The following is a 44,088-nucleotide window of genomic DNA, read 5'->3' on the forward strand; positions in this document are numbered from 1 at the left end:
GGAGAGATCCGGGCGCCGCCCCCTCGACGTGCAGCGTCGCTACAGCCCCTTCGGGGGGATCGGCGACGCCGCCACCGACTGGGGCGAGCTGCTGCTGGCGAACGCGGACGGCGCGGCCATGCCCGCCGTCGGGTCCACCAGCGGCTCCACGGTCGCCTGCTCCGGGACGCCGAGCATCCGGATGCCCGCCGCGTCCAGCGCCCGCTTCATCCGCCAGCGCAGCTCCCGCTCCACGTTGACCGCCTTGCCGGGCATGGTCTTCGCCGTCACCCGGATCACCATGGAGTCCAGCAGCACGTCGTCCAGACCCAGCACCTCGACGGGACCCCACAGGATCTCGTTCCAGGGCTCCTCCTTGGCGATCCGCTCGGCGACCTCGCCCAGCACCGACTTCACCCGGTCCAGGTCCTCCTCGGGCCGCACGGTCACGTTCACGCCGGCCGTGGCCCAGCCCTGGGAGGCGTTGCCGATCCGCTTGATCTCGCCGTTGCGGACGTACCAGATCTCGCCGTTGTCGCCGCGCAGCTTGGTGACCCGCAGGCCGACCTCGATGACCTCGCCGGTGGCCACGCCCGCGTCGATGGTGTCGCCGACGCCGTACTGGTCCTCGAGGATCATGAAGACGCCGGAGAGGAAGTCGGTGACCAGGTTCCGCGCGCCGAAACCGATGGCGACACCGGCCACACCCGCCGAGGCGAGCAGCGGCGCCAGGTTGATCTGGAAGGCACCGAGCACCATCAGGAAGGCCGTGCCGAGAATGACGAAGGACGCCACCGACCGCAGCACCGAGCCGATGGCCTGCGAGCGCTGACGCCGCCGCTCGGCGTTGACCAGCAGGCCGCCCAGGGTGCTGCCCTCGGTGGCGGAGGTGTTGCGGTTCATCCGGTCGATCAGCCGGGTGATCGCGCGGCGGACCAGCATCCGCAGGACCAGCGCGACCGCGACGATCAGCACGATCCGCAGACCCACGGCCAGCCACGACGCCCAGTTCTCCTGGAACCAGCCCGCCGCCTCGGAGGCACGCGCGTGCGCCTCCTCCAGGGACGGCATGGTCGGGGTCGGGGCGGGGGTGGTCGACGAGGCGGGGGCGGTCGTGGACGGGTCCGGGCCGGCGGCCGGGAAGGCGGCGGACAGGGACACGGGGGACACGGTGGGATACCTCCAGGTGCGGTGGCTGCCCCGGCGGGGGCACGGCGACGGCCACGGAGGCCGAAGGGGCAGCCCGACCACACTAACGGGGCAAACCGGGTGGCTTAGCCGCTTCCCGGGGAAGAGAGACGGGCCTCACCAGAGGATGAGGAAGGGATAAGGGGTGCCCTCGTGCGCCGAGGGACGCCCGGCGCAGGGCGGGGCCGGCGGTGTCCCGCTGTGGTCAGGACCACTCCGCGGGCGGCCACCCTGTTGTTGCCACGTGGTGGCGCCGCGACCAGGGCAGAGGGGAAACTGACTGCAGATCGTCCCGGCGCGAGCCACGCGCCGCCGGCGTACAAGGAGGCACCGTGCCGCACGTCCTGGTCCTCAACGCGTCGTACGAGCCGCTCGGCGTCGTACCGCTCCGCCGCGCGCTCGTCCTCGTCCTCGAGAACAAGGCAGTCTGCCTCGAGGAGTCCGGCGCCCACCTGCACAGCGCGACCCTCTCCCTGCCGGCCCCCAGCGTGGTCCGGCTCAAGCGTTTCGTCCACGTCCCCTACCGGGGGCCGGTGCCTCTCACCCGACGGGCGCTCTTCGCCCGGGACGGCGGCCGCTGCGTGTACTGCGGCGGCGTCGCCACCAGCGTCGACCACGTGATCCCCCGCAGCCGCGGCGGGCAGCACGTCTGGGACAACGTGGTGGCCTCCTGCCGTCGCTGCAACCACACCAAGGCCGACCGCCACCTCATGGAGCTGGGCTGGAGACTGCGCCACAAACCGGCCCCGCCCACCGGCCTGGCCTGGCGCATCATCGGCACGGGCCACCGGGACCCGCGCTGGCTGCCGTACCTGCGGCCCTACGGCGCGGACGAGGCCCTGGCCCGGATCGACGGCGTGTCCGCCTGACACCTGCCACCGGTCCGGGCCTTCGCGTACCCGGCGCCCTGCGGCGCCCGGGCCGCCCGCGGCCGCGCCCGTGGAGGGCACCCGTTCGGGGGAGGGCATGTCTGGTCCGGCGTCCGGTGGGTAGCCACTTGTGCGGGCGTGCTCGACCTCGACGAGGAGGAACCGTGGCCGGACCGGTACCAGGAGAGCCGCTGGCGCGGCTCGCGCAGTCGTACGGGGTGGCCACCGAGTACCGGCCGGCGCCGGACCGCACGGTGGCCGTGCCCCGGGAGGCGGTGAGCGCGGCGCTCGCCGCGCTGGGCGTGGACACGGCCGACCCCGCCGCCGCGCTGGCGGCCAGGGAACGCGAGCTGGCCGAGCGGCTGCTGCCGCCCACCGTGGTGCTCCGCCCCGGGCGGGCGCCCGAGCTGCCCGAGGGCGCCGACGTCCGCGTGGTCACCGAGGACGGGGAGACCCGCACCGGTCCCGCGGCGCTCGAGGACCTGCCGTACGGCGTCCACCGGCTCGCCGTCACCGCCCCCGACGGCCGCGCCGGCGAGGCCCACCTGATCGTCGCCCCCGACCGGGCGCCCGGCGTGGAGGGGCGGCACCGCGGACTGCTGGTCCAGCTCTACTCGCTGCTCTCGCACCGCTCCTGGGGCATGGGCGACCTGGGCGACCTCGCCGACCTGGCCGGCTGGGCGGGGCGCGCCCTGGACGTCGGCTTCGTGCAGCTCAACCCGCTGCACGCGAGCGTGCCCGGCCCGCCCGTGGACCCCTCCCCCTATCGGCCGTCCTCCCGCCGCTTTCCCGACCCCCTCTACCTGCGGGTCCAGGACGTCCCCGAGTTCGCCCACGTCGCCGAGGAGGAACGCCCCGCGCTGCGCGCCCTGGCCGAGCAGGCCGCCCGGCTGCGCGAGGGCGTGCTGGAGAAGGACGCGTCGATCGACCGCGACGCCGTCTGGGACCTGAAGCGCCGCGCCCTGGAACTGGTGCGCGCGGTGCCCCTCGCGCCGGGCCGCCGCGCCGCGTACGCCGCGTTCGTGGCCCGGGAGGGGCGCGCGCTGGACGACCACGCGACCTGGTACGCCCTCGCCGAGGTGCACGGACCCGACTGGCACCGCTGGCCCGAGCGGCTGCGCGACCCGCGGTCCCCGGAGACCTCCCGGGCGCGGCTCGAGCTCGCCGACCGCGTCGACCTCCACCGCTGGCTGACCTGGCTCACCGACGAACAGCTCGCCGCCGCCCGGCGCGCCGCCCGTGAGGCCGGCATGGGCGTGGGCCTGATCCACGACCTCGCCGTCGGCGTCCACCCCGGCGGCGCGGACACCTGGGCGCTGCGGGACTGTTTCGCCGCCGGCATGTCGGTGGGCGCCCCGCCCGACGCGTTCAACGCCCACGGACAGGACTGGGGGCTGCCGCCCTGGCGGCCCGACCGGCTCGCCGAGACCGGCTACGCCCCGCTGCGGGACCTGCTGCGGGCCTGCTTCCGGCACGCGGGGGCGCTGCGCATCGACCACGTCATGGGTCTGTTCCGGCTCTGGTGGGTGCCGCAGGGCCGCCCGCCCACGGAGGGCGCCTACGTCCACTACGACGCCGAGGCGATGCTGGCGGTCCTGGTCCTGGAGGCCCACCGAGCCGGCGCCGCCGTCATCGGCGAGGACCTCGGCACGGTGGAGCCCGGCGTCCGGGAGGCCCTGCGGGAGCGGGGCGTGCTGGGCACCTCGGTGCTCTGGTTCGAACGCGACTGGGAGGGCGGCGGCCGCGTCCTGCCCCCGGAGAGCTGGCGGGCCGACTGCCTGGCCACCGTCACCACCCACGACCTGCCCCCCACCGCCTCGCGGATCGCCCACGACCACGTCGACCTGCGCCACCGGCTGGGCCTGCTCACCCGTCCGGTGGAACGCGAACGGGAGGAGGCGGCGGCCGAACTGGGGGAGTGGCTGGCGGAACTGGACGGCCGCGGGCTGCTGGACGGCACCCGCGAGGAGGACGTCGTGCGGGCCCTGCACCGCTTCCTGTGGCGCACCCCGGCGCGCCTGGCCGGTGTGTGGCTGCCCGACGGGGTGGGCGACCGGCGGCCGCAGAACGTCCCCGGCACCTGGGACGAGTACCCCAACTGGCGGCTGCCCGTGGCCGACGGCGAGGGGCGGCCCGTCACCCTGGAGGAACTCTCGTCCTCCCCGCGGCTGCACGCGCTCCTGGCGGCCCTGCGGGAACCGGTCGAGGAGGACGGGCGGCCGGAGCCACCCGGCTGACACACCCGCCGGAACGGCACCCCGGGCGCGCGGCCCCTGCCCGCGTCCGTTACCTTGGGCGCCGTGGACAAGAAGAACGCCCTGCGCACCGGCGCCCTGGCCGCCGGCACGACGCTGATGATGCTGCTCATGTCGTCCCCCGCGCTCGCGCTGACGCGCGACGACGGCGACGACCCCGGCACCGGCCTGAGCGTCATCGAGACGCTGGGCCTCTACGTCGTCGCCCCGCTCGTGCTCTTCGGGGTCATCGCCGGTCTGGTGATGGTCCTGGACAAGTCCAAGGAGGAGCACCGGGTCACGTCGACCAACATCAGGACCAAGAACTCCTGACCCGGTCACCCGGTCACCCGGTCGTCCGGCCGCCCGAGCGCGGCAGGCCGGAACAACAGCAGACCGCTGAGGGTGCCGCCCTCGCGTCACGGCTACGGTCCGTGGGGCGAGGACGGCACCCTCGTCGCGTCCTCACCCCGCGCGGAGCCGAGCGCCGTCAGGAACGTCGGCCGTGAGGTACCGCTGCACCGTCGGCGCGAGCCAGGCCACGATCTCGTCGTGGCTCATCGCCACCACCGTCGGCACCAGCATCAGGTAGCGCAGTACCGCCATGCCCACGACCTGCGAGGCGATCAGCGCGGTACGGCGCGGCACCTCGGCGGGGACCGTGCAGAAGCGCGCCACCACCGGCCCGACCTGACGCTCCAGCAGAGCCTGCTGCCGCCCCTCGTCCATCCCCGAGGCCATCGCCACCCGGAGCATCGCGACCAGCGAGTCGTCCGCCTCCCAGCGCTGGAGGAAGTGCCGCACCAGCGCCTCGCCCGCCTCCTCGGGACGCACGCCGGCGAAGTCCGGCATCCGCAGGTCGATCTCCGACGCGGCCTGGAACAGCCCTTCCTTGCTGCCGTAGTAGCGCATCACCATGGCCGGGTCGATGCCCGCGTCCCGTGCGATGGCGCGAATGGTGGCCCGCTCGTAGCCGTCCGCGGCGAACCGGGCGATCGCCGCCGTGAGGATCGCCGCGCGGGTGGCGTCCGACCTGCGAGGGCGAGGTGGTCCGGCGTCGGCCGCCGGAGGGCTGTTCTCGGTCATGTCAACAAACGTAGGCCAACGGCTGTTGACCGTCCAGAGCCGCGGGTCTAGCGTGGTCAACAAGCGTTGGCCAACAGGTGTTGACTCGCATTGCGGCCGGGTCGCACCGAGGCCGCCGACCAACGGGAGGCCACCATGACCGCCATGCACGGCACCACCCCGCACCCCGCCGACGACGCGGCCCGCTCCGTGGCCGTCGTCGGCGCCGGCCCCACCGGACTGCTGCTGGCCGGCGACCTCGCCGAGGCCGGGATCCCCGTCACCCTCGTGGAGAAGCGCCCGCACCGGATCAGCAACCTCTCCCGCGCCCTGGTGGTGCACGCCCGGACCCTGGAGCAGCTGGACGCCCGGGGGCTCGCCGACGAGCTGGCCGGGATCGGACGTCCGCTCGGCAGCCTCCGCCTCTTCGGGCGGCTCTCGCTGGACCTGGGCTCGCTGCCCTCCCGCTTCCCCTACGTCCTGGTCGTCCCGCAGTACGAGGTGGAGCGGCTGCTCGAGCGGCGCGCCGTGAAGGCCGGGGTGCGCTTCGCCCACGAGCGGGAGGTGACCGGCCTGCGCCAGGACGCCGACGGGGTGGACGTCGAGGTCCGGACGCCCGGCGGTCGGACGGAGTCGCTGCGCGCCGCCTACGTGGTGGGCGCGGACGGCGTGCACAGCGCGGTCCGCGACCTGATCGGGCTCCCGTTCCCGGGACGTTCGGTGATCCGCTCCCTGGTCCTCGCCGACGTGAGGCTGACCGAGGAGCCCGGCTCGGTGCTCACCGCCGACGCCGGGCCGGACGGGTTCGCGCTGGTCGCCCCCTTCGGCGACGGCTACCACCGGGTGACCGGCTGGCGGCGGGGCCACGACCGGCCGGACAGCGACCCGGTGGACCTGGAGGAGGTCCGCGAGATCGTCCGCGGAGCCCTCGGCACCGACTTCGGCATGCACGACCCGCGCTGGATGTCCCGCATCCACAGCGACGAGCGGCAGGCGCCGTCCTACCGCGTCGGCCGGGTCCTGCTCGCAGGCGACGCCGCGCACGTCCACTCCCCGGCGGGCGGTCAGGGGATGAACACGGGGCTGCAGGACGCCGCCAACCTCGGCTGGAAGCTGGCGGCGGTGCTCGGCGGGCACGCCGCCCCGGAGCTGCTCGACACCTACCAGGGCGAACGTCACCCGGTGGGGCGGATGGTGCTGCTGGGCAGCGGCGCCCTGATCCGGGGCGCTCTGGCCCACGGCCCGGCCGCCCGCCTGCTGCGGGCGACGGCGCTGGACACGGCGAGCCGGGTGGGTCCGGTGTGGCGGCGGGGCACCGCGATGGTCAGCGGCATCGGCATCCGATACCGCCGGCCGCGCGGTGCCCACCGGGTGGTCGGCGCCAGAGTGCCGGACGTCCCGCTGGCCGGCGGGGGCCGCCTGTACGAGGCCCTGCGCGGCGGACGGTTCGTGCTGCTGGCCCCGCCCGGACTCGACCTCGCGCCCGGGGGTGAGCGCCTGGCCGTGGAGCGGTGGGCCGCCCCGCGCGGCACGGCGGTCCTGGTCCGCCCCGACGGCTACGCGGCATGGGCCGCTGAGGAGGCCACCGCGGAGCAGGTGCGGGCCGCGGTGGGTGAGCACGTGGGCTGATCAGGCCTCACTGCGGGGGTGCACGGCCGGGTGTTCCGCCGTGGCCAGCAACTCCCGCAGCATGTCCGCCAGTTCGGCGGCGCGGCGGTCGTCGAAGGCGTCCCGCACGGCCTGGTTCTGCTCGGCGAGCCCGGCGCCCACCGCCTCGTCGACGAGCGCGAGCCCGCGCTCGGTGAGGGAGACCCGCAGGCCGCGCCGGTCGTCCGGGTCGGGTGAGCGGGTCAGCAGCCCCGCCCGTTCCAGCTTGTCCAGCCGGCCGGTCATGCCGCCGGTGGTGAGCATCAGCGTGGTGGAGAGGTCGCGCGGGCTCAGGGTGTACGGCTCGCCCGAGCGGCGCAGCGTGGCCAGCACGTCGAACTCCCCGCGGGAGATGCCGAACGCGGAGTACGCCCGCTCCGCGCGCTCGCCCATCACCCGCGCGAGCCGGTAGATCCGCCCGAAGACCTCCATCCCCGGGGTCCGGAGGTCGGGGCGTTCCCGGGCCCACTGCTCGATGATCGCGTCGACGCCGTCCCGGGGCTGCTGGCCACTGCTGCTCATGTGCCGAGTATCGGCGTCGTCGACGATCCCTCGCAAATAAGCAGCTTGCCAGTAAGTAGCTTACTGCTAAGCTACTTGTCGCGGTGGCGCGACGACGCAGCGGTGACCGCGGGGGAGGTCCGGATGGGCGAGGGCAAGGCCGCGGGGCGGCAAGGAGTGCCGGGGGGAGGCCGGTTGACGGCGTCGGCGGTGGTGAACGGCATCGGGTCGGGGATGTACATCCCGTTCAGCCTGGTCTTCTTCCACCACGTCACCGGGCTCTCCTACGCGATGGCGGGGTCCGTGCTGACCGTGGCCGGCCTCGGCGGGATGGCGCTGGTGCCGTTCATCGGCACGGCGGTGGACCGGCACGGGGCGCGGCGGATGCTGCTGCTCTTCCACGGGATCCGGTTCGCCGGGTTCCTCGCCTACCCCTTCGCCGACTCCCTCGGAGCCTTCGCCGGCGTCGCCCTGCTGACGGTGACCGCCGAACGGGCCTACACGGGAGTCCAGACGGTCCTGGTGGACGAGGTGGCCCTGGGCGCGGACAGGGACCGGCTGCAGGCCAGGCTGCGGGCGGTGGGCAACGCGGGGCTCGGCGCGGGGACGCTGATCGTCTCCCTGGTGGTCGGGATCCTGGGCCCGGCCGGCTACCACGGCACCGCGCTGGCCAACGCCGCGGCCTACGCGGTGGCGGCCCTGCTGCTGCGCGCGGTCCGGCCGGTACGGGAGGGCAAGGGCGAGGAGGCGGCGGACGCCGCCGCCCCGGGCTACCTGCTCGTCGTGCGGGACCGCCCGTTCCTGGTGCTCACCGGCGCGAACTTCTTCAACGCGCTCAGCTACACGGCGCTCTCGGTGCTGTTCCCGCTCTCCGTCGTCTCCCTGGGCGGTCCCGACGTGCTCACCGGCGTGGCCTTCGCCGTCAACACGGCGCTGTGCGCGGCGGCCGGCACCTACGTGGGGCACCTCGTGCGGCGCGCCGGCGCGCGGCGGACCCGGGCGGCGGCGCTGGGGTCCCTGCTCTTCGCGGCGGGTTTCCTGACCCAGCTCGCGCTGGCGGCGGCCCGGCCGGACTCGGCGGCGGTGCTGACGGCCGCGCTGGTCGGGGGCGTGGTGGTCGTCACGGTGGGGGAGTTGGTGCACAGTCCGGCCGCCGACGTGCTCGCGGTGTCCGCCGCGCCGACCGCGGTGCGGGGGCGGTACATGGCGGTGTACCAGCTGTCCTGGTCGCTGGCGAAGGCGCTGGCGCCGGCGTTGTTCACCACACTGCTGGCGCTGGACGGGCGGGTGCCGTGGGTCTTCCTGACCGGCACCTCGCTGGTGGCGGCCGGGCTGCTGGTGGTGGCTGAGCGACGGCTGCCGGAGGGCGCGGTGCGGGTCGGAACGGCGGCGGAGCGGGTGGGGGTGGCGGCGTGAGCCGGACGTCGGATCAGGCGCGGACGGTGCGGGACACCGGGGCGGCGGTGTCGGTCACCCGGGAGGCGCGGGGCGCCGGGGCGGCGGCGACGGTCACCGGTCCCGTCGCGGCGGTGACCGGCCTGACCGTGGCGGCCACCGGTCTGGCCCAGGTGTTCTGGGGCGGGACCTACGTGGTGACGACCGAGTTCCTGCCGCCCGACCGCCCGCTGTTCACGGCGCTGATGCGGGCGCTGCCCGCCGGGCTCCTGCTGCTGGCGGTCACCCGCGTGCTGCCGCGCGGCGACTGGTGGTGGCGTGCGGCGGTCCTGGGGGCGCTGAACATCGGGGCCTTCTTCCCGCTGCTGTTCCTCGCCGCGTACCGGATGCCGGGCGGAATGGCCGCGGTCGCCGGGTCGGTGGGGCCGCTGCTGGTGGCCGGACTGGGGGCGGTGCTGCTCTCCGAGCGGGTACGGGCCCGGACCGTGCTGACGGGCCTGGCGGCGGTGGCCGGGGTGGCGCTGGTGATGGCACCGGGCATCGGCACGGTCGACGCGGTCGGGATGGCCGCGGCGTTCGGGTCGGCGGGCGCGATGTCGCTCGGCACGGTCCTCGGCAAGCGGTGGGGGAGGCCGACGGGGGTCGGTCCGCTCGCGCTGACGGGCTGGCAGCTGACGGCGGGCGGGCTGGTCATCGCGCCGCTCGCCCTGGCCGTCGAGGGGGCGCCGCCCGCGATCGACGGGGTGAGGGCGGCCGGGTACGCGTACCTCGCCCTGGTCAACACGGCGCTGGCGTACTGGCTGTGGTTCCGCGGGCTGGGACGGATGACGGCCACGGGCGTCGCCTTCCTGGTGCCGTTGTCGCAGCTCACCGCGACGGTGCTGGGGTGGGGACTGCTGGGGGAGGCCCTCACGGCCGTGCAGGTGGTGGGGATGGCGGTGGCCCTCGGGGCGACGGTGGCCGGGCAGACCGCGACGCGTCTCCGGCGGCGCGGGGGTGGGGGCGTGGCCGCGACGCCGCGACCGCCGTCGCGGCCGGTGTCCCGGTCCCGGTTCCGGTCGCGGTCGCGGTCGCGGGAGCGCACTCGGGCGTGACGTTTCCTCGGGGCCCGCGTCGAGGTCCGGTTCCGCGACGGCCGGCCTGACGGGGCCGGCCCGACGACAGCCGCGGCGGCACGCGCGGCGGGCGCGCCGCCACGTGCGCGGGCGCGGTTCCGCCCATCGGGCCCGACCCGGTCCGGATGAGCCGGGCCCGGTGTCCGCGGCAAGCCCGCCCCGGTCCCCAACGGGCCGTCCCGGTCCGCGGTGAGCCCGCCTGGCACCCAACGGGCTGTCCTGGTCCGCGGTGAGCCCGTCCCGGTTGCGGTCCCGGTCGCGGTCGCGGTCGCGCACTCGGGCGTGACGTTTCCTCGGGGCCCGCGTCGAGGTCCGGTTCCGCCCATCGGGCCCGAGCCGGTCCGGATGAGCCGGGCCCGGTGTCCGCGGCAAGCCCGCCCCGGTCCCCGACGGGCCGTCCCGGTCCGCGGTGAGCCCGCCTGGCACCCAACGGGCTGTCCTGGTCCGCGGTGAGCCCGTCCCGGTCGGCGGGCGGTCCGCTCCGGTCCGCGTGCACCCGTCCCGGTCCGGTGGTAAGCCTGCCCCAGTTCGCAGGGGGGTCCCATCTGGTTCGCAGTAGCCCGATCCGGTCGGCGGCAGGCCCGGCCCGGTCCGCGGTGGGCCCGCCACTGTCGGCGTCAGGCCTCCGGGCGGAACGCGGGCAGCACGCGGGCGGAAGGGCGGGCCCCCTCCGCCCGGTGGGTCAGGGCTTGGCGGGGCGGGGCCCGGGGGCGAGGTGGCCGGTGCGCGGGCGTTCGCGCCAGAGGCGCAGGCCCGTGTCGACCAGCTCCACGTGGTCGAGTTCCGCGACGGCCGACAGCGGATGCCACGCCGCCATGTCCGTCGATCCCCCGACCTCGTTGCGCAGCGACCCGCCGGTGATGCGCGCCTCGTACACCACGCGCAGTCCGTGGAAGTCGGCCCGCGCCCCCAGCCGCCGCGGATAGGACCGGCGCACCGAGTCCACGCCGAGGAGGGCCACCGGTTCGACGTCGAAACCGGTCTCCTCCTCGACCTCCCGCACCACGGTGTCGTAGGGGTCCTCGCCGTGATCCATACCGCCGCCCGGCAGGGTCCAACGCCGTGTACCGTCGCCCGCGACCCACCGCGCCAGCAGCACCTGCTCGTCCCGCACGCAGACGGCGTAGGCCGCCACCCTCAACTCCTCATGCATACCCAGACGTTACGGCAGGACCGCGGACCCGGCAGCTCGACGCGGTGGGCGGATGCCACCCGCGCGGCGCCGCCGTCCACCGCCGGGCCCGCACCACGGGGCCGTTGACACGCCGCCGCCGGGCCGCCACTCCGTCGTCACACGCGACACGCCAGTCACACGGTGTGGCGGGATTACGCCATGGCAGCAATACGCCTCCGGCAACTCTCCCCAAACTCCGTACTCATAGGTAAAGCTGAGCGGTCATCCGGACCATTTCTCCGGATGTCGGCGATCCCGGGCATTGGCGCCCGCGCGACGCCCTCCTCACTTTCCTTCACTCGCAAGGGAAATCGATGACCTCTCATCCCGAGCGCACCCAGATATCGGGCGCGAGACGCGCTGCGCGCATCGCCGTCGCCGCGGGTCTGGTGGCGGCGCTCTCCGCGGCCGGGCCGATACCCATGGCCTTCGCCGCAGACGCAGCCTCCGCGGCCGACCAGCCCGCACCGGGCAAGTCGGCCCACGACAAGCTGGGTTCGGAAGACGCCGAACTCCTCGCCGCCGCCCAGGCGGACGGCGAGAAGAACGTCACCATGATGGTGATCACCGAGCCCGGACAGACCGAGCAGGTCGCCGAGCAGCTCGACGCCGTCAAGGGCGCGTCGGTGGGCAAGTCCTACGACAAGCTCGGCTACGTCCGCGCCACGGTTCCCACCGGCAAGGCGGAGTCGGCCATCGCGGCCGCCGCCAAGCTCTCCTCCGTCCAGGGCATCGACCTGGACAAGGAGGTCAAGCTGGACGACCCGCGTCCGGACGCCGGCAAGAAGACCTCCGGCGCCGAGGCCACCGGCACCTACGCGGGCCCCGGCGCGAGCACCCCGGCGAAGAACCCGTACAACCCGTCCTTCGAGACGGGCGCGGTCGACTTCGTCAAGCAGAACCCCAAGGCCGACGGCCGCGGCGTCACCATCGGCATCCTGGACTCCGGCGTGGACCTCGGTCACCCGGCGCTCCAGAAGACCACCACCGGTGAGCGCAAGATCGTCGACTGGGTGACCGCCACCGACCCGATCGTCGACTCCGACGCCACCTGGCGTCCGATGATCAACCCGGTCTCCGGCACCAGCTTCACCTACGGCGGCCGCACCTGGACCGCGCCCGCGGGCGAGCACAACGTGCAGCTGTTCCGCGAGTCGTACACCGCGGGCGGCGACGCCGCGGGCGACGCCAACCGTGACGGCGACACCACCGACGTGTGGGGCGTGCTCTACGACGCGGCGGCCGGCACGGTCATCGTCGACCAGAACAACAACGGCGACTTCACGGACGACACCGTGATGAAGCCGTACAAGGAGGACCACCAGGTCGGCTGGTTCGGCAAGGACGACCCGGCCACCGACGTCGCCGAGCGTCAGCCGTTCGTCGTCGAGATCCGCAAGGACGTCCCGATGGACCCCTACGGGGGCACCTGGGTCGGCCAGAAGCGGGACTTCGTCAACATCGGCGTCATCGAGAGCGAGCACGGCACCCACGTCGCCGGCATCACCGCCGCCAACGGCCTGTTCGGCGGCAAGATGAACGGCGCCGCCCCCGGCGCCAAGCTGGTCTCCGCGCGCGCCTGCACCTGGACCGGCGGCTGCACCGCCGTCGCCCTCACCGAGGGCATGATGGACCTGGTCGTCAACCGCGGCGTCGACATCGTCAACATGTCGATCGGCGGTCTCCCGGCGCTGAACAACGGCGACAACGACCGTTCGCGTCTCTACACGCGTCTCATTGACCAGTACGGCGTCCAGCTGGTGATCTCCGCGGGCAACTCCGGCCCCGGCGTCAACACCATCGGCGACCCCGCCCTCTCCGACAAGGTCATCTCGGTCGGCGCGACCGTCTCCAAGGAGACCTGGGCCGCCAACTACGGCTCCGTCGTGGAGAAGGACTACGCGATGATGCCGTTCTCCTCGCGCGGTCCGCGTGAGGACGGCGGTTTCACCCCGACCCTCTCCGCCCCGGGCGCGTCGATCAACACCACGCAGACCTGGCTCCCCGGCGGCCCCGTCGCCGAGGCCGGCTACGCGCTCCCGGCCGGCTACTCGATGCTTCAGGGCACCTCGATGGCCTCCCCGCAGGCCACCGGCGCGACCGCGCTGCTCATCAGCGCCGCCAAGCAGAAGAAGATCGACCTCGCCCCGGCGAAGCTGCGCACCGCGCTGACCTCGACGGCGAACCAGATCCCCGGTGTCCAGGCCTACGAGCAGGGCGCCGGTCTGATCGACATCGTCGACGCCTGGGACTCCATCAAGCACAACGCCAAGGCCAACGAGTACACGGTCAAGGCCCCCGTCGACACCAACATCGACTGGGCGCTGGCCGAGCCGGGCTTCGGCACCGGCCTGTACGACCGTGAGGGCGGCATCAAGGTCGGCGAGCGCAAGGTGTACGACGTCGTCGTCACCCGCACCTCCGGCTCCAAGGCGAGCGTGCTGCACAAGCTGTCGCTGAAGAACAACCACGGCCGCACCTTCGACATCGTCGGCAGCGAGCTGGTTCTCCTTCCGCTGAACAAGCCGGTCACCGTCAAGGTCGCGGCGAAGCCCGGCTCGCTGGGCATGCACAGCGCGATCCTCGAGGTGAACGACCCGTTCACCGAGGGCGTCGACCAGCAGATCATGACCTCCGTGATCGCCGCCTCGGCCGTGAAGAACACCTTCGCCGCCTCGGGCACCGTGCAGCGCAACAGCCACAAGTCCTACTTCGTGACCGTGCCCGAGGGCGCCACCTCCCTCGAGGTCGCGCTGAGCGGCCTGGCCGACAAGAGCCAGACCCGCTTCATCTCGATCCACCCGTACGGTGTCCCCTCGGACCCGACGTCGACCGTGAACTGCTACCCGAACTACCCGGGCGGCGACGGCGGCTGCAAGCCGCAGGCCCGCTTCTACGCGCCCACCCCGGGCGTCTGGGAGATCGAGGTCGAGGCGCGGCGCACCTCGCCGCTGCTGAACAACCCGTACAAGCTCGACGTCACCCTGCTGGGCGCCACGTTCGAGCCGGAGACCCTCGAGATCCCCGCGGCCAAGGTCGGCGAGCCCGCCGCGGCCGAGTGGACGGTGGAGAACAAGTTCGCCGCCTTCGAGGGCAAGCTGGTCGGCGGCTCGCTGGGGTCGTCCAAGACGGACCGTCCGACCATCGCCAACCACGAGGTGCAGGAGTTCACCGTCGAGGTGCCCGCGGGCGCCGAGGCGCTGAACGTGTCCATCGGCAACGTCTCCGACACCGCCTCGGACCTGGACCTCAACGTCTACAACGCGGCGGGCACGAAGGTCGGCTCCTCCGCCGACGGCGACTCCGAGGAGTCCGTCTCCATCAAGACGCCGGCCGCCGGCACCTACACCGTCGAGGTCGACGGCTACTCGATCCCGAGCGGCTCGACCCAGTACGACTACCTCGACGTGTTCTTCTCCGAGGCGCTCGGCACCGTCGCGGTGGACGGCACCACGGTGAAGCTCGCCGAGGGCGGCAAGGCCTCCTTCTCGGGCACCGTCACCGTCGGCGCGCCGGCCCCGGCGGGACGTGAGTTCTTCGGTCAGGTCCAGCTCGTCAACGCCAACGGCACCCCGGCGGGCGTCGGCAGCGTGAAGATCGGCAGCGTCACCGAGTAAGGCGTCACCGGGTAACCGGCTCGCGGCCCCGGCCGCGCCAGGGTGACGAAGGGGCGGGCGTCCATCACCGGACGCCCGCCCTCTTTCCTTGCCCCGTATCCCCTTCACGCCAGGGGCCCGGCCCCTCACTCCGTCGGACAGACCCCTCCGTCGTCGGGGCGGGTGGCGTCGAGTTCCGCGCGCTCGGCGGCGAGGCGGTCGCCGGTGGCCCACCAGCCGCCCGACGCCCCCTGGGTGACCAGGGCCCGGGTGCCGACCGGCAGGTCGGTGCGGGCCTCCTCGGGGAGCACCGTCACCGCGACGGGCGCCTCGGACGCCTCCTGCTCCGGCACCCAGTACCGTTCCGCCTCCAGCGTCACCTGGACGTGGCCGTCGGGCAGCGGCCGCAGACGCACGACCGTGCCCTCGACGACCAGGCTCGCGCAGGCGACGGCCGGCCGGTCGGCGGACGAACCGGGGGCCGCCGCCTTCTCGTCGGCTCCCATGTCCGGCTTCGCCTCGGCGTCCGAGGCCGAGTAAGAGGCGTCGCCGCGGACGGCGCCGGTCGCACCGAGGTACATCACCCCGGTGACCGCGGCCGCGGCGGCCAGCCCGGCGCCCCACGTCACGGCGGACCGCCGTCGCGCGCGGCGGCGGGCGGCGAGCTCCTCGGGCGGGACCGGGGCAGCGGCGGCGGGCGTGGCCGGCGCGGCGGCGAGCGCGTCGCCGATGTCCCGCAGCGCCCCGCGCAGCAGCAGCACGTCCGCCTCGGCCGCCTCGTGGGCGGCGCGCGTCCTCTCGTCCGCGTCCGGCGCGACGGGGTCACCGTTCAGCACCGCCAGCAGCGGGTCGTCCTCGTGTCCGGCGGGCATCCTCACACCACCTCGTCCTCGTGCAGACGGGCCCGCAGCGCCCGCACCGCGCTGTGCAGCCGGCTCTTCACCGTGCCCTCCGGCACCCCCAGCTCCGCCGCGATGTCCCGCACGGCCAGGTCGGCGTAGAACCGCAGCGTGACCACCTGCCGCTGGGCGTCGGTCAGCTCGTCCAGGCCGTGCGCCACGGACAGCTGCAGCACGCTCGACTCCTCGCCGGACGGCTGCTCGGCCGGCCGCAGCGAGGCCAGTCGCTCGCCCACCCGCTCCTGGCGGCGGCGTGCCCGGTGCCAGTCCATCGCCCAGTTGGACGCCACCACCGCGGCCCACGCCGACACGTCCCGCGGGGCCTCCTTGCCGGCGGCGGACCGCTCCAGCAGGCGCAGCCGCACGTGCTGGACCCCGTCCGCCAGGTCGGCCTGCGGCACCCCGCCGAGCGCCAGCACCGCCCGCACCCGCCGCTCCTGCTCAGGCTCCAGCGGGTCGGCGGGGTCGGCCCCCGCCGCGCCTCTGAAACGCACCCGTCCGCGCAGCACGCCGCCCCTCCCGTCACGCACCTTCGCCCCTACGACGCCGGACGACGCGGAAACGTTCGCCGCGACAACAAAATGGCGTTCGTCACATCGTCGGGACATCATCGCGTCGCGTCCGGAGGGATTGCGCCCGCCGCCCATGAACGCAGGATTCGCGCGGGGGACGACGGGTAGGCGCCGCAGGATCGCCGCCGGGCCCCCGGTCCGCACCCCTGTCCGACCTGCGAGAGGACGGGCAAAGGATTGGACAGGTCACCCGGTGACCGCCGCATGATGGAAACCGGACATCGCGCACCAGGGCACGCGCGGCGCCGCACACAGGACACAGACGTCGCAGCACACAGACGCAAGGGAGTCGCACCGTGAGGGTCGGAATCGTCGGAGCCACCGGTCAGGTCGGCACGGTCATGCGCAGGATCCTCGCCGAGCGGAACTTCCCCGTCACGGAGCTGCGCCTGTTCGCCTCCGCCCGCTCCGCCGGGCGCGACCTGGACGGTGTCACCGTCGAGGACGCCGCCACCGCCGACTACTCGGGCCTGGACATCGTCCTCTTCTCGGCCGGCGGCGCCACCTCCAAGGCCCTCGCCGAGAAGGTCGCCTCCCAGGGCGCCGTGGTGATCGACAACTCCTCCGCCTGGCGCATGGACCCCGAGGTCCCGCTGGTCGTCTCCGAGGTCAACCCGCACGCGGTCGCCGACCGCCCCAAGGGCATCATCGCCAACCCGAACTGCACCACCATGGCCGCCATGCCGGTGCTGCGCCCGCTCCACGACGAGGCCGGCCTCGAGGCCCTGGTCGCCACCACCTACCAGGCCGTCTCCGGCTCCGGCGTGGCCGGCGTGGCCGAGCTGCACGGCCAGGTCCGCAAGGTGGTCGAGGAGGCCGACAAGCTCGCCCACGACGGCTCCGCCGTGGAGTTCCCCGAGCCGGACGTCTACAAGCGGCCCATCGCCTTCAACGTGCTGCCCTTCGCCGGCAACCTCGTCGAGGACGGCCTGAACGAGACCGACGAGGAGCAGAAGCTCCGCAACGAGTCCCGCAAGATCCTGGAGATCCCCGAGCTCAAGGTCTCCGGGACCTGCGTGCGCGTGCCCGTCTTCTCCGGCCACTCCCTCCAGGTGAACGCCCGCTTCGCCCGCCCGCTCAGCCCCGAGCGCGCCGCCGAGCTGCTGGCCGACGCCCCCGGCGTCGTCCTCACCGACATCCCCACCCCGCTCCAGGCGGCCGGCCAGGACCCCTCCTTCGTGGGCCGCATCCGCCGCGACGAGACGGTGGAGAACGGCCTCGCGCTGTTCGTCTCCAACGACAACCTGCGCAAGGGCGCCGCGCTGAACGCCGTCCAGATCGCGGAGCTGGTCGCCGCGGAGCTCTCCGCTAAGTAGTCGCCACCCGTCATCGGCACGCCGGGCGGTCACCCTCACGGGTGGCCGCCCGGCGCGGTTTCCCGGCGTTGTCCACAGGGGGTCCGCGCGGTTCGTCCACAGGCGGAGTTACCTCATCGCGCGGAGGCCGGAGCCCGTGGAAGGATGGCGCAACCTACGCACAACGAGGAGATGACCGCGTGCCTGGCACCAATCTGACCCGCGAAGAGGCACAGCAGCGGGCCGAGCTGCTCACCGTCGACTCGTACGAGATCGAGCTCGACATCTCCGGCGCCCCGGAGGGGGAGGCGACCTACAGGTCCGTCACCACGGTGCGCTTCACCTCCGCCCGCGACGCGGAGTCCTTCATCGACCTGGTCGCGCCCGCCGTCCTGGAGGTCACGCTCAACGGTGACCCGCTGGACCCGGCCGAGGTCTTCCAGGACTCGCGGATCGCGCTGCCCGGCCTGCTCGAGGGACCGAACGTCCTGCGGGTCGTCGCGGACTGCGCCTACACCAACACCGGTGAGGGCCTGCACCGCTTCGTCGACCCGGTCGACGAGCAGACCTACCTGTACACCCAGTTCGAAGTGCCGGACGCCCGCCGCGTCTTCGCCTCGTTCGAGCAGCCGGACCTCAAGGCGACGTTCCAGTTCACCGTGAAGGCCCCCGAGGGCTGGAGCGTGATCTCCAACTCGCCCACCCCCGAGGCCAAGGACGGTCTCTGGGCGTTCGAGCCGACCCCGCGGATCTCGTCCTACATCACCGCGCTGATCGCCGGCCCGTACCACTCGGTGCACAGCACCTACGAGAAGGACGGCCGCACGGTCCCGCTCGGCATCTACTGCCGCCCCTCGCTGGCCGAGCACCTCGACGCCGACCACATCTTCGAGGTCACCCGCCTGGGCTTCGACTGGTTCGAGGCGAAGTTCGACCACGCGTACCCGTTCGCCAAGTACGACCAGCTCTTCGTACCGGAGTTCAACGCCGGCGCCATGGAGAACGCGGGCGCGGTCACCATCCGCGACCAGTACGTCTTCCGCTCCAAGGTCACCGACGCCGCCTACGAGCGCCGCGCCGAGACGATCCTCCACGAGCTGGCCCACATGTGGTTCGGCGACCTGGTCACCATGGAGTGGTGGAACGACCTCTGGCTGAACGAGTCGTTCGCCACCTACACCTCGGTCGCCTGCCAGGCCGCCGCGCCCGGCTCCCGCTGGCCGCACGCCTGGACGACGTTCGCCAACTCCGAGAAGACCTGGGCGTACCGGCAGGACCAGCTGCCGTCCACCCACCCGATCATGGCGGACATCAACGACCTCGAAGACGTCATGGTCAACTTCGACGGCATCACCTACGCCAAGGGCGCCAGCGTCCTGAAGCAGCTGGTGGCGTACGTCGGTGAGGACGAGTTCTTCCGCGGCGTGCAGGCCTACTTCAAGCGCCACGCCTTCGGCAACACGCGCCTGCCCGACCTGCTGGGCGCGCTGGAGGAGACCTCCGGCCGCGACCTGAAGAACTGGTCGAAGAAGTGGCTGGAGACGGCCGGCATCAACATCCTGCGCCCGGAGCTCGAGACCGACGACGCCGGTGTCATCACCTCCTTCGCCGTCCGCCAGGAGGCCCCCGCGCTGCCCGCCGGCGCCAAGGGCCAGGCGCTGCTGCGGCCGCACCGCATCGCGATCGGCCTCTACAGCCTCGACGCGGCGAGCGGCAAGCTGGTGCGCACCGAGCGCCTGGAGCTGGACGTCGACGGCGAGCTGACCGAGGTCCCGCAGCTGGCCGGCACGGCCCGCCCGGACGTCGTCCTGCTCAACGACGACGACCTGTCGTACGCCAAGGTCCGCCTCGACGAGCGCTCGCTGGCCTTCGTCACCGAGCACCTCGGCGACTTCGAGTCCTCCCTGCCGCGCGCCCTGTGCTGGGCCTCCGCCTGGGACATGACCCGCGACGGCGAGCTGGCCACCCGCGACTACCTGGAGCTGGTGCTCTCCGGCATCGCCAAGGAGTCCGACATCGGCGTCGTGCAGTCCCTGCACCGCCAGGTCAAGCTGGCGCTGGAGACGTACGCCGCCCCGGCCGACCGGGACGCGCTGCTGGCCCGCTGGACCGAGGCCACCCTGGCCCACCTGCGGTCCGCCGAGCCGGGCAGCGACCACCAGCTCGCCTGGGCCCGCGCCTTCGCCGACGCCGCCCGCACGCCGGACCAGCTGGACCTCCTCGAGGCCCTGCTCGACGGCTCCCGCAGCCTCGACGGCCTCGCCGTCGACGCCGAGCTGCGCTGGGCCCTGGTGCAGCGGCTCGCCGCCACCGGCCGGTTCGACGAGGCGGAGATCGCCGCCGAGTACGAGCGCGACCGCACCGCGGCCGGCGAGCGGCACGCCGCCACGGCCCGCGCCGCGCGGCCGACGCCGGAGGCCAAGGCCGAGGCGTGGGCCGCGGTCGTCGAGTCCGACAAGCTGCCCAACGCCGTGCAGGAAGCCGTGATCATGGGCTTCGTGCAGAGCGAGCAGCGGGAGCTGCTGGCGCCGTACACGGAGAAGTACTTCGAGGCGCTGAAGGGCGTCTGGGGGTCCCGCTCCTTCGAGCTCGCCTCGCAGATCGCGGTGGGCCTGTACCCCGGCATCCAGGTCTCCGAGGACACGCTGGCCCGTACCGACGCGTGGCTGTCCTCCGCCGAGCCGGTCGCGGCGCTGCGGCGCATCGTGACCGAGTCGCGTGCGGGCGTGGAGCGCGCCCTGCGCGCCCAGGCGGCCGACCAGGCCGCCGCCGGCGCCAGGTGACACGCCGCCGCTGACCCGCGCCGCCGCTGACCCGCGCCGCGCGCGGGGAAGCCAAGGCGAGGAACGCAAAGGAGGGGGCGCCCGGTACCACCGGGCGCCCCCTCCCGCGTTCACGGGACCCGCGTTCACGGGACCCGCGTTCACGGGACCCGCGTTCACGGGACCCACGTCACGCGGCCGCGTCGCACTCCTGGGCGGCCAGCGCCCGGGCGAGGTCGTCGCGCGCCTCGAGGACCAGGCGGCGCAGCGCCGGCGCCGCGTCCTCGTGCGCCGTCAGCCACGCGTCGGTCGCCTCCAGCGTGGCGGCGGAGTCCTGGAGCCACGGGTACAGCCCCTGCACCAGGTCCTGGCCGATCTGGATGGACCGCTGCGCCCACACCCGCTCCAGCATCGCGAAGTACCGCTCCGCGTACGGGGCGAGCAGCCCCCGCTGGGACGGCTGGGAGAACCCGCCGATGGTCGCCTCCACCAGCGCGTTGGACAGCGCGTCCGACTCGACGAGCGCGCCCCACGCCTCGGCCTTGACCGCCTCCGACGGCCGCGCCGCCAGGCACCGCACCTGGCGCCGCTCGCCCGACGCCGTGTTGTCCCGGGCCCGCTCCTCGGCGAGCGCCGCCTCGTCGGCGAGCCCGTGCGCGGCCAGCGGCTCCAGGAAGTCCCAGCGCAGCTCCTGGTCGATCTCCAGGCCGTCGATCTTCTCGGTGCCGTCCAGCAGCCCCCGCAGCAGCGCGAACTCGCCCTCGGCCGAGGCGGTGGAGGCCAGGAACCGGGCCCAGGAGAGCTGGTGCTCCCCGCCCGCCCCGGCCGCCCGCAGCTCCCGCAGCGCGCCCTCGGCCAGCAGCCGCTCACCCTCCGGCCGCCAGACGGGCGCCGCGTACCGCACCAGTGCGGTGCGCGCCCAGGCGTGGAGCATCTGCAGCACGCCGATCTCGGTCTCCGCCCCGCCGAACCGCACCACCAGGGCCACGAACTCGCGGGCCGGAAGCAGCGCGTCCCGGGTCATGTTCCACAGCGCCGACCAGCACAGCGCGCGTGCCAGCGGGTCCGTCATCGAGCCCAGGTGCTCGCGCAGCGTCGCCAGCGAGGTCTCGTCGAAGCGGGCCTTGCAGTAGGTGAGGTCGTCGTCGTTGACCAGCACCAGGTCCGGCGCGTCCGCGCCGGCCAGGTCGCCGATCACCGTGCGGGCGCCGGCCACGTCGGCCTCGGCGCGGGCGTAGCGGACCAGCTCGCCCCCGTCGACCCGGTAGAGGCCGATCGCGACCCGGTGCGGGCGCAGCGTCGGGTGGGACTCGGCGGCCTCCTGCAGCACCGCCAGCTCCTCGATCCGCCCGTCGGAGGCCAGCAGTACCTGCGGGGTGAGCGAGTTGACCCCGGCGGTCTGCAGCCATGCCTTGGCCCAGGACGTCATGTCCCGGCCGCTGGTCTCGCCGAGCACCGACAGCAGGTCGCCCAGCCGCGTGTTGCCGTAGGCGTGGCGCTTGAAGTAGCGGCGCGCCCCCTCCAGGAAGGCGTCCCGGCCGGCGTAGGCCACCAGCTGCTTGAGCACGCTGGCGCCCTTGGCGTAGGTGATGCCGTCGAAGTTGAGCTTGGCGTCCTCCAGGTCGCGGATGTCCGCGGTGACCGGGTGCGTGGAGGGCAGCTGGTCGGCCCGGTAGGCCCACGACTTGCGCATGTTGGCGAAGCTGATCCAGCCGTCGGTGAACCGGGTGGCCTCGACCAGGGAGAAGGTGCCCATGAAGTCGGCGAAGGACTCCTTGAGCCACAGGTCGTCCCACCACTCCATGGTGACCAGGTCGCCGAACCACATGTGGGCCATCTCGTGGAGGATGGTGGTGGCCCGCCGCTCGTAGGAGGTCCGGGTCACCTTGCCCCGGTAGATGTACTCCTCGCGGAAGGTGACCATGCCCGGGTTCTCCATGGCGCCGAGGTTGTACTCGGGCACGAAGGCCTGGTCGTACTTGCCGAACGGGTACGGGTAGTCGAAGTTCTCGTGGAAGAAGTCCAGGCCCTGCTTGGTGATCAGGAAGACGTCGTCGGCGTCGAAGTATGGGGCCAGCCCCTTGCGGCACATCGCGCCCAGCGGGATCTCCAGCCGGGTGCCGTCGGGCAGCTCACGGCTGTAGCTGTCGGTGACGTAGTGGTACGGGCCGGCCACGACCGCCGTGATGTAGGTGGAGATCGGCCGGGTCTCCGCGAACCGCCACACGCCGTCGGTGAGTTCGCCGGCGCCGTTGCTCCACGCCGTCCAGCCCTCGGGAGCGCGCACCTCGAAGCGGAACGGCGCCTTGAGGTCGGGCTGCTCGAAGTTCGCGAAGACGCGCCGGGCGTCGGCGGGCTCGTACTGGGTGTACAGGTAGACCTCGCCGTCCTCCGGGTCGACGAAGCGGTGCATGCCCTCGCCGGTGCGGGAGTAGGCGCACCGGGCGTCGACGACCAGCTCGTTCTCGGCGGCCAGGTCCTCCAGCTGGATGCGCGAGCCGTCGAAGACGGCGCCCGGGTCCAGGTCGCGTCCGTTGAGGGAGACCGCGGTGACGCTCGGCGCGATCAGGTCCGCGAAGGTCGCGGCGCCGGGCTCGGCGCAGCGGAAGCGGATGGTGGTGACGGAGCGGAAGGTCCGCGGTCCGTCACCCGTGTGCTCCCCGAGGGCCGAACGCAGGTCGAGCGACACCTCGTAGGCGTCGACCGACAGCAGCGCGGCCCGCTCGCGGGCCTCCTCGCGGGACAGATTCTCACCGGGCAAGGGTCGTCTCCTCCGGGTCTGGGCATCTGTGGACGATCAGCGGGTGATGATCGGCGACGATCCTTTCACGGTGCGGTCGGGGCGGACACCCGGGAATTGACCGGGCCGTCGGCGTGTTGGGCCAGGGAATCGACCGTCACACGCATCCGAGGAGCGTCATGTCCGAGACGACCGCCGCCAGGACCCCGGTGGACTTCTGGTTCGACCCGCTGTGCCCCTGGGCCTGGATGACCTCCCGCTGGATGCTGGAGGTCGAGAAGGTCCGGGACGTCGAGGTCCGCTGGCACGTGATGAGCCTCGCCGTGCTCAACGAGGACAAGCTCGACGAACTCCCGGCGGAGTACCGCGAGTTGCTGGAGAAGAAGGCGTGGGGGCCGGTGCGGGTGGTGACGGCGGCCTGGCAGAAGCACGGCCAGGAGGTCGTGGGCCCGCTCTACACGGCGCTGGGCACCCGCATCCACAACAAGGGCGAGGGCACCACCCCCGAGGCCGTGGCCGGGGCGCTGGCCGACGTGGGTCTGCCCGCCGAGCTCATGGAGTACCACGACCAGGAGGACTTCGAGTTCGACGCCGAGCTGCGCGCCTCGCACCGCGAGGGCATCGAGAAGGTCGGCCAGGAGGTCGGCACCCCGGTCATCGCCGTGCCCGGTGACGACGGTGAGCAGATAGCGTTCTTCGGCCCGGTCGTCACCCCCGCCCCCCAGGGCGAGGAGGCCGCGCGGCTGTGGGACGGCACGCTGGCGGTGGCCTCGGTGCCGGGCTTCTACGAGATCAAGCGCACCCGCACCAAGGGCCCGGACTTCTCCAACCTGGTCTGAGACACCCGGCCGCGGCGGCGGCGTGCGGAACGCGAAGGCCCCGGCTCGCAGGAGCCGGGGCCTTCGCGCGTGCCCCCACCTGGGGGCCGGGGCCTTCGCGCGTGCCCCAGCGGGGGCCGGGTGCGCGGCCGTCAGCGACGGCGCTCGAGCAGCTTCCAGACGGTCGGCAGCACGCCCATGGCCAGAGCGGCCTTGAGCACGTCGCCCAGCAGGAACGGGGTGAAGCCGGCGGCGAGGGTCTGGCCCGCGGAGAGGTCGAGGGCGAAGGAGAGGTACGGCAGTCCCACGGCGTAGATCACCGCGGAGCCCAGCAGCATGGTCCCGGCCATCCGCAGCGGCGTGCGGTCCGCGCCGCGGCGGGCCAGCGCGCCCACCATGGCGGAGGCCAGCACCATGCCGATGACGTAGCCGAACGACGGGGCGGCGACGCCCGAGGCGCCCTCGGCGAACCACGGCATGCCCGCCATGCCCGCCAGCAGGTAGACCAGCATCGACAGCAGCCCGCGGCCCGCGCCCAGCGCGCTGCCCACCAGGAGCACGGCGAAGGTCTGGCCCGTGACCGGGACCGGGGAACCCGGGATCGGCAGGGCGAGCTGGGCCGCGACGCCGGTCAGCACGGCGCCGGAGAGGACGAGGGCCGCGTCCCGGACGCGGGTGGCGGGCAGCAGATCGGCGAGGACCTGCCCGGAGCGGGCGGGGGCGGCTGCGGTGCTCATGGGTCTCTCCGCGGGGTGGGGGATCGGCTCGCGCCGGGCCGGCACGAACAGGTGAACAGGCGTCACAGGAGCTTGTTCGAACACGACGACGCTATCCCAGGGCGTTCGGCGGCATCACCGTCCGTGCTCGACAAAGGCCGGATCGACGACGTCGTGGGTATCGCACAAATTACCCGCGTCGGAGCGCGGCGACGAGTGACGCTGCTCACCCCGGGGCCTTGTGGGGACCCGCCAAATCGGCCCGGAGGGTAAGCGGAATCTCACTCTCCGCACTGTGGCCGTTCGCATTCCGGTCCCGGGCCCCGAACCCGGACGGCATCGGTCAAACTCGCTGCATGTCACGCGCCACCCCAGAAGCCGCGGCGGGCTCGGCCCCGTCCTCGCCGCCGGCTCCCGCGTCCGGTCCGTCCTCCCCGGATTCCGCCGCCCTCGGTCACGGCCTCAAGCAGCGCCACCTGTCGATGATCGCGCTCGGCGGTGTCATCGGCGCCGGCCTGTTCGTCGGCTCCGGCGCCGGCATCGCCGCCGCCGGCCCCTCGATCGTGATCGCCTACGCGATCTCCGGGCTGCTGGTCATGCTGGTCATGCGGATGCTCGGCGAGATGTCCGCCGCCTATCCCTCCTCCGGCTCCTTCTCCTCGCACGCGGAGCGGGCGATCGGCCCCTGGGCGGGCTTCACCTCGGGCTGGGCGTTCTGGGTGATGCTCTCCACGGCCGTCGGCCTCGAGGGCATCGGCGCGGCGAAGATCGTCACCGGCTGGCTGCCCGGCACCCCGGAGTGGATGTGGGTCGCCCTCTTCATGGTGGTCTTCACCGGGACCAACCTGGCCGCCGTGAAGAACTTCGGCGAGTTCGAGTTCTGGTTCGCCGCACTCAAGGTGGTGGCCATCGCCGCCTTCCTGGTGCTCGGCGTGCTGGCCGTCGCCGGACTGCTGCCGGGCAGCGAGGGGACGGCCGGCGCCGACCTCTCCGAGATCATGCCCGGCGGGACGCACGGCCTGATCGTCGGTCTGCTGGCCTCCGTCTTCGCCTACGGCGGCATCGAGTCCGTCACGGTCGCGGCCGCCGAGTCCGAGGACCCGGTGCGCGGCGTGGCGAGCGCCGTCCGCACCGCGATGTGGCGGATCGGCCTCTTCTACATCGGCTCGATGGCCGTGATCGTGCTCCTGGTGCCGTGGAACGACCCCGCGCTCGTGGAGAAGGGCCCCTACGTCGCCGCCCTGGACACCCTCGGGATCCCCGGCGCCGGCCAGATCATGAACGTGGTCGTCCTGGTCGCCCTGCTGTCCGCGATGAACGCCAACACCTACACCGCCTCCCGGGTGGCCTTCTCCCTGGTCCGCCGCGGCCAGGGCCCCAGGGCGCTGGGCCGGGTCCACGGCGGGGTGCCGCGGGCGGCCGTGCTGGCCTCCTCCGCCTTCGGCTTCTTCTGCGTGCTGCTCAGCTACTGGCGTCCGGACGACGTCTTCGCCTGGCTGCTCAACATGATCGGCGCGGTCATCCTGGTGATCTGGCTCTTCGTCGCCGTCTCCCAACTGGTGCTGCGCCGGCGTCTGGAGCGCCAGGAGCCCGAGCGGATGACCGTCCGCATGTGGGCCTTCCCCGTGCTCACCTGGGTCGCGATCGCGGGCATCGCGTCGATCTTCGTGCTGATGCTCATGGAGTCCGGCACGCGCGTCCAGGTGTTCTCCACCGGAGCGCTGACACTGGTCCTGGCCGCGGCGGGGTATGTGCGACAGCGGCGGGCCGTGCGCGCCGCCGGGTAGCGGGACCCGCGTATCGCGCACATGTTCGCCAGAACATGGCGGAACGGTCAGCGTTCCGCGACGGCCCTGTAACAGGGGTCGGATGCTGCTCCGTTCGGGGGAGGCAGGGGGCATGACGCACGACTTCCCCCTGGACCCCCTGCGCTCCTCCCTTCCCCAGGCTCTCGGCTTCGTCCGAGCAACGGGGGGCACCCCCGGACGACGTCCGGGGGAGGACCCCATCGCCGCCTCCTCCGGGGCGCGCCTGCTCGTCACCGCCGCCGAGCTGCGCGCCCACGGCGTGACACCCGCCCAGGCCGGAGCCCGCTGCCGGCCTGGCGGCACCTGGCAGCGGATGCTGCCCGGCGTCTACCTGCTGCGTCAGGGGGCGCCCACCGGCGAGGAGCGCCTGCACGCCGCCCTGCTCTACGCCTCCCGCCGGGAGGCCTCCGCGACCGCCGAGGACCGGCCGCAGGCCACCGCCGTCCCCGTCCAGTCCCGGCGCGACGACCCCCTCCACGCGGACGCCGTGGTCACCGGCCTGGCCGCGCTGGCCCTGCGGAACTTCGCCTCGGCGCCCGCCCTCTCCCTGCTCGACGTGGTGGACGTGCTGGTGCCGCGCGCCCGCCGGGTCCGCTCCACCGGCTGCGCCCGGGTGGTGCGCACGGCCCGGATGCCGGTGCCGGACCTGGTGTCCGGGGTCCCCGTCGCCCCGGTCGAGCGGGCCGTCGCGGACGCGGTGGCGCACCTGCCGGAGGACGCCGGGCCGTTCGCCGTCCGGCGGCTGTTCACCGAGGCGGTCCACGACGGCCACTGCGAACCGTCCGCGCTGCTGCGCGAGCTGCGCAGGGCCCGGCTGTGCGGGCGGCCCCGGGTGGCGGAGGCGATGGAGGTCCTCGTGTCGGAGGGACGCGAGGCCGCCGAGGAGCGGCTGTACCGCATGGCCTGGGAGCACGGGCTGCCCGACCCGGTGTGGAACGTGGAGCTCCGGGTGCCCGAGGGGCCCTCGCTGGGCGCGGTGGACGCGTACTGGCCGGAGCAGGGGATCGCCGTCGAGCTGGACGCCCCGGGCGACCTCGGCAAGCGGGAACGGCTCGAGCGGCTCGGGGTCACCGTGGTCCGCGTCCCCCGGGTCCGGCTCGCCACCCCCCAGGGCATGGAGCACCAGGCCGCCCTGATCCGCACCGCCCTGACCGCCGCCGACCGCGACCGCCCGGCCCCCCTGCTCGTCCTGCCGCGCTGACCCGCACCGGACGACGGAACGCCCGGCGCGGGGAGTCCGCGCCGGGCGTTTCCGTGGGGTCCCGCGGGCGTCACGCGCCCGGCACGCCCGCCTTCGGCCCGTCCGTCTTCGGCCCGGCCGCCGGGGCGGCGGCTCCGGCCTCACCGGCCGGGGCGTTGTGCCCCAGCTTCTGGCGGACCAGCGCGACGCCCACCACGATCGCCGCGACCAGCAGCGTCAGCAGCATGATCTCCTGGTTGCCGAACTCCGTGTCGAACAGCATGTAGCCGATCACGTAGACGATGAACGCGATGCACGCCCAGGTCAGGTACGGGAAGAGCCACATCTTCACGACCAGCTTCTCCGGCGCCTCCCGCAGGATGATCCGCCGCATCCGCAGCTGCGACACGCAGATCACGAGCCACACGAAGAGCGCGACGGCGCCCGAGGAGCTCAGCAGGAAGTGGAAGACCGTGTCCGGGGCGACGTAGTTGAAGAAGACCGCGACGAAGCCGAAGGCCACCGAGGCGAGGATCGCGGCCCGCGGCACGCCGTTGGACGTGGTGGTCGCGAAGGCCTTCGGCGCGTCACCGCGCCGGCCGAGCGAGAAGGCCATCCGCGACGCGGTGTAGAGGCCCGAGTTCAGGCAGGACAGCACCGACGTGAGGATGATGAAGTTCATGACCTCGCCGGCGTAGGGGATGCCCAGCGAGTCGAGCGCGGCCACGTACGAGCCGTCCTCCGCGATCTTCTTCGAGTCCCACGGCAGCAGGGTGACGACCACCAGGATCGAGCCCAGGTAGAAGACGCCGATCCGCCAGATGATGCTGTTGGTCGCCTTGGTGACGGCCTGCTGCGGGTCCTCCGCCTCACCGGCTGCCAGCGTCGGGATCTCCGAGCCCATGAAGGAGAAGACGACCATCAGGACGCCGATCATGATGGCGCCCGGGCCGTTCGGCAGGAAGCCGCCGTGCGCGGTGAGGTTGGACCACGAGGCCTGCCCGGCGTCGACGCCCGGCAGCACCCCGAAGATCGCCAGCAGACCGACCAGGATGAACGCGCCGATGGCGACGACCTTGATGCCCGCGAACCAGAACTCGAACTCGCCGTAGTTGCCCACCGAGGCGAGGTTGGTCGCGGTGAGCACCAGCATCACGATGAGCGCCCAGGCCCACTGCGGGACGGCCGGCACCCAGCCCTCCAGGATCACCGCGCCCGCCGTGGCCTCCACGGCGAGCACGACGACCCAGAAGAACCAGTAGAGCCAGCCGATGGAGAACCCGGCCCAGCGGCCCAGCGCGCGGTCGGCGTGTGCGGAGAAGGAGCCGGAGGTCGGGTTGGCGACCGACATCTCGCCGAGCATCCGCATCACGAAGACGACGAGCGCGCCCACCAGGGCGTACGAGAGCAGGATGCCGGGGCCCGCGGCGGCGATGCCGCTGCTGGAGCCGACGAAGAGCCCGGCGCCGATGACGCCGCCGATGGCGATCATCGTCAGGTGCCGGTTCTTGAGGCCTGCCTGAAGGCCGGAGCCCTCATGTCCTCCTGGAGTCATGAAGTTCTTTCCTTTTCGCCGGGGTACGTCGGGCAACGCCGGGATGGTGCGTGTGAGGTTTCCCCTGCCCTCGTGAGGCATGCGGGGTCACCCGTGAACGAGGGTTCAGTGAATCGGAGGGAACGCGTCGATGGAACCTTAGGTTCCGGATTGTTATCGCTGTTTTGCCTGCGCTCCTATGGTTCAGATCACAGTTTGCGGAGAGCGCAAGCCATCCGTCGGCCGTCCCCCCACGCACACCGGCGCCCCGTGGCCGTGTCACACTCGGACCATGCGCGTCTATCTCGGCTCCGACCACGCCGGTTACGAACTGAAGAACCACCTCGTCGAGTGGCTGAAGGCCGCCGGCCACGAGCCGGTGGACTGCGGCCCCCACATCTACGACGCCCAGGACGACTACCCGCCCTTCTGCCTCCGCGCGGCGGAGCGCACCGCGGCCGACGAGGGCTCCCTCGGCGTGGTGATCGGCGGCTCGGGCAACGGCGAGCAGATCGCCGCCAACAAGGTCGCGGGCGTGCGGTCCTCGCTGGCCTGGAGCGAGCAGACGGCCGCCCTCGGCCGTGAGCACAACAACGCCAACGTGGTGGCCGTCGGCGCCCGCATGCACTCCCAGGAGGAGGCGACGAAGTTCGTCGAGATCTTCCTGAACACGCCGTTCTCCGGCGACGAGCGCCACATCCGCCGCATCGAGATGCTCGCGGACTACGAGAAGAGCGGGGACCTCCCGCCGATCCCGGCCCACCACCCCCAGCAGTAGTCGCACACGCCACGCCCCTGGACCTCGCCGGCCCCCGTACGACGTGTACGGGGGCCGCGCCGTGGACGGGGCAGAACGGAGAAGGCCCCGTGCCGGAAGGGCACACCATCCACCGGCTCGCCCAGGACTGCGCCGAGCGCTTCCTCGGCGCCCCGGTGCGCGTCAGCAGCCCGCAGGGCAAGTTCACCGACGGCGCCGCCCTCCTCGACGGCGCGGAGATGACCTCCGCCGAGGCGCACGGCAAGCACCTCTTCCTCGGCTTCCGCGACGCCGACTGGGTCCACGTCCACCTCGGCCTGTTCGGCAAGGTAGCCTTCGGGGCCGTCCCGCCGCCCCCGCCCACCGACACCGTGCGCCTGCGCCTGACCGGACCGTCCGCCGTCATGGACCTGCGCGGCCCCACCGCGTGCGCGCTGATCACCCCGGGGGAGAAGCAGGCGATACACGAGCGCCTCGGCCCCGACCCGTTGCGCGAGGACGCCGACCCGGACCTGGCCTGGCGCCGGATCTCCCGCAGCCGCACCACCGTCGCCGCCCTGCTGATGGACCAGAAGGTGGTGGCGGGCGTCGGGAACGTCTACCGCGCCGAGGTGCTCTTCCGGCACGGCGTGGACCCCTACCTGCCCGGCAGGGAGCTCACCCGCGGGCAGTGGGACGCGATCTGGGCCGACCTGGTGGAGCTGATGCGCGAGGGCGTCCGGCACAACCGGATCGACACCGTGCGCCCCGAGCACACCCCCGACGCCATGGGCCGCGCCCCCCGCGTCGACGACCACGGCGGCGAGGTCTACGTCTACCGCCGCCACGGCCAGCCCTGTCACGTCTGCGGGGAGGCCGTGCGCACCGCGGAGCTGGCCGCCCGCAACCTGTTCTGGTGTCCTGGCTGCCAGCCGACGAACGCGCCGGGCGTGTGACCGGCGCGCGGGAGGCCGGGGGGAGCGCCGCGGAGGGCGCCCGGGCCACCAGGGACCTCCGGCCCGAATCCGGCCCCGGACGGGGGACAAGTGGGACCACCCGTGCCAGGAGGGGGGTCCGCTGGATAGGGTCCCAAGCGATGGCAGCAGGACGGAAGCGGCGCTCGGCCGCAGACACGTTCACGGCCCGGATGAAGAAGCAGTTCCACCGGGCCCGCATCGGCCTGCGCAAAGCCGCCGTCGACTGGTTCCGGGGCGACGGGTCCGACTGGATCGCCTTCGTCGCCCTGCTCCTGACCATTCCCCTGATCGCGAGCCTGACCCTCGCGAACGCCGTCTGGTTCACCCCGGCGGCCCTGGTGCTGCCCATCGTGGCGGGCGGCCTGCTGCTGCGCCCCGCCAGCCTGCTCGCGCTCTACGCGGCCGCCGCGACGGCGCTGATCGTGGAGGCGCTGGCCCTGCGGCCCTATCCGGACGGCTTCGCGCGGGTCACCCCCGGCGTGGTGCTGGTGGTGGCCGCCTGCGGCTTCGTCGGCCTGATGGTGGCCCAGTTCCGCAGCCGGGTCGGCGTGCCCTGGCGGCGCGGCGGCACCATGCTCTTCGACCTGCGCGAGCGGATCCGCGCGCAGAGCGCGCTGCCGGACCTGCCCGCCGGGTGGCACCGGGAGATGGCGCTGCGTCCGGCCGGCGGCCAGTCCTTCTCCGGCGACTTCGTGGTCGCGGCCCGCACCAACGAGGGCCGCACCCTGGAGGTCGTCCTCACCGACGTCTCCGGCAAGGGCATGGACGCGGGCTCCCGGGCGCTGCTGCTGTCCGGGGCCTTCGGCGGTCTGCTGGGCTCGCTGCCGCCGCACGCGTTCCTGCCCGCGGCCAACGGCTACCTGCTGCGGCAGGACTGGGAGGAGGGCTTCGCCACCTCCATCCACCTGGTCCTCGACCTGGAGAGCGGCGATTACGAGCTCTACTCGGCCGGCCACCCACCGGGCCTCCAGTTGTGCGCCGGTACCGGCCGCTGGGAGGAGAAGACCGCCGAGGGCCCGCTGCTGGGCGTCTACGACGGCGCCTCCTTCGACCCCTGCAAGGGGTCGCTGCGCCCGGGCGACGTGCTGATGCTCTTCACCGACGGACTGGTCGAGACGGCCGAGCGGGACCTGGTCGAGGGCATCGACCGTCTCACCGGCGAGGCCGACCGGTACGTGGTGGGCGGATTCCAGGGCGCCGCCTGGCACCTGATCGAGGCCGTCGCCAAGGACGTCAACGACGACCGGGCCCTCCTCCTCATCTCCCGCGCCGCCTGACCGCCACCGCACCGACCGCCACCGCACCGACCGTCACCGCGCCACCGACCGTCACCGCACCGACCGTCACCGCGCCACCGACCGTCACCGCACCGACCGTCACCGCGCCACCGACCGCCACCGCACCGACCGTCACCGCGCCACCGACCGTCACCGCACCGACCACCACCGCGCCACCGACCGCCACCGCACCGACGGTCACCGCGCCACCGACCGCCATCGCCGACCAGCAGCCTGACCGTCACCGCGGGGCCGTTCCGGGCCGGCCCCGCGCACCCGTCGGCCCGTGGCACGGCGAAGGCCCCGCCCGCGCTCCTGGCGCGTGACGGGGCCTTCGCCGTGTTCCGTCGTCCCTCAGACCCCGGCGGGGACCTTGGAGCGGTCCCCGGCGCCCTGTCCCTCGGCGGGCGCCGAGGTCTTCCGGGCGTTCAGGGCGGCCTGGTCCTCGCGGAAGAAGCGGTCCAGGTTCGGCTCCAGCACCGGCTTCAGCAGCGTGCGCACCGGCTTGGTGCACAGCAGCGTCACCACGGTCACGGCGAGCACCGTGCACAGCAGCGCGCCCAGCGGGCCCCGCGCCCAGTCGTGGTCGAACCAGCCGAACCAGATGCCGCTCTTGATCAGGAAGCCGTGCAGCAGGTAGCCGGAGATGGTGCCGGCGCCCAGCGAGGTGAACCACAGCCGCCGGCCGGGCACCCAGGCGAAGAAGCAGGCCGTGAGCAGCACCGAGCAGCCGAACATGCCCAGCGTCATCAGCGGACCGATCCACCAGTCGCCGCCCAGCTCCTCGGCGGCGTCCCGGTGGTAGAACCACGCGGTCGTCATGTTGCCCTTGGCCCACCAGCCGACGACCAGCGCGAGGGCGAACACCGGCACCGCCAGCAGCCGCGTGCGCCAGGTGCGCACCAGCTTGAAGTGCTCCGGCTTCAGGCACAGACCCAGCACGAAGTACGGCAGGAACTGCAGCGCGCGCTGCATGTCCAGGTCGTTGCCGATCCGCGGCGAGACGGTCGCCAGCATCGCGATCGCCAGGGCCAGGACCAGCGGGTGGCGCAGCGACCGCCAGATCGGCGTGGTCAGCCGCCAGACGAAGAGAGCGGCCAGGAACCAGGTCAGGTACCAGGGGTCCAGCAGGCTGATCGGGGCGCCGGGCTCGTGCAGCCACTTGCGGAACATCGAGTACGCGAGCTCGAAGAAGAGGTACGGGACCACCACGCCGCTGACCAGACGCTTGATCTGGTGCGGTTTGAACGCGAAGGACCGCGAGAAGTAGCCCGAGATGACGATGAACGCCGGCATGTGGAACGCGTACACGACCATGTACAGCACGCCCATGGGGCGGTTGCCGTCACGGAGCGGTTCCCAGACGTGTCCCATGGCCACGAGGGCGATGGCCAGGTACTTGGCGTTGTCGAAGAAGGAGTCGCGCCCGTCGCCCGCTGGGAGCGATCTGGCCCGGCTTCGCTGCTGACTGCTGTGCGGCTGCGGCGCGTTCACCGGCGACCACCCCGCGGGCGGGGGTGGCCGGACCGGACGTTCGTCGTCGCACGTGAGGGGGACGAGGCAACGTGAAACATCTGAGGCACCCTAGCGTCGGTTGTACGAATCCGTAAAAACGCCGGGTCGGTGAATTACCGCCTCGCCCTCGCATACCCCCGTATTCACCTGCGATGTCTTCGATTTTTGTGACGATCGGCACAAGGTCGCGGCGGGACCATAGGGACCGAACAGGGCTTTTAGCTGCGCCTATTTCATCTCAAATGATGTCAAGTCGGGCATGGGTCCCATGGTTGTTCGTGAACGCCGTACGAGGGTTGCGTGTGTAGGGAAACGAATGTGCGGGGATTATCCGGATTACCTTTCGGAGGAATTGCCGAAGATTTCTTCCCTTACGATCGTCACTTTTCCCCTACGTCTCGAACATGCGGGCGACGGGTGTCCCCGGTGCCTCAGGGGCCGTACGTGCGGCGTGAGTTGAGTGGCACGATGGGTTGGCCGGGGGTGGGCCGGGTACACCCCCATGCGGCGCAGCGGACCGAACGAGGGTGTGATCAGACGTGGCCATTTCTTTGTCCGTGGTGCTTCTGCTGGGGATCGTCCTCGTTGTCCTGATCCGGGGCGGATCTCTGAAGGCGGGGCCCGCGATCGTCGCCATGCTCTTCGGCTTCTTCCTCGCCTCCACGGGGATGGCCGACGACATTCAGCGCTTTCTCGATTCACTGGCGTCGATGATCAACTCGATAAGCCTCTGACCACCGCATCCGACCGCCGGAGGCCCGGAAGAAGCGTTTCCTCCGGGGAGGCCCGCAGGTACGGGAAAAAGGCGAAGGCCCAGCTGGGAGAGTCCTCTCAGCTGGGCCTTCGTGTGCCTGGAGCGGGCGACGGGAATCGAACCCGCGTAGCTAGTTTGGAAGACTAGGGCTCTACCATTGAGCTACGCCCGCGAAGGGTGCGCCGGTGGCCGGGCCACGGCGACAGAAGGCATGTTAGCGGGTCGCCGCGCCCCCCTGCACCTTCCTTTGCGCGCCGCGCCTCCCGCGGGGCCGCCCGGAGCGGGTGACGGTCCGTCCTTCCCCCGGTCGGAGGGGCCGAATCCGGCGGCCGGCGACCCTCGCCGCGTGTACCCTACGGATCGCACCTGACGGGGTGTGGCGCAGCTTGGTAGCGCGTCCGCTTTGGGAGCGGAAGGCCGTGGGTTCAAATCCCGCCACCCCGACACCGAACGATCACCGGGCACCACCTTGGGGTCCGGTGATCGCCTTTTGGGTGGTGTGGCGGCTGCGGTTACTATGCAAGCGCGCCCGTGTGCAGTCAGCCGTGAAGCTTCAGAGCCTGACGCCGAAGCCGCCCCGGTGCGCGAGTCGCCGGACCGTTCTGGTCCCGGCAAACCCAAGCAGTCAGCCACAAGGAGACCGAACCGTGAAGAGCGCCGTGGAGACCCTGAACCCGACCCGGGTTCGGCTCACTGTCGAGGTGCCCTTCGAGGAGCTCAAGGACAGCCTCGACGCGGCGTACAAGAAGATCAACCAGCAGGTCACGGTGAAGGGCTTCCGCAAGGGCAAGATCCCGGCCCGCGTCATCGACCAGCGGTTCGGCCGCGGTGCGGTTCTCGAGGAGGCGATCAACGACGCCCTCCCGAAGTTCTACACGCAGGCGGTCAACGAGGCCGAGGTCGACCCGCTGGGCCAGCCCGAGGTCGACATCAAGGACCTCAAGGACGGCGAGCTGCTGAGCTTCACCGCCGAGGTGGACATCCGCCCGGAGATCGAGCTCCCCGAGGACTTCTCGAACATCGAGGTCGAGGTCGACGCCGTCGAGGTGTCCGACGAGGACGTCGAGAAGTCGGTCGAGCAGCTGCGTGAGCGCTTCGCCACCACCTCCCCGGTGGAGCGTGCCGCCGAGGACGGCGACGTCGTGACCCTGGACCTCGAGGCCAAGGTCGACGGCGAGGTCCTCGAGGACGGCATCGCCAAGGACGTCAGCTACACCATCGGCTCGGGCGAGCTGCTGGACGGCATCGACGAGGCCGTCAAGGGCGTGGAGGCCGGTGGCGAGGCCACCTTCACCTCCGAGCTCAAGGGCGGCTCCGCCGCCGGCAAGCAGGCCGAGATCACCGTGAAGATCACCCAGGTCGCCGCGCGCGAGCTGCCGGCCCTGGACGACGAGTTCGCCCAGCTGGCCTCGGAGTTCGACACCCTCGAGGAGCTCAAGGCGGACAGCCGCTCGCGCCTCGAGAACATGAAGCAGTACGACCAGGCCACGCAGGCGCAGGAGCGCGTGCTGGACAAGCTGCTCGAGCTGATCGAGGTCCCGATCCCCGAGAAGCTGCTCGAGGACGAGATCCAGACCCGCAAGCACAACCTGGAGCACCACCAGCTCGGCCAGATGGGCCTCGACCTCGAGAAGTACCTCGAGATCCAGGGCAAGACCGCCGAGGAGTTCGACACCGAGACGCGTGACGCGGCGATCAAGGGCATCAAGACCCAGTTCGTCCTCGACGCGCTGGTCAACCGCGAGAAGCTGAACGTCAACCAGGAGGAGCTCACCGAGCACCTCATGCGGCGTGCGGCCTCCTCCGGCATGTCCCCCGACCAGTTCGCGCAGCAGGTCGTCCAGGGCAACCAGGTCCCGATGCTGGTGGGCGAGGTCGCCCGCGGCAAGGCGCTGGCGTCGGTCGTGGAGTCCGCGACCGTCAAGGACACCAACGGTGAGGTCGTCGACCTGAGCGACGACGAGGACGAGGTGGAGGGCGAGGCCGCCACCGAGGAGACCCCGGAGGCCTGATCCTCCCAGCTCCCGAGCCTTCCCGGGCCCTGCTCCCCGCGCCGCCGCGCGCGGGGAGCAGGGCCCGGTCCCTTTTCCGTCGCCGCCCCGGCGGCCGTGGAGGGCGGGGCGGAGGTGTGGAGCGCGCTGGTGGGGGCAGGGGAGCGGGACCGGGACCCGGGGTGGCCATGCGCTCACAGCGAACACTCCAGGAACCGGGATGGCACGTGACTGCCTGCGCGTTAGGGTCCATGAATACGAGGGCAGGGGAGTCCCCGTCGCCGCCGATCACCGCGGCGCGCTGCAGGGGCACGCACCACCCCCGCCCCGGCAGAACACGTGAGACGGCCCGGCGCCGTCGTAAGACGAGCAGGTGGATACGTGACGAATCTGATGCCCTCCGCCGCCGGCGAGCCTTCCATCGGTGGCCTCGGCGACCAGGTCTACAACCGGCTGCTCAACGAGCGGATCATCTTCCTCGGCCAGGCGGTCGACGACGACATCGCCAACAAGATCACTGCACAGCTGCTGCTCCTTGCCGCCGACCCGGACAAGGACATCTACCTCTACATCAACAGCCCCGGCGGCTCGATCACGGCCGGCATGGCGATCTACGACACCATGCAGTACATCAAGAACGACGTGGTGACGATCGCCATGGGCCTCGCCGCCTCGATGGGCCAGTTCCTGCTGAGCGCCGGCACCCCCGGCAAGCGCTTCGCGCTGCCGAACGCCGAGATCCTGATCCACCAGCCGTCGGCCGGTCTGGCCGGTTCCGCCTCGGACATCAAGATCCACGCCGAGCGCCTGCTGCACACCAAGAAGAAGATGGCGGAGCTGACCGCCTTCCACACCGGTCAGTCGGTCGAGCAGGTCACCCGTGACTCCGACCGGGACCGCTGGTTCGACGCCGAGGAGGCCAAGGACTACGGCCTGATCGACGAGGTCATCTCGGCGGCTTCCAACATTCCGGGCGGCGGCGGCACCGGGGCCTGAAGCCCGCGCCCGCACACCGGCCCTCCCCCGCCTCGCCTTCCAGGAGACAGAGAATGAACGACTTTCCCGGCAGCGGCCTGTACGCCCGCGCCGAGCTGACGGCCCCGGTCGCCGAGTCCCGTTACGTGATCCCGCGCTTCGTCGAGCGCACCTCCCAGGGCGTGCGCGAGTACGACCCGTACGCGAAGCTCTTCGAGGAGCGCGTGATCTTCCTGGGCGTGCAGATCGACGACGCGTCCGCCAACGACGTCATGGCGCAGCTGCTGTGCCTGGAGTCGATGGACCCGGACCGTGACATCTCGATCTACATCAACAGCCCCGGCGGCTCCTTCACGGCGCTGACCGCGATCTACGACACGATCCAGTTCGTGAAGCCGGACATCCAGACCGTGTGCATGGGCCAGGCCGCCTCCGCCGCCGCCGTCCTGCTCGCGGCCGGCACGCCCGGCAAGCGCATGGCGCTGCCGAACGCCCGCGTCCTGATCCACCAGCCGTACAGCGAGACCGGCCGCGGCCAGGTCTCCGACCTGGAGATCGCCGCCAACGAGATCCTGCGGATGCGCTCCCAGCTGGAGGAGATGCTGGCCAAGCACTCCACCCAGCCCGTGGAGAGGATCCGCGAGGACATCGAGCGTGACAAGATCCTCACGGCCGAGGACGCGCTGCAGTACGGGCTGATCGACCAGATCATCTCGACCCGCAAGATGAACAACGCCAGCGTTCGCTGACGCTGCGGGATTCCGCTGGCGGCACGGCCGTCTGCCGCCTCTTGGCGGGGTTCGCCCGGATCCGTTCCGGAGCGGACCCTGCCAAGGGGGGCCCGAACGGGGGGCCAGGCAAGGTACCGTCGACATAAGGCAGCACCGTGGAGACCAGGGACGCACCAGCGTCCGGGGGCTCCCAGGCGAAGGGGAAGCACACCGTGGCACGCATCGGTGACGGCGGCGATCTGCTCAAGTGCTCGTTCTGCGGCAAGAGCCAGAAGCAGGTCAAGAAGCTCATCGCAGGCCCCGGTGTGTACATCTGCGACGAGTGCATCGATCTCTGCAACGAGATCATCGAGGAGGAGCTCGCCGAGTCGAGCGAGACCCGGTGGGAGGAGCTCCCCAAGCCGCGGGAGATCTACCAGTTCCTGGAGAGCTACGTGGTCGGCCAGGAGGCCGCCAAGAAGGCGCTCTCGGTGGCTGTGTACAACCACTACAAGCGGGTCCAGGCCGGGGAGAACGGCGGCGGCCAGGGCCGCGAGGACTCCATCGAGCTGGCCAAGTCGAACATCCTCCTGCTGGGCCCCACGGGCTCCGGCAAGACGCTCCTCGCCCAGACGCTCGCGCGGATGCTGAACGTCCCGTTCGCCATCGCCGACGCGACCGCGCTGACCGAGGCCGGCTACGTCGGCGAGGACGTCGAGAACATCCTGCTCAAGCTGATCCAGGCGGCCGACTACGATGTCAAGAAGGCCGAGACGGGGATCATCTACATCGACGAGATCGACAAGGTCGCCCGCAAGAGCGAGAACCCGTCGATCACCCGTGACGTCAGCGGCGAGGGCGTCCAGCAGGCGCTGCTGAAGATCCTCGAGGGCACCACGGCCTCGGTGCCGCCGCAGGGCGGGCGCAAGCACCCGCACCAGGAGTTCATCCAGATCGACACGACGAACGTGCTGTTCATCGTGGGCGGCGCGTTCTCCGGGCTGGAGAAGATCATCGAGTCGCGGGCCGGCGCCAAGGGCATCGGCTTCGGCGCGACCATCCACTCCAAGCGCGAGCTCGCCGCCAAGGACCAGTTCCAGGACGTCATGCCCGAGGACCTGGTCAAGTTCGGCATGATCCCCGAGTTCATCGGCCGTCTGCCCGTGATCACCAGCGTGCACAACCTGGACCGCGAGGCGCTGCTCCAGATCCTGGTCGAGCCGAAGAACGCCCTGGTCAAGCAGTACCAGCGGCTGTTCGAACTCGACGGCGTCGAGCTGGACTTCGAGCGTGAGGCGCTCGAGGCCATCGCGGACCAGGCCATCCTCCGCCAGACCGGCGCGCGCGGCCTGCGCGCCATCATGGAGGAGGTCCTGATGTCGGTGATGTACGAGGTGCCGTCCCGCTCGGACGTCGCCCGCGTGGTCATCACCCCCGACGTGGTCCACTCCAACGTCAACCCGACCCTCATCCCGCGCGACGCGCGCGGCGGCCGGGGGACGGGCGAGCAGAAGTCGGCCTAGCCGGCTCGCGGTACCGCAACGGGAAGGGCCCCGGTCTTCGAAGACCGGGGCCCTTCCCGTTGGATCCCCTGAGGTGCCACGGGCGTCAGGCCGGAGGGTTTTCGCCTAATGCCAGCCGATCATGATTGTGATCGAGCCAGCGTTGCTTTGTATGCCATGTCACGCTCATGGCTTTTGATCTCATGTTCTGCGTCAGGGCGACCGTTCCATGACGCAGAAAGCGGAGGGGATTGAAATGAAGCTGAAGCGGGCTCTCGCAGCAGCCAGTGTGACGGCGGCGGCAATCGTGGTTCCGATCACGGTGGCAGCACCGGCCCAAGCCAGCGCGGCGGACTGCCGTAGTTACCTGGCGAGCAAGGGCTACATAGTGGGCCCCAAGCTCACCTCAGGTTGTGCCCAGACCGGGATCATGGGCATGGCGAACTGTATATCCATCATCTGGAACGCGGGTACTACGCAGGAGCACGCGATCATTGCGTGTAGCAAGCGGTAGCTGATGGCAGGGCCCCAGCCATCGACTGGGGCCCCTGCTGCTCCGTGGCACTTGTGCTCAGGCCGGCACCCGCACCTCGGCACGCAGCTTGGTGGCCAGGTCGGAAGCCGACTTCAGGTCGACGCCCTTGCCGCTCATCATGTCGGCCAGGTCGATCGGAACGACGACGCCCAGGGTGGAGTGGTCGGCCCAGATGCACACCGGCATGTGGATCTCCTTGGGCTCACCGGCGGCCGCTTCCTTGTTGTTGTACTTCATCTCGTGGCACTTCCCGGCGAACTTGGCGGTACCGAAGTCCGTGGGCTCACCGACCAGTTCGCCCTCGTCGTCCTCAGCCGCGCTCTTCTCCATCTCGGAGAACATGGCGTCCATGACGGATTCGGGATCTTCGATCTCGCCGTAGACACCCATGAACTGCAGCATCTTCAGTGACAGCGGGTTGGCCTCGTCGCCGGCCTGGTAGGTGGCTTGGACGTCCTTGGCGTTCTTGACGCCGTGCTTCTCGGCGTCCTTCAAATCTTCCTCGGTGAAGCCGCCGCTGTTAGCGGCGCCGGTCTCCGCCTTCTTGTAGTCGCCCAGCACCGTCGCCGGCGTGGTCAGCTTGTGTGCGCCGTCGTCGGCGATGTCCGAGCCGCCGCCCCCGCCGAGCAGGAAGTAGGCGCCCACCGCGATCGCGACCACCACAGCGGCGCCGCCGACGATCAGGCCCGTCTTCTTGCCGCCACCGCCGCCGGGAGCGCCCTGCGGGGGCATGCCGTACGGGGGCTGGCCGGGCTGGCCCGGCTGCCCGCCGTAGGGGCCGCCCTGCGGCGGGACGCCCGGCTGCTGCTGCGGGTAGCCGTACTGCGGCTGCTGCGGGTAGCCGTAGCCGGGCTGCGCGGGCTGCTGCGGCGGGGCGCCGTACGGCCCGGACTGCTGCTGACCGCCCGGCTGACCGTAGGGGCCAGGCTGAGCCCCCGGCTGTCCGTAGGGCCCGGGCTGCTGGGGCTGCTGGCCGTACGGACCCGGCTGGTTGTAACTCATGGCTGGTTTCCCTCCCTGATGCTGTCCCGCGCCATCCTTCCCTACGTCGGGCCCGGCGTGCGCCCCCGGGCGCAGACCGTTACCTTGTCACCGCCTTTCGGGACGGGACGCGGACACCGGCGTCTCCTACTTCGGCTTGCGTATCTCGGCGCGGATCTTCCGGGTGAGGTCGGCCGCGACGTCCTTGCTCACGCCCTTGGTGGAGTCGCCCGGCGAGACCATGGCCATGGTGCTGTAGTCGGCCCAGGCGCAGAACCAGTCGGTCTTCAGCTTCCCGGAGGCCTCGTCCTGCGTCCTGACCGCCTGGCACTTGGCCACCGCGCCGTCCACGTCGACCTCCTCGGGGTCGCCGACCAACCCTGGTGCGTCGCCCTTGCCGGCGTCCTTCGGATCCTTCCCGAAGTACGGGTCGAAGTTCTTCGAGTAGGTGGCGAACCACTTGTCGAGACTCGCCTGCGGGTCGGCGATCTCCCCGTAACTGCCGAGGACCATCAGCCCCTTGTCGTCGGCGGTGTAGAAGTCGCCTGCGGTCTCCCCGTTCTTGACGCCGTTGGCGGCCAACTGCCCCGAGCCGCCGCCGCTGCTCTCGCCGTTGCCCATCCTGCTGTAGTCGCCGAGGAGCTTCTCCGGCATCACCAATGTGTGCGGGCCGTCGTCCTCCAGGCTGCTGCCGGAGAACACGAAGTAGCCGCCCACCGCGAGCGCGACCACCACGGCCGCGGCGCCGATGATCAGGCCCGTCCTCCTGCCGCCGCCACCGCCGCCGGGCTGTCCCTGCGGGGGCGTGGGGTACGTGCCGGGCTGCGGCGGGACGCCGGGCTGCTGCGGGTAGCCGTAGCCGGGCTGCGGGGGCTGCTGCGGCGGGGCGGCGTACGGCCCGGGCTGCTGGCCGCCGGGCTGACCGTACGGCCCGGGCTGCCGGGGCTGTGCGCCGTAGGGCCCGGGCTGCTGGGGCTGTCCCCCGTAGGGGCCCGGCTGGCTGTCACTCATGCTGGTCCTTCCCTCCCTGGTGCTGTCCGGCGGCATCCTTCCTCAGCCGCGGTCCCGGCGTACGCCCCTGGCACAGACCGTTACGCGGGAATCGCGTTTCGGAACGGGATGCCGACACCCCTAAAATGACCGGCGTGACCGAGAACTCTCAGCAGCCCACAGCGCCCGAAACCGAACTGCCGACCCAGTACACGCCGGCCGACGTGGAGGGACCGCTGTACGAGCGCTGGGTAGAACGCGGTTACTTCGAGGCGGACGCGAAGAGCGACAAGGAGCCCTTCACCGTCGTCATCCCCCCGCCGAACGTCACCGGCTCGCTCCATCTGGGCCACGCCTTCGAGCACACGCTGATCGACTCCCTGACCCGCCGCAAGCGGATGCAGGGCTACGAGACGCTGTGGCAGCCGGGCATGGACCACGCCGGCATCGCCACCCAGAACGTCGTCGAGCGCGAGCTCGGCAAGGAGGGCAAGTCCCGCCACGACCTGGGCCGCGAGGCGTTCGTCGAGCGCGTCTGGCAGTGGAAGGACGAGTCCGGCGGCCAGATCTCCGGTCAGATGCGCCGCCTCGGCGACGGCGTCGCCTGGTCGCGTGAGCGCTTCACCATGGACGAGGGCCTCTCCCAGGCCGTCCAGACCATCTTCAAGAAGCTCTACGACGACGGGCTGATCTACCGCGCCGAGCGCATCATCAACTGGTGCCCGCGCTGCCTCACCGCGATCTCCGACATCGAGGTGGAGTACCAGGAGGACGACGGTGAGCTCGTCTCCATGAAGTACGGCGAGGGCGAGGACACCATCGTCGTCGCCACCACGCGCGCGGAGACGATGCTGGGCGACACCGCGGTCGCCGTCCACCCCGACGACGAGCGGTACAAGCACCTGGTCGGCAAGCAGATCAAGCTGCCGCTGACCGACCGCACCATCCCGGTCGTCGCCGACACCCACGTCGACCCGGAGTTCGGCACCGGCGCGGTCAAGGTCACGCCTGCTCACGACCCGAACGACTTCGAGATCGGCCAGCGACACAAGCTGCCGTCCATCACCGTGATGGACGAGCACGCCGTCATCACCGCCCACGGGCCCTTCCAGGGTCTGGACCGTCTCGAGGCGCGCTCGACGATCGTCGCCGCGCTGCGCGCCGAGGGCCGGATCGTCGCCGAGAAGCGGCCGTACGTCCACAAGGTCGGCCACTGCTCGCGGTGCAAGACCACCATCGAGCCCCGGCTGTCCATGCAGTGGTGGGTCAAGGTCGGCCCGCTGGCCAAGGCCGCCGGCGACGCGGTCCGCGACGGCAAGGTCAAGATCCACCCGCAGGAGATGGAGAAGCGGTACTTCGACTGGGTCGACGACCTGCACGACTGGTGCATCTCGCGCCAGCTCTGGTGGGGCCACCGCATCCCGGTCTGGTACGGCCCGAACGGCGAGACGGTCTGCGTCGGCCCCGACGAGCAGCCGCCGGGCACCGAGGCCGAGGGCTGGCGCCAGGACAACGACGTCCTCGACACCTGGTTCTCCTCCGGCCTGTGGCCGTTCTCCACGCTGGGCTGGCCCGAGCAGACCGAGAGCCTCGCGAAGTTCTACCCGAACTCCGTCCTGGTGACCGGCTACGACATCCTCTTCTTCTGGGTCGCCCGGATGATGATGTTCGGCCTCTACGCGATGGACGGCACCCCGCCGTTCCACACCATCGCGCTGCACGGCATGGTCCGTGACCAGAACGGCAAGAAGATGTCGAAGTCCTTCGGGAACGTCGTCAACCCGCTGGACTGGATGGACAAGTACGGCTCCGACGCGCTCCGCTTCACCCTGGCGCGCGGCGCCAACCCGGGCGTGGACGTGCCGATCGGCGAGGACTGGGTCCAGGCCTCCCGCAACTTCGCCAACAAGATCTGGAACGCCACCCGGTTCGCGCTGATGAACGGCGCCACCGTCGAGGGCCCGCTGCCGGACGCCGCCGAGCTGTCGGCGACCGACCGCTGGATCCTCTCCAGGCTCAACTCGGTGGTCGCCGAGGTGGACGCGCTGTACGAGGACC

At 72.0% G+C, this 44,088-nt stretch carries 35 protein-coding genes and 2 tRNA genes; 23 read left to right on the top strand and 14 right to left on the bottom strand.

Going from position 1 to position 44,088, the window contains the following annotated elements; all coding sequences use genetic code 11:
* Positions 1 to 39: 39 nt before the first annotated feature.
* Positions 40 to 1,140, bottom strand: coding sequence for a mechanosensitive ion channel family protein (locus tag ACFRAV_RS24895; protein WP_382558506.1), 1,101 nt, complete (start codon positions 1,138 to 1,140; stop codon positions 40 to 42).
* 359 nt (positions 1,141 to 1,499) lie between these two features.
* On the opposite strand from ACFRAV_RS24895, the gene ACFRAV_RS24900 reads away from it, so the two are divergent.
* The 3 genes from ACFRAV_RS24900 to ACFRAV_RS24910 all read left to right on the top strand — a co-directional run bounded on the left by ACFRAV_RS24900 (position 1,500) and on the right by ACFRAV_RS24910 (position 4,603).
* Positions 1,500 to 2,036: an HNH endonuclease gene (locus ACFRAV_RS24900; RefSeq protein WP_351117414.1), complete on the top strand. Its 537-nt coding sequence runs from the start codon at positions 1,500 to 1,502 to the stop codon at positions 2,034 to 2,036.
* A gap of 164 nt (positions 2,037 to 2,200) precedes the next feature.
* Positions 2,201 to 4,273 carry a 4-alpha-glucanotransferase gene (gene malQ / locus ACFRAV_RS24905; RefSeq protein ID WP_382558478.1) on the top strand — a complete coding sequence of 691 codons (2,073 nt, stop codon included), beginning with the start codon at positions 2,201 to 2,203 and terminating at the stop codon, positions 4,271 to 4,273.
* A 63-nt stretch (positions 4,274 to 4,336) separates the two neighbouring features.
* Entirely contained in the window at positions 4,337 to 4,603 is a 267-nt protein-coding gene (locus ACFRAV_RS24910; protein ID WP_382558479.1) for a hypothetical protein, read from the top strand.
* 132 nt (positions 4,604 to 4,735) lie between these two features.
* On the opposite strand, the gene ACFRAV_RS24915 is transcribed toward ACFRAV_RS24910, so the two are convergent.
* The gene (locus tag ACFRAV_RS24915) at positions 4,736 to 5,356 is read right to left on the bottom strand and encodes a TetR family transcriptional regulator (RefSeq protein WP_382558480.1); all 621 of its coding nucleotides are present in this window, start codon (positions 5,354 to 5,356) and stop codon (positions 4,736 to 4,738) included.
* A 144-nt stretch (positions 5,357 to 5,500) separates the two neighbouring features.
* On the opposite strand from ACFRAV_RS24915, the gene ACFRAV_RS24920 reads away from it, so the two are divergent.
* Entirely contained in the window at positions 5,501 to 6,964 is a 1,464-nt protein-coding gene (locus tag ACFRAV_RS24920) for an FAD-dependent oxidoreductase (protein WP_382558507.1), read from the top strand.
* Here the strand turns inward: ACFRAV_RS24920 and ACFRAV_RS24925 are convergent, their stop codons facing one another.
* Positions 6,965 to 7,504, bottom strand: coding sequence for a MarR family winged helix-turn-helix transcriptional regulator (locus tag ACFRAV_RS24925; protein ID WP_382558481.1), 540 nt, complete (start codon positions 7,502 to 7,504; stop codon positions 6,965 to 6,967).
* Positions 7,505 to 7,678: 174 nt separating this feature from the next.
* On the opposite strand from ACFRAV_RS24925, the gene ACFRAV_RS24930 reads away from it, so the two are divergent.
* Both ACFRAV_RS24930 and ACFRAV_RS24935 read left to right on the top strand, forming a co-directional pair.
* Positions 7,679 to 8,899, top strand: a complete 1,221-nt coding sequence (locus tag ACFRAV_RS24930) for an MFS transporter (RefSeq protein WP_382558482.1) — start codon at positions 7,679 to 7,681, stop codon at positions 8,897 to 8,899.
* A 113-nt stretch (positions 8,900 to 9,012) separates the two neighbouring features.
* Positions 9,013 to 9,972, top strand: a complete 960-nt coding sequence (locus ACFRAV_RS24935) for an EamA family transporter (RefSeq protein WP_382558508.1) — start codon at positions 9,013 to 9,015, stop codon at positions 9,970 to 9,972.
* Positions 9,973 to 10,675: 703 nt separating this feature from the next.
* On the opposite strand, the gene ACFRAV_RS24940 is transcribed toward ACFRAV_RS24935, so the two are convergent.
* Positions 10,676 to 11,146, bottom strand: a complete 471-nt coding sequence (locus tag ACFRAV_RS24940; RefSeq protein WP_382558483.1) for an NUDIX hydrolase — start codon at positions 11,144 to 11,146, stop codon at positions 10,676 to 10,678.
* Between the two features lie 335 nt (positions 11,147 to 11,481).
* On the opposite strand from ACFRAV_RS24940, the gene ACFRAV_RS24945 reads away from it, so the two are divergent.
* The gene (locus ACFRAV_RS24945) at positions 11,482 to 14,784 is read left to right on the top strand and encodes a S8 family serine peptidase (protein ID WP_382558484.1); all 3,303 of its coding nucleotides are present in this window, start codon (positions 11,482 to 11,484) and stop codon (positions 14,782 to 14,784) included.
* Positions 14,785 to 14,909: 125 nt separating this feature from the next.
* Here the strand turns inward: ACFRAV_RS24945 and ACFRAV_RS24950 are convergent, their stop codons facing one another.
* Both ACFRAV_RS24950 and ACFRAV_RS24955 read right to left on the bottom strand, forming a co-directional pair.
* On the bottom strand, positions 14,910 to 15,635 hold the full coding sequence (locus ACFRAV_RS24950) for a hypothetical protein (protein ID WP_382558485.1): 726 nt from the start codon (positions 15,633 to 15,635) through the stop codon (positions 14,910 to 14,912).
* A gap of 2 nt (positions 15,636 to 15,637) precedes the next feature.
* Positions 15,638 to 16,171 carry an RNA polymerase sigma factor gene (locus tag ACFRAV_RS24955; RefSeq protein WP_108955303.1) on the bottom strand — a complete coding sequence of 178 codons (534 nt, stop codon included), beginning with the start codon at positions 16,169 to 16,171 and terminating at the stop codon, positions 15,638 to 15,640.
* 359 nt (positions 16,172 to 16,530) lie between these two features.
* Here ACFRAV_RS24955 and ACFRAV_RS24960 point away from each other — a divergent pair, with 359 nt between their 5' ends.
* A complete protein-coding gene (locus tag ACFRAV_RS24960; protein WP_382558486.1) occupies positions 16,531 to 17,550 on the top strand; it encodes an aspartate-semialdehyde dehydrogenase in 1,020 nt (339 codons plus the stop codon).
* A 179-nt stretch (positions 17,551 to 17,729) separates the two neighbouring features.
* A complete protein-coding gene (gene pepN, locus ACFRAV_RS24965; RefSeq protein ID WP_382558487.1) occupies positions 17,730 to 20,312 on the top strand; it encodes an aminopeptidase N in 2,583 nt (860 codons plus the stop codon).
* 169 nt (positions 20,313 to 20,481) lie between these two features.
* On the opposite strand, the gene pepN (ACFRAV_RS24970) is transcribed toward pepN (ACFRAV_RS24965), so the two are convergent.
* Positions 20,482 to 23,052: an aminopeptidase N gene (gene pepN / locus ACFRAV_RS24970; protein WP_382558488.1), complete on the bottom strand. Its 2,571-nt coding sequence runs from the start codon at positions 23,050 to 23,052 to the stop codon at positions 20,482 to 20,484.
* A gap of 158 nt (positions 23,053 to 23,210) precedes the next feature.
* Between pepN (ACFRAV_RS24970) and ACFRAV_RS24975 the strand changes: the two genes are divergently transcribed.
* Positions 23,211 to 23,870, top strand: a complete 660-nt coding sequence (locus ACFRAV_RS24975; RefSeq protein WP_382558489.1) for a DsbA family protein — start codon at positions 23,211 to 23,213, stop codon at positions 23,868 to 23,870.
* 131 nt (positions 23,871 to 24,001) lie between these two features.
* Here ACFRAV_RS24975 and ACFRAV_RS24980 read toward each other — a convergent pair whose 3' ends face one another.
* On the bottom strand, positions 24,002 to 24,586 hold the full coding sequence (locus tag ACFRAV_RS24980) for a biotin transporter BioY (protein ID WP_382558490.1): 585 nt from the start codon (positions 24,584 to 24,586) through the stop codon (positions 24,002 to 24,004).
* Positions 24,587 to 24,921: 335 nt separating this feature from the next.
* Between ACFRAV_RS24980 and ACFRAV_RS24985 the strand changes: the two genes are divergently transcribed.
* Positions 24,922 to 26,352: an amino acid permease gene (locus tag ACFRAV_RS24985; RefSeq protein WP_382558491.1), complete on the top strand. Its 1,431-nt coding sequence runs from the start codon at positions 24,922 to 24,924 to the stop codon at positions 26,350 to 26,352.
* A gap of 112 nt (positions 26,353 to 26,464) precedes the next feature.
* Positions 26,465 to 27,574, top strand: a complete 1,110-nt coding sequence (locus ACFRAV_RS24990) for a hypothetical protein (protein WP_382558492.1) — start codon at positions 26,465 to 26,467, stop codon at positions 27,572 to 27,574.
* A gap of 70 nt (positions 27,575 to 27,644) precedes the next feature.
* Here the strand turns inward: ACFRAV_RS24990 and ACFRAV_RS24995 are convergent, their stop codons facing one another.
* Positions 27,645 to 29,108 (bottom strand): amino acid permease, encoded by a 1,464-nt coding sequence (locus ACFRAV_RS24995; protein ID WP_382558493.1) that lies wholly within the window; start codon positions 29,106 to 29,108, stop codon positions 27,645 to 27,647.
* Between the two features lie 271 nt (positions 29,109 to 29,379).
* Between ACFRAV_RS24995 and ACFRAV_RS25000 the strand changes: the two genes are divergently transcribed.
* From ACFRAV_RS25000 to ACFRAV_RS25010, 3 genes are all read left to right on the top strand, one after another.
* Positions 29,380 to 29,865 carry a ribose-5-phosphate isomerase gene (locus ACFRAV_RS25000; protein ID WP_351117433.1) on the top strand — a complete coding sequence of 162 codons (486 nt, stop codon included), beginning with the start codon at positions 29,380 to 29,382 and terminating at the stop codon, positions 29,863 to 29,865.
* Between the two features lie 89 nt (positions 29,866 to 29,954).
* Positions 29,955 to 30,779, top strand: a complete 825-nt coding sequence (locus tag ACFRAV_RS25005; RefSeq protein WP_382558494.1) for an Fpg/Nei family DNA glycosylase — start codon at positions 29,955 to 29,957, stop codon at positions 30,777 to 30,779.
* 140 nt (positions 30,780 to 30,919) lie between these two features.
* A complete protein-coding gene (locus tag ACFRAV_RS25010; protein WP_382558495.1) occupies positions 30,920 to 32,077 on the top strand; it encodes a PP2C family protein-serine/threonine phosphatase in 1,158 nt (385 codons plus the stop codon).
* Here ACFRAV_RS25010 and ACFRAV_RS25015 read toward each other — a convergent pair.
* A complete protein-coding gene (locus ACFRAV_RS25015; protein WP_382558496.1) occupies positions 32,058 to 32,297 on the bottom strand; it encodes a hypothetical protein in 240 nt (79 codons plus the stop codon). The genes ACFRAV_RS25010 and ACFRAV_RS25015 overlap by 20 nt on opposite strands.
* Positions 32,298 to 32,431: 134 nt before the next feature.
* A complete protein-coding gene (locus tag ACFRAV_RS25020) occupies positions 32,432 to 33,571 on the bottom strand; it encodes an acyltransferase family protein (protein ID WP_382558497.1) in 1,140 nt (379 codons plus the stop codon).
* Between the two features lie 560 nt (positions 33,572 to 34,131).
* Here ACFRAV_RS25020 and ACFRAV_RS25025 point away from each other — a divergent pair.
* Entirely contained in the window at positions 34,132 to 34,326 is a 195-nt protein-coding gene (locus tag ACFRAV_RS25025) for a hypothetical protein (protein ID WP_382558498.1), read from the top strand.
* Positions 34,327 to 34,444: 118 nt separating this feature from the next.
* Here the strand turns inward: ACFRAV_RS25025 and ACFRAV_RS25030 are convergent.
* Positions 34,445 to 34,518: transfer RNA gene (locus ACFRAV_RS25030), tRNA-Gly, on the bottom strand.
* A 198-nt stretch (positions 34,519 to 34,716) separates the two neighbouring features.
* Here ACFRAV_RS25030 and ACFRAV_RS25035 point away from each other — a divergent pair.
* From ACFRAV_RS25035 to ACFRAV_RS25060, 6 genes are all read left to right on the top strand, one after another.
* Positions 34,717 to 34,790: transfer RNA gene (locus ACFRAV_RS25035), tRNA-Pro, on the top strand.
* A 203-nt stretch (positions 34,791 to 34,993) separates the two neighbouring features.
* Entirely contained in the window at positions 34,994 to 36,358 is a 1,365-nt protein-coding gene (gene tig, locus ACFRAV_RS25040; RefSeq protein WP_382558499.1) for a trigger factor, read from the top strand.
* A gap of 360 nt (positions 36,359 to 36,718) precedes the next feature.
* Positions 36,719 to 37,333 carry an ATP-dependent Clp protease proteolytic subunit gene (locus tag ACFRAV_RS25045; protein ID WP_382558500.1) on the top strand — a complete coding sequence of 205 codons (615 nt, stop codon included), beginning with the start codon at positions 36,719 to 36,721 and terminating at the stop codon, positions 37,331 to 37,333.
* Positions 37,334 to 37,386: 53 nt separating this feature from the next.
* Positions 37,387 to 38,061, top strand: a complete 675-nt coding sequence (locus ACFRAV_RS25050; protein WP_382558501.1) for an ATP-dependent Clp protease proteolytic subunit — start codon at positions 37,387 to 37,389, stop codon at positions 38,059 to 38,061.
* A gap of 194 nt (positions 38,062 to 38,255) precedes the next feature.
* Complete coding sequence (gene clpX, locus ACFRAV_RS25055) at positions 38,256 to 39,545, top strand: ATP-dependent Clp protease ATP-binding subunit ClpX (RefSeq protein WP_351117441.1); 1,290 nt, start codon at positions 38,256 to 38,258, stop codon at positions 39,543 to 39,545.
* Positions 39,546 to 39,753: 208 nt separating this feature from the next.
* On the top strand, positions 39,754 to 40,038 hold the full coding sequence (locus ACFRAV_RS25060; RefSeq protein WP_382558502.1) for a hypothetical protein: 285 nt from the start codon (positions 39,754 to 39,756) through the stop codon (positions 40,036 to 40,038).
* A gap of 57 nt (positions 40,039 to 40,095) precedes the next feature.
* On the opposite strand, the gene ACFRAV_RS25065 is transcribed toward ACFRAV_RS25060, so the two are convergent.
* Both ACFRAV_RS25065 and ACFRAV_RS25070 read right to left on the bottom strand, forming a co-directional pair.
* On the bottom strand, positions 40,096 to 41,061 hold the full coding sequence (locus ACFRAV_RS25065) for a hypothetical protein (RefSeq protein WP_382558503.1): 966 nt from the start codon (positions 41,059 to 41,061) through the stop codon (positions 40,096 to 40,098).
* A 126-nt stretch (positions 41,062 to 41,187) separates the two neighbouring features.
* Positions 41,188 to 42,051, bottom strand: a complete 864-nt coding sequence (locus ACFRAV_RS25070; protein WP_382558504.1) for a hypothetical protein — start codon at positions 42,049 to 42,051, stop codon at positions 41,188 to 41,190.
* Positions 42,052 to 42,185: 134 nt separating this feature from the next.
* Between ACFRAV_RS25070 and ACFRAV_RS25075 the strand changes: the two genes are divergently transcribed.
* Positions 42,186 to 44,088, top strand: a 1,903-nt coding sequence (locus tag ACFRAV_RS25075; RefSeq protein WP_382558505.1) for a valine--tRNA ligase, incomplete at its 3' end; no start/stop codon positions are given.

The organism is Streptomyces sp. NPDC056600 (assembly GCF_042792855.1).
Taxonomy (GTDB): domain Bacteria; phylum Actinomycetota; class Actinomycetes; order Streptomycetales; family Streptomycetaceae; genus Streptomyces.

Bases quoted from the DNA above. Each gene is read 5' to 3' on its own strand.
- ACFRAV_RS24915 (WP_382558480.1), bottom strand. From the start codon at position 5,356: ATGACCGAGAACAGCCCTCCGGCGGCCGACGCCGGACCACCTCGCCCT.
- ACFRAV_RS24920 (WP_382558507.1), top strand. From the start codon at position 5,501: ATGCACGGCACCACCCCGCACCCCGCCGACGACGCGGCCCGCTCCGTG.
- ACFRAV_RS24925 (WP_382558481.1), bottom strand. From the start codon at position 7,504: ATGAGCAGCAGTGGCCAGCAGCCCCGGGACGGCGTCGACGCGATCATC.
- ACFRAV_RS24940 (WP_382558483.1), bottom strand. From the start codon at position 11,146: ATGCATGAGGAGTTGAGGGTGGCGGCCTACGCCGTCTGCGTGCGGGAC.
- ACFRAV_RS24945 (WP_382558484.1), top strand. From the start codon at position 11,482: ATGACCTCTCATCCCGAGCGCACCCAGATATCGGGCGCGAGACGCGCT.
- ACFRAV_RS24950 (WP_382558485.1), bottom strand. From the start codon at position 15,635: ATGCCCGCCGGACACGAGGACGACCCGCTGCTGGCGGTGCTGAACGGT.
- ACFRAV_RS24975 (WP_382558489.1), top strand. From the start codon at position 23,211: ATGTCCGAGACGACCGCCGCCAGGACCCCGGTGGACTTCTGGTTCGAC.
- ACFRAV_RS24980 (WP_382558490.1), bottom strand. From the start codon at position 24,586: ATGAGCACCGCAGCCGCCCCCGCCCGCTCCGGGCAGGTCCTCGCCGAT.
- ACFRAV_RS24985 (WP_382558491.1), top strand. From the start codon at position 24,922: ATGTCACGCGCCACCCCAGAAGCCGCGGCGGGCTCGGCCCCGTCCTCG.
- ACFRAV_RS24990 (WP_382558492.1), top strand. From the start codon at position 26,465: ATGACGCACGACTTCCCCCTGGACCCCCTGCGCTCCTCCCTTCCCCAG.
- ACFRAV_RS24995 (WP_382558493.1), bottom strand. From the start codon at position 29,108: ATGACTCCAGGAGGACATGAGGGCTCCGGCCTTCAGGCAGGCCTCAAG.
- ACFRAV_RS25000 (WP_351117433.1), top strand. From the start codon at position 29,380: ATGCGCGTCTATCTCGGCTCCGACCACGCCGGTTACGAACTGAAGAAC.
- ACFRAV_RS25010 (WP_382558495.1), top strand. From the start codon at position 30,920: ATGGCAGCAGGACGGAAGCGGCGCTCGGCCGCAGACACGTTCACGGCC.
- ACFRAV_RS25015 (WP_382558496.1), bottom strand. From the start codon at position 32,297: ATGGCGGTCGGTGGCGCGGTGACCGTCGGTGCGGTGGCGGTCGGTGGC.
- ACFRAV_RS25050 (WP_382558501.1), top strand. From the start codon at position 37,387: ATGAACGACTTTCCCGGCAGCGGCCTGTACGCCCGCGCCGAGCTGACG.
- ACFRAV_RS25060 (WP_382558502.1), top strand. From the start codon at position 39,754: ATGACGCAGAAAGCGGAGGGGATTGAAATGAAGCTGAAGCGGGCTCTC.
- ACFRAV_RS25065 (WP_382558503.1), bottom strand. From the start codon at position 41,061: ATGAGTTACAACCAGCCGGGTCCGTACGGCCAGCAGCCCCAGCAGCCC.
- ACFRAV_RS25070 (WP_382558504.1), bottom strand. From the start codon at position 42,051: ATGAGTGACAGCCAGCCGGGCCCCTACGGGGGACAGCCCCAGCAGCCC.